Here is a 51884-nt window from a genome sequence, read left to right as displayed (position 1 = left end):
GGAGAGAACGACCTCTATCTATTTCAGGTAACTGGTTCAGACAAGTTGGCTCGGTGAACCAAGAATCCCCGTCAATTTATTGCGGGGAGTGTCAATTTCTGAGATTATTTTAGAGAAAAAAAGCCTGAAATGATTTTCTGACAATCATTTCAGGCTTTGGTTTATCCAAATTCATAATTATTCAATCTGCTTTAATATCTACGGAATGCGGGTTAAATGGAGACGGCGGCTATTTGCTGCGGTTGGTAGTCAGAACCAAGTTTATTGGCACAAAAGCCGTTATCGCGTACTTGATTTGGTTCAATTGTTTTTCCCCAGTCCAAGGGAGTCATTACATACTGTATCGCTCCTTGCTGCTTAAAATCTGCGTTCCAAGAATTATTAATCTTAGCTTGATTCATATTAAATGCCAGTTGCCAATTGCTAACCTTGGTATTGCCCTGATTTGTAATTTTGAAACTGACACAAAATCCAGTTTTCCAGTTGGAATTAATCTCAGTAGTAACTTTTAGTTGGGCAGTACTAGTCGGAGTTGGGGAGACAGAAGGAGTCGGAGTTGGGGAGACAGAAGGATTACTCGGTTGATCTGTCGGTTGAACTTGTACAGGTGAAAGCAGTTGGGACAGTAATTGCTGCTTGGGTAGATCAACACTTTGCCAATCATCTAGTAAAATTCCGCCTGTATCAATACTATCAGGATTCCAGCTCCAGTAAGTAAAGCCCAAGTTATTTTTTTGAATGTATTTCACCAACTCATTTTGCCAAATTCCTTCTTTGGAATTTAAGTCTACTTTCCGTCCCCCAAACTCCCCAATTAAGATGGGAGCAATATTCTCACTAGCGATATAGTTAAATCCTATTTGCCAGCGATCGATCAGATTTTTAGGAAAGTTCGAGGCAGAAAAGTAGGGCTGATTGTACACCCCAGCGCCATACTCATGAGGAGAATAGACTAGTTTGTGAGAACGAGATAAACGTACTGGGTACTTTTTTACACCTTCTAAATTTCCACCATGCCAATGCTCTAGCAGTTTTTGACCGGGGACATTCTTTTCTACTCCTTCAACGACAATCAGCCAATTAGGATTGACACTGAGAATAGCATTGCCTGCGCGTTCTGCTGCTAGTCGCCAGTCGGTATTGATGTTGTTATCACCCCAGCTAGCTTTGCCGTGAGGTTCGTTTTTTAAGTCTGCGCCAATCACGTTAGCTTGATTTTTGTATCTGATGGCTAACATTTTCCAGGTATCGATCCAGTCTGCTTCGGTAAACCCATCTCCATACCATAATTCTGGAATTTGCTCGTCGTTGAGGCGGTGGCTGTCGAGTAGGATCAGTAATCCTTGGTGTCCTGCTTCTTGAATGATTAAGTCCATTACTTCTAAGGGGGTTTTACCTTGGAGTTCTATGTTGCTGCCAATTCCAAAGTCAATGCCACTTATATTAGGCGATCGCAATGCTGCCACAGAATAAGGTAGCCGGATCAAATTATATCCCAAGCTTTTAATCTGCGCCAGCATTTCTTTATAATCTCGTTTCCATAAACCATGAGGGGCGTGTGTATCAGTTTCCATACCAAACCAGTTAACACCTCTGGGCAATACAACCTTGCCTTTCGCATCCACAATTGTTCTGCCAATCGTTGAAAGCGGTAGCTCTATGGATGCCGCAGCCCTAGAAGCATCTAGCTGGATACTAGCAGGTAGTTTAGTCAAAATTATTACTAAAAATACCACTAAGCTTAAGGAAAATATCAGGTATTGCTTGTGTAACCTGAATGTTCTTGGTTTACTTTTAGAGTTAAATCCCATAATTTTATTACTCTTACTGGAGAACGATATCTCAGCTAAATTACTTATAAATTTTAAGTAGTAAATCTTACATAAAATATATTATTACAGTATCTTAACTGAAAAAATATTTTTATATATCTGACTATTTCATCGAGCATAAATTTTCGTATTCTGACTACAAGGCATTTATTTAACAGCTTGTTAGTTATTAAAATAACATCCTATACATATAACCATCCTACTAATCTTAGAGCAATATTTAGCTACTATTGTTTCTGTATCTGCAAAAATTGGATATTGGAAGTCAATAGGGCTAAAATCTTTGACTAGTAATACATATAAACTTACATCTATATTTTTGTATTTCCCTTTGTCTATTCAGATTTAGTTATTTAATTTACAAAATATTTACGTAAATCACTGAGTTCTTCATCAGTTTTATATTGAAAATATCTCGAATAAAGGATAATTTAGATACTAAGGCAGTACAGATACTGACTGACCGTGAAAGCTCTAAACAAGCTAGATTTTACAAGCGGTGATTATATCTACCGCGATCTATCCATAGTCTTTTATTTGACAAAACATTTCTGATTATGACACTTTCTGCACTGCAAAAATTCTTACTACCACCTGCGATCGCTTCCCTAAGTGTATTTTCTTTAATGTCATTCCCCCTTGCAACACTAGGCGATAAACAAATTGCCATCAAATTCCAGGAGGAACCCATTTTTTACGGCAAGCTTAGAGATATTGCTATCCCTTACGTAATTTTTGCAACTGCACTTAGTATAGGGTCTGGAATTTCAGCACTCGCTTTCTGTGGTTGGCGAAATTCTTCCTCTAAATCAGCGAAAATTCAGCAGGAATTATCTAATCTAGAGCAACACCTACAGCAAAAAGAAGCATTACTAAAAGAATGGCAAGTTTCCGAGCCTCGGCTGCAAATTTCTGGATTGAGCGCTTTTTTAGATGACGAGGTGTCTTTTGATCAAGCTCTCAGTTCAAAAAGCTCTGCAATAACTGCATCTCAACCTATTGAAGCCCAAATCCCAACATCAATGTACGCACAGCCAGTAAATCCTGTACCAAAGGTTGCAACTCCAAAAAATACCACTACGATTATGAGAAATGTTGCTGCTAGTTCTGCGTTTGCATCTGCCCAAGCTTTCCTTAGCTATGCTCAAGAAAATCCGAACAGCATCAAACAAACTGCTATTGGTGAAGTGAATCAAACAGCAATCATGCCATCAGAATTTGAAGAGTTGCAAAAACAAATTAAAGAGATGATGTTACAGATGCAGGCAATGCAGAACAATTTGCAACTAACGCCCCAAGCAACAAATGCTGAGGTAGAATCCACAGCTAAATTTCAGATATACTACAACACTGTTCTTTAAAAGGAAAGCTCCGCCGAGGCGTCAGAATCAATCAGTGGGGCAACATTCGTCTAAGCTAAGATGATCAGCGCTCATCATTTTAGCTTATGACACTATATTTTCCTCGACGTAAATTTGTTTTGTATGGTTCAGCTACTTTCGCTACTAGCCTCTTACTGAAAGCTTGCAAGAGCAATCAAAGCACGACACCAACAGTTAGTAGTAGTGGGGAAGGTTTTAAAATAGCGATCGCACTCCCTGGAACGATCACTGATAAAGGTTGGAATCAGTCTGGTTATGAAGGCTTAACCCGTGCTAAACAAAAGCTGGGTGCAGAAGTTGCATATCTAGAACAAGTCGCCCAATCAGATCAAACAGAAGCATTAACAGACTTTGCCCGCAAGGGTTATAATGTTGTATTCGCCCACGGTGGACAATTTGATGCAGCCATAGAGCAAGTCGCTGCACAATTTCCAAATACATTTTTTGTGGGTGTAAATGGTAACAACAAAGGAGAAAATATTGCCTCTTTGCGAATAGATCATTTGCAAGGTAGTTACTTATGTGGCACTATTGGCGCGGCTATCACTAAATCTAATAAATTAGCTTATATTGCTGGACAAGAATTCCCCGCTACCCAAGAAGAACTACGGGGATTTAAATTAGGAGCAAAATCAGTTAAACCCAATATTCAAATCACTTCTACATTTCTAGGTGATTGGAATGATGTTGCTAAGGCAAAAGAAGCTACACTTGCCTTAATTTCTTCAGGTGCTGATGTGATTTATCAATGGTTAGATAGTGCTTCACCCGCAGTTTTACAAGCAGCCAGCGATCGAGGAGTTTATGCTTTTGGGAATACAAAAGACCAATTAGATGTTGCTCCCAAAGCAGTGTTAACAAGTGCGGTTAAACGATTAGATATAGCAATAGCTTATTTAGCAGAACTCGCAAAACAAAAACAACTCAAAGGGCAGATATATACTATAGGTTTAGAAAGAAAAGATATATTCTATTTAGGTAAATTTGGGGCAGCAGTACCGGAAACTGTTAAACAAAATGCTTTGAAAATACAACAGGGAATTATCGATAAAAGAATTATTTTTGAAAATTGTCAGGAAGATGGTAAAGATACCCGTTGTGTGAAAAAAGCATGAAATTCAATGTATTTACGTTTAGAAAATATTAGTAAACGCTTTAACTCATTTGTTGCTAATCACAATATTAGCTTCAGTGTTGATGCTGGTAAAATTCATGGGATTTTAGGTGAAAATGGCGCAGGTAAGACGACTTTAATGAACATTATTAGTGGTCTATATCAACCTGATACCGGAAAAATTTATCTAGAAGATAAACCAGTAAAAATTACCTCTCCAAAGGGCGCAATCAAACTCGGCATAGGCATGGTATATCAACATTTTATGCTTGTGCCTCAGTTAACTGTCACCGAAAATATCATCCTGGGTACAGAAAATAGTTGGTGTTTAAATCTGCGTCAAAAACAAGAAGAAATTGCTGCTTTATCCCAAGCCTATGGTCTAGAAATTGACCCCGCAGTTCAAGTAGAAAATTTACCAGTAGGGACACAACAGCGAGTAGAAATTCTCAAAGTTTTATATCGCCAAGCCCAACTATTAATTCTCGATGAACCAACAGCAGTTTTGACCCCAACGGAAGTTGAATCATTAATTAATATTTTGCGACAACTGGCGGGGGCTGGAAAGACAATTATTTTTATTAGTCACAAGTTAGAAGAGGTAATTAATCTCTGTGATACAGTAACAGTGCTGCGACGAAGTAAAGTAGTAGCGACAAAGACAGCTAAAGAAGTGACTCCTCAGCAATTAGCAGAATTGATGGTAGGGAGGGAAGTAGTTTTACAAGTGAATAAATCTGCATCTGTACCGGGAAAAGTGATAGTGTCGGTACAAAATTTGTCAGTTGCTAATGATCGGGGTATTCCTGCTGTCAGTAATGTTTCATTTCAATTACGGGCTGGGGAAATTTTAGGAATTGCTGGTGTAGATGGCAATGGACAACGAGAATTAGCTGATGCGATCGCAGGTGTAAGAAGCATCATCAACGGTAAAATTGAGTTTAATCGCTCTTGTACTCAGCAGAGAATAGGTTACATCCCTGAAGATCGGCAAAAAATAGGTTTGGTGTTGCAATTTAGCATTGCCCAAAACTTGATTTTGAAAGCTTTTAAAAACTTGCCATTCTGCCACCATTTTTTATTACAACCACCAGCAATAAACAATCATGCCCAAGTTGCAATGGCAGAATTTGATATTCGAGCGACTGGGGAAGATATCAAGGTAAGCCAACTATCGGGGGGAAATCAACAAAAGGTAGTATTGGCAAGAGAACTGGCGGGAGAACCAAATTTAATTATTGCAATGCAACCCACGCGGGGATTAGATGTAGGAGCGACAGCCGCAGTTCATTCTCGCTTATTGGTAGAACGCGATCGCGGCGCCGCAATATTGTATATTTCTACAGAGTTAGAAGAAGTGATGGCAATGAGCGATCGCATTGCCGTAATCTACAGAGGAGAGTTTGTCGCAATTTTGGATGCAGAGATAGCGACGATAGAAGAAATTGGTTTATTGATGGCTGGGGGTACACGCAGAGGATAAAATGCCAAGTCTTTACATTATCTGTTGTTTGCCCTAATGCCCACTTAAACGTCGAAGCTGATCTCGAAAATAGCAGAAACTTGGTGATTGATTATTGTCAATGTCCATAAGGGGAGAGATCCTTTCCGCCCAAGTTGCTTTCTCTACTCACCTTGCATCCAAATAGTCACTGTACCAAAGTCCGCCAAGAGGTAAGCCTTCAGAAACAAGGTTATTGATCAGAGTATCTTCACTAGCTCGCCTAATTTTAGCAAACCCATCCTCGCCCTTTTCCAGAACCCAAACCTCTTCAGGTTCAAGGGCATCTACAAAATATGGTTGATGTGTTGTAACAAATACTTGCGCTCCACCCTTCTGACCTGTAGCGTGTTCTCGAAATTCTCGCGCCAATGTTTCTAAAAGTTTATGATAAAGTCCATTTTCTGGCTCTTCGACGCATAAAAATGGTGGTGGTGATGGGTCTTCTAACAGGAGGAGATAGGCAAATACTTTGAGTGTTCCGTCTGACATTTGTTGAGCATAAAATGGGTCTTTAAATCCCTGGTCATTGAAACGCAAAAGAAGTCTTCCGTCTGGGCTTTTTTCAGTGCTAATTTTGTTGATGCCTGGAATCTTGCTGGCTATCTTTTCAAGCATGGATTGAAACTTTTTGGGATGTTCTCTTTCCATAAACTGAACTACATTGCCCAGATTATCCCCATGAATATTAAGATGTTTTTGTGGGCCAGCTAGAGGCAAACTTCGTGCTGCATCTGGAGTAAAATAGCTTAAATACCATCCTTCAATAAATCTACGAAACACAGAAATTCTTGGGTGTTGTTTGAGTGAACCTAAAGTTGCAATTCCCAGTTTTCGCTTATCGTCAAGTTCAACTACTTCAGTTTCTTTACTTTCTTCTTCTGCTTCACCTTTCTGTATTTTTTCTATGAATTGTGACAAATCAAAATCCCCTTCTTCTTCTTCAACTTGTTTACCTTCTTGTTCACCTTTCCATGCTATTCCTCTACCTTCATTGAGAATTAAAAAAGAAAATGGTTGTCCTCTGCTTTGTCCTTTTCTTCGTTGTCTGAGTCTTTCCCTCTTTACATAAGGTCTTCCAGAGGAGTCAATATCTATTGCCAACTCATAGGTAATTGGTCGGGCATTATGATCTTCTTTATAATAGATATCAAACTCAATACTTCCCTCTTGTCCTTGGGAACGAATTCTCTCAAAGCCACCACGACCACGAGAATCACACGCTTCCTCTACTCCATTTTTCATGCAGTCTGCAAGAAAACCAAAAGTGTCGAAAATAGTACTTTTTCCTACACCATTCTTACCAATGACGGCTGTCATTGGTAAGAATGGTTTGGCATTCTGCGTGTTCCATAGCTTGCCCAAGGTGACATCATGAAGAACTCTATAATTTCTTACCCTAAAGCCTTCTACTTTAGACATTTAAGCTCTCTGCTCAACTAAGAATAATCATATCAGTTCCTACACTGAAAGTTTAAGGCTAAGGACGTTAAAGAACTTCTCAATCGATATGCAGCAGGAGAACAAAACTTCCACGGTATTATCTTACTAAAAGCCGACTTACGGGGTGGCAATCATTGCATCATGATCACAAATAAACGCTTTCAATTCCTGCTACCAATCTTATCACCGCTAATTGCCATCATCTCTGCCCTGATTGTCGGTGCCATTCTGATCATACTTGCAGGGGCAAATCCGATTACCGCCTACACCGTCTTATTTCAAGAATCTCTCTCTAGTTACTTTGGGTTTGGCAATACCCTCACCAAAATGACACCCCTATTATTCACCAGTTTAGGAGTATTAGTAGCATTGCGGGCTGGTCAATTTAATATCGGTGGCGAAGGACAAATTTATCTTGGTGCATTGGGTAGCACTTTAATCGGTTTATATGTGCAAGGAATACCTGCAATCATCCACATTCCCTTAGCACTTATCGCTGGGTTTGGGTTTGGTGCGGTTTGGGGTTGGATACCCGGTTATCTCAAAGCAGTACGGGGAATCAATGAAGTTATCACTACTTTATTACTGAATTACATTGCAGTGAATTTAGTTAGCTACTTGGTGCAAAACCCCCTAAAAGCAGCAGGCGCACCTAGTCCTTATTCGCCATTAATTGCTAAAGAAGCACAGTTACCGATTATCTTACCCCAAAGTCTTGCCCATGCTGGCATAATACTTGCGTTAATGGCCGCTGGAGTATTGTGGGTATTATTGGTGCGATCGCCTCTAGGATACCAAATCGCCGCCGTTGGTTTTAACCCCACAGCAGCCCATTATGCAGGGATTTCGGTAAAAAATACGATCATTCTAGTGATGGCGTTAGCAGGTGGTTTAGCCGGGTTGGCAGGTGCATCTGAGGTGATGGGGTTGAAGTACCGCTTATTTGAACAGGTTTCCCCTGGTTATGGATTTGATGCCATTGCGATCGCCTTTTTAAGTCGCGGTAGTATTAGCGGTGTAGTGTTGACAACTCTATTTTTTGCCGCCTTGCGTAGTGGTGCCAATGTCATGCAACGTAGTGCTGGTGTACCTGTGACTGTAGTTTATGTAATTCAAGGATTAACTGTGTTATTCATTGCCATTAGCCTCGCCGTAGAAAGACGATTAACAAATAAAAACCCAAAGTAATGCTGAGGTTTAACGCGAAAGCTTCTCTGCGATACTCTGCACTTCCCTTAGCATTCCTCTGCGTTCAAAAAAAATAACTATGAATAACCTTAACTTCCTCTCTGATTACTTAATTGCTAGCTTAAACTTAGCCGTACCCCTAGCATTTGCTGCCCTTGGTGGAATGTACTCAGAACGGTCGGGGGTGCTAAATATTGCCCTGGAAGGAATGTTACTAACTGGAGCTTTTACCAGTGCATCTGCTACCTTTTATACTGGCAACCCTTGGCTTGGTGTTATCTGTGCGTTGATTGCTGGGGGATTAGTCGGTTTACTCCATGCTTTTTTATGTGTAACTTTATATGTTAATCAGTTAGTATCAGGGTTAGCAATTAATCTGGTAGCTGCGGGATTAACATCGTTTTTAGCGCGGTTAGTATTTAATGGCAGCAGTACTCAAAGATTACCAGGAATTGAGCCTATAGTCATTCCTGGTCTGGCGAATATACCTATACTTGGAGCTATGTTGTTCCAGCATGATGTTTTTGTATATTTACTGATAACTCTAGTTGCTTTCAGTATCTATTTTTTATTTCGTACTAGCTTTGGGCTGACTTTGCGGGCGGTGGGGGAATATCCCGAAGCTGCTGCAACGGCTGGAGTTTCAGTATCAAAGGTGCGATATTGGGCTGTAGTACTTAGTGGCTGTCTTGTCAGTTTGGGAGGGGCTGATCTCACCTTGGTACAAATCAAATTTTTTACAGAAGGGATGAGTGCAGGTAAAGGATTTATTGCGATCGCAGCCTTAATTTTTGGTAGGTGGCATCCTTTAGGTACTACTCTGGCTTGTTTTTTATTTGGCGCTACGGAAGCTTTACAGTTACGAATTCAAGCTTTTGGTGCAAATATTCCTTATCAGTTTTTAGCAATGCTACCATATATAGTAGCTTTATTTGCATTACTGGGATTAAGTGGTAAATCTATACCCCCTCATGGGTTAAGTGTTCCTTACTCGCCAGAAAATCGCCAAGACAATTAAAATTTGAAAAGGGATGAGTACAGCAACAAAATAATTATCTAATTCTTTCTAAACTTCTATAATACTAGCATGAGGAAGTTAAGCAGATCCGAAGCAGCAAAACTTAAAGGTGTTTCTGCTTCCACACTTAGGCGTTGGGAGGTAGAGGGTAAACTTGTACCAGAAAAAACAGTTAACGGACACAGGCGGTACGATTTAGCTCAATTGTTGGGCATTAAGTCAGACAACTCATTGACGATTGGTTATGCCAGAGTATCTAGTCACGATCAAAAGCCAGACTTAGAGCGACAAAAACAAGTATTAGAACTATTTTGTTCTACTAATGGTTGGGAGTTCCAAATTATTGATGATTTCGGCTCTGGGTTGAATTATAGTAAGCGTGGTTTAAAAAGATTAATTAGACTTATTACTGATAACCTCTTTTGAGACTCGTACTAACTCACAAAGATAGATTACTTCGATTTGGCAGGGAACTGATTTTTAGTTTATGTAAACAATTCGGAACAGAGGTAGTAATTATTAATCGCACAGAGTATGCTAGTTTTGAAGAAGATTTAGCACATGATGTCTGAGAAATAATTACAGTATTTGCAGCGAGACTCTACGGAAGCAGAAGCTATAAGAATAAGAAGATCGTTGAGGAGTTAAAAGCGATTAGTGAAAAGCTTTAAAACACAGTTAGACCTAAACAATAAACAATCATACCTGTGCGCCAGACACGCAGGTACAAGCCGTCATGCTTATAATTGGGGTCTAGCTTTGCTTAAAGAAGTCCTCAATCACAATAAAGCTAATCCCACAGATAAAATTAAATTCCCGACATCGATTGATTTACATAAATTGCTAGTAGCTTCAGTAAAAGCAGCTAATCCTTGGTACTACGAAGTTTCCAAGTGCGCTCCACAGGAAGCATTGAGGAATTTAATTCAGGCATTCAAAAGAATGCATCAAGTAAAAGGTAGTGGCTTCCCAAAATTTAAGAAAAAGAATATTCGAGATAGTTTTTACTTAGAAGGCAGTATAAAGATTAATGGCGATAAAATTAAATTGCCAATATTAGGGTGGGTAAAATGCCATGAAAAATTACCAGGAGTTTCCCCTAAAAATGTCACTATTAGTAAACGGGCTGGCAAATGGTTTGTTGCTTTTAAGTTAGACACCACACCGATCAATAATCAGCTATTGGGCGAACCTGTAGGAGTAGACCTGGGCATTAATGTCCTAGCTACTTGCTCTAATGGTTTTGTTGCACCTAACCCGAAAGCTTATAGAAAAAGTAAACGCAAATTAGCAAAACTCCAGAAAGAATTATGTCGTCGAACTAAAGGAGGAAAGAATCGTGATCAGACCAAACTCAAGTTAGCTAAATGTCATTACAGAATTAGCAATATCCGCTCGGATAACCTGCATAAATTAACTACCTATCTTGCCAAAAACCACAGCGAGGTATGGGTGGAAGATTTAAACATATCGGGTATGCTAAAAAACCATAAACTGGCTAGTGCTATTAGTGATTGTGGTTTTTCGGAATTTAAGCGCCAACTAGAATATAAGACCGTTTGGTACGGATCTAAACTCTGTTTGGTTGATAGATGGTTTCCATCCAGTCAGCAATGCTTAAGGTTGTGACGCTAAACAATCTATGCCTTTAAATCAAAGAGTTTATGAGTGTTTTGCTTGTAACCTGTCCATCGACCGCGATTTAAATGCTAGTCGCAACATTTTAAACTACGCACGGATAGCTCAATCGTGCAAGTCTAGTGATGGCTCATCGCTCCCATGCTCCAAGCTAGAAACTGAACTTCAAGACTCTCAAAGTAGAATTGAGTAAGTTTCAGAGAGCGGAGATGTCTGACGACAAGCCTGGATAAAACAGGAAGTCTCCGACTTCGTACTGGGTGTCTACGCTTGAAATTTTTCATGACAATAACCCTGCTGAACAATCGCTATCAAGTTATTCAGATAATCGGTGCTGGTGGGTTTGGCGAAACCTTTCTAGCAGAAGATGTCCATCTGCCTTCTCGCCGTCGCTGTGTGATCAAGCAACTCAAACCGATAACCAATAATGACCCGCAAACCTACCAACTTATCCAACAACGGTTTGAACGGGAAGCCGCAACCTTGGAATATTTGGGTGAAAGTAGTCACCAAATTCCTAAACTCTACGCCTACTTTTCTGAGAACGGGCAGTTTTACCTCGTCCAAGAATGGATTCACGGCCAAACCCTGACAAAAATTGTCGAAGCCAAAGGATTTGAGAGTGAAACTGCTGTTTGGCAAATTCTCTTGAGTCTGCTTTCAGTCTTAGATTATGTCCACAGTAAAGGCATTATTCACCGGGATATCAAGCCAGATAACATCATTCTCCGTTCTGTTGATGGCCAGCCCGTTTTGATTGATTTTGGTGCAGTCAAAGAAACAATTCGTTCAGTGGTGAATTCTCCAGGACATCCGACGCGATCGCTCGTCATTGGTACGCCTGGATATATGCCTAGCGAACAAGCCGTTGGCCGCCCAGTTTACGCCACTGATATCTACAGCTTAGGTTTAACGGCGATTTATCTGCTGACTGGCAAATACCCGCAAGAACTACTAACTGATCTGAAAACTGGGGAAATACTTTGGCAGCAGCACGCCCCTAACGTCTCTTCCCAATTTGCGGCAGTACTCAATCAAGCAATTAAGCCTCAAGCTGGCGATCGCTACAGCACTGCTAATAAAATGCTCTATGCTTTGCAATCTACTAGCCATATTCCCCCAAAATCGGCTGAAACTAATTCCAGCTTGTCTCCCACTACAATATCGACTCGACAAACCCAGCCATTATATTCCCCGCAAAATAATTCGCCGTTAGCGAAGCTCACCGAAGGTATCGCCCGGTCTTCCTCTGGGGGAAACTGGCAAAAACCTGTTGTGATTGTTGGTAGTTTGGTAGTAGCCGGCTTACTTGGTGCGATCGCAATTTCTAGCATCACTCGTCAGCAACAACCAGAAACAACTATTGCCACAAGTCCCACCCCATCACCTGAATCTTTGCCTTCCACTTCTGCATCTCCCGAACCGCCTGTTTCTTCTCAAACTTCTCCAGTTCTAGTTGTACCGACCTCACGACCACAACAGCCAGTAATTCCCGATCCTTTGCCAACCTCTAAGCCCCCAGTTGTATCCACACCACAACCAGAAAAAGAACCTGTAATTTCAGATACTCCAGCACCAGTATCCACACCACAGCCAGAACCAGAGAATCAGACGATGCCTGCGTTGGTAAATCCCACATCAGAAACGCGTTTCAGACCACAGAAGAAACCGCGCAGTAAATTAGCTGCCATTACCAGCAGAGAAAGCGTTCCGGCATTCCCTACAGGTACAGCAAGAAACATCGTAGAAGCTACCCTCGGCAAACGAAGTAAAGATTTAAAAGGCGCATGGGGCAATACTCGTGCTGTCGTTTACAAACTAGTGCCAGACAAAATTGACCTTGGCTATTTATTTGACCGTAATTCTAAAGTGCTGCGTCAAACTGAGGTATCTTTTGCCCAATCCGTAGATCCGCAAGTAATGGAGACTACCTTGAATGGATTATTAGATGGGCAAGCCACTGAAGAAATTAAGCAGGGACTTAAACAGGTACAACAGCGCCAGTCGGATAATTTTAGTTTTAAGAATGGCTCAGTCAAGGGTCAGATTATCCGCCAAAAATGTGATTTTATTTACATCAGCATTTGGGATGTAGATTTACATGATTTTGTGAGTCCATCGACAGCCAAAAGGTGTTAATTTGCTAGTAAACATTGTTCTCAAAAGTTAGATTTTAAAAATAAATTTAGTTGCTACCCAGCTTACTTGTTCGCTACTCCATAGATAGATTAGACTTCTTGCATAAATCAAAAATTAAGAACCCCACCCCGCATTTGAGTAAAGCAAACGCTCCCCTCCCCACAAGCCTATGGTGTACACACAAGTTATTCGATTACCTAAAAGTTCTCTAAAACCTCAAAGAGTCCTATCTTTAATCCCTCTCCTTACTAAGGAGAGGGACAGGTTTTACATAGTAAAACCAGGGTGAGGTTTCTCAGGGGCTATGAGACTTAACCGTAAATTGGGTCACCAAAAACTTGTGTGTACACCGTAGCCCCGCAACCTCTTAGGGGTTGGGTATGGGGTGTTAGGGACTTTTGCAAGAGGTCTATTGGAAACTAGGAAACTCAGCACTCATTATGACTCAAGAACAACAAATCGCAATTGAAGGGATTTATGAAGCTTGTATCGGCATCCCAGAGCCAATTTCTGCAATTCAGTATTGGGAGCAATTTGGCTATCGCATTGGTGAAGTGGGCGAATTAACCGCAGATGTAGCCCATCAATTATATGGGGTGAATTCATCTTTACGCTCAATCCGCCTCTACCACCAAAATGCAGATCATGGTTTGATTCGGCTGATGGTTTGGCAAAACCCCACCCATGAAGGTTTGGGAATTGCGTCCATGAAAATTAAGGGAAATCGCTGGGGGACAAGCTTAACGGCGGATGTTTTAAATATTTTAAATCATATAGAGGATGCAAAAGCCGCAGGTTTGCCTATTAGGCACTCTAACCCTTATTGGGAAATCATCTACAACAAAGAGAGAAAAAGCCGTCCTTTTATTGAGCCAGCCGTTGGTGTGCGAGAAATGCTGCTACTCCAACCCTTAGCTCGACAGGTTTTATTTCAACGGTTTGGCTATACACTACCGCATTACGGAGAAGTTAACCATAATGCTGCTCTCAAGGCTAGTCAGTTTACCCATCTGGGGATCATCGTTCAAGATGACAGCAAAGAAACCCTGAAGTTTTATGAAGAAGTTTTGGGTTTGCTGCGTGTGCGTGATGATGTCGAAACTAGTTATGAATCTTCGCCAGCAGGTCGAGATATTTTTGATCTTAACCCTGGTGAAAAGTTTATTGTCACTACCTTTGATGATCCCCGTTCTTCTAAGTCTGACTTGATGGCTGCGCGCAGTGGTAGGCTTTATGTCATTCGATTCCCAGAAGATATTAATTTAGAATCGCGCTTTGAGGCAGCCCAACCAGGTAGCTTGGGTATGTCTTTATATACCTATCGGGTTAAGGGAATACAGGAGTATTGCGATCGCATCAACGCAAGTACTGTACAAAAAGTTACAGACATCATTCCTAATGAATTTGGCGAGACGAGTTTTTCTTTCGTTGCGCCAGATGGCTACTTCTGGACTTTGCTAGAAGGTTTTTAACCGTCCTTTTAACGTTAACTTGACTAGATACACCAAAATGAATGCGTAATCTACCGAAATGAGTAAGCAATCAAGCATTTTGAGAAAGCAATATGCCTTTTTGCTTACTAAATCTACTGAAATGAGTAAGCAAATAGGCATTTTGAGAAAGCAATATGCCTTTTTGCTTACTAAATCTACTGAAATGAAAAAGCAATATGTCTTTTTGCTGATTGAACTCGACTTAATCAAATGGGCTTCAGAGCAGTGGTGAAACTCCTAAATAAGTTACACATCGCATTAAAAGTTTAAACTTCTTTATTGACACCAATATCCAGTTCCTTTTTACTATGTTTTAACTGTTTCCAAAGCCCTCTAATTTGCTGGTAAGCTTCTTCCTGAGACAGTTTTCCGGCAGTTTCTAGACAAGTAATGTAACTAATTTTTTGGGAAAATTCTTGGAGATTGGCATTAAACACTAAGTTCTCTGGCTGGAATTTCCCATAATATCGACTACGAGGGTAAAGAAAGCTGTTTTTGTCTTGTGAGTTAGGCTGTGTCATGAGTTTGCTCTCCGTAATTTTTTATTAAGAGTTCTAGGCTTGATTTTACCTAACAGTAAATATACGCCAGTAAATTAAAAAGCGGTATTACTTGCGTTGATCACATAAGTGCAAAAGCACATTATAAAGCGGAGGAACGCTTGCCAACTCTTTCAGAAGACATAAAAAATTTCGTTGACTTCCATAGTCAAACTGATCCGAATTTTAAAAGTGTATTGGAAAAAGTACCGACCTGCACGATATGACCCGTTTCCATTACATAGATGCGATTTTACTTAGGCGATGGGCAATTACGATGCGATGCACCAGTGATAATTACAACTTATCATGCTAAAGATGCCATAGATTAATCTGGTTTTATTTTGGTTAACCAAAGTGATTAAGCTGTTCCACATTTAAATTGCATATTCTGGGCGGGCAAGAGGCCTACCCCACAAGAGTTATTTTTAATTCACTTATGCAAGTTAAATGTTTTTTAGCTTATCTGCCGTTAAAGTACTGTTATTGTAAGAAGGGATTTTCTCGATTTGCCCCGTATTGAAGATTTCCTGGACTTATCGGTAATTCAGCCGGACATGTTGACTGAGATAAGAGTGTTCCATTAAATGTAAAAGTAGTACTATTGGAATTCATCCCAGTACCATTTATCACAGAGTCTCCTTGTTCTACTACACCATTAAGTGCAATACTTACTACTGGTGAAGGTGGTTTTGTGACTGCTTGCCAACTTGTCTGATCGTTACCAACGTTATAAGTAGCATTTTGTCCAAGAAAGTGTAGGATACCATTGATGTTAAATTGAAAACAAGCAGTAAAAGAATCTCCCCGACTCGAACTAACATTGACACTGTAGCTTTTGCCCTGCACTCCAGCTTGTACTGGCGCAGCAAACAATATTATCTGTCCAAGTAGACAAGTTAAAACTAAACCACATTTAGATTGGATGATTTGCACTGACATAATTGTTTATCTCCGTTATGTAATCAAGTAATTGCTTACCTTTAGCCGTTGTCGACAGGTTAAGTCCATTAACCATTTATCAATAGGTAATGATGCTTAAAATTTAGTCAAAAGAGGGGTTGGAAACACAAATTTTCAGCCTGCGATGCCCTTCGCATATCGTCGCCTAGAGAAAGCGTGGCTACCTCTAGGCATCCATCATATTTAAAATCATCGTTTATTCTTAATCCTTAAATCTTAGTATAAAGCTTAATTAGATAGATACTCGATAGCATGGATAATTTACAGCATAATCACTATTGACAAAACGAATTATATCTTAAACTGTCACGAATACTCCCTTTTTACGAGAGAGGCCAGAGTGTATTCTATATAAAGGAGAAGTGTTATAGTTAACACTCTTCTCTGGGTATTGGTAGGAGACAATCTTGAGGACTGCTCTCCACTCCCCTTAATTAACGTGAGTCTCCAACGAAGGCGCACGTTTAATTAAGATTCTGGAACGATCGCAACACCATCCCTGAGATTGAGCAATCCTGAGATAATAACTTTATCTTCTGGCTGTAATCCTTCAATAACTTGGTAATTATTACCTTTGATCTCGCCTAGCTTCACTCGCTTTTGCCGAGCTACTTGTTGGGATACACCTTGGGGAGATTTTTCAGTTTCAACTACATAAACAAAAGTGTCCCCAGCTATACGAGTCATTGCTGTTGTGGGGATTAAAACTCCGGGGCGCTGATTCCAGAACACTCTAGTCCTTACCAATTGATTTGCATGTAGCTGACCGTTAGGGTTGTTAAAAAGAGCTTTGATCAGTACCCCTTGTGTTTCATTACTGACATTCTGTGCAATGAAAAATACCCTACTTCTACCAAGCTTCTGGCCTTGTGTGTTCATGACCTCCACTGGCATTCCCTTACGCAATTGGGGACTTTGCTGTAGTGGTACAGAGATATTGACTTCTAAAGGTCGATTTTGCGTAATATTAACTAATTGTGTGGAAGTATTAACTAAATCACCGACTTTCACGGGGATGTCGCCAACCGTGCCACTAAAGGGAGCGATAATTTTGTCGTACTGGAGTTGGACTTGTGGTTTTTCAGTATTTACATTACCTTGCTGGAAAGCTTTTTCAGCTTGCAATATAGTGGCTTGTTGTGCTTGAATTCTGGAATCAATTGCATCAAGACTAGTCTTAGCAGTGGCAAGCCTATCAGCATACTGATTGCGAGTCTGTCGAGATATGGCTCCTTCCTCAGCTAGGGTGACATACTTTTCGTAGTTCTGCTGGTATAGCTGCACATTAGTCACGTAGGATGGTCGTTCTGCTTCCAAAGATTTGAGTGCAGCGCGGGCACTTTCCACTTGCACTAAAAATGCTTGAGGCACAGGATTGCTAAGAGCGATCGCTGCAAGTGAGGTAGGATCTACTTGGAGAATTGTCGCTCCTGCTGCGACTGAATCTCCCGATTTGACAAATATTTGGGTAACTCGGCCTTGAATCCTCGGCTGGAGCGTGACTGAGCGCTGGGACTTTAGGCTAGCAATAAAATCTGAACTTTCCTCAATTATGCCGCTTTGTACTGTCGATATTTTGACTCTTACCCCTAAAGGTTGAGCGTTAGCGGTTGAAGGTGCTGAATTTTGCGGAGTCAGCAAACGCCAAACTAGAAATGCTCCGCCCCCTAACAATAGTAGTGCAGCTAAAAACAGCCAAAGCCACCGCCGTTTTCCAGAAGGTGGCTCAAATGAGGTTTGTGGAGGTTTGTCTCCAAAATCAGTTTGAGGCTCAGGGGATGTCATGGCTTATGAGGAACTTAAGGAACAAATTAACTAGAATTCAATTAAAACTTCATCTGTTGATATTGAAATTACTGATTTGGCATGAGGTTTTGTGGCAAATTATGTGTTACCCCATCCAAATATACAGTTTTGATGATTCTATCTAAATCTACCGAAAGGTGAATCCCTAATTTTCCATCTAGTTATCATGGACAAGGTTTGGTGATGCTGTCCTACCCTGCGGGAGGGCAAAGCACTTATGCGTTTAAATTTCAACCCTCAATTGCCATGATTTTACGCATTTGAATGAAATAGTACGGTACTGCTCTTTTTGCGTAGGCGTAGCCCAACCCAGCCATCGCTAGCTAGGGTGTACACACAAGTCATCGAATTCACTCAAAACAAAAACCTCACCCTGTCTTGACGGATATCCCTCTCCTTACCAAGGAGAGGGACAGGTTTTGCGTAGTAAAACCAGGGTGAGGTTTCTTTGGACTTAATTTTACAAAGTTTTAGTCAATTATTTACTTGATATTGCGTATATAAGTCGCCTTACATCTAGATTTTGGCTGCTATTTAATCTAATTTAGAATGTATTTATTATGTAAATACACGCAAAAAGTCTCGCCACTAAAGAAATTTGCCAGTAATCTAAGTGAATAAGCAAGTCAGGAAGACACTTTTAATAACCTCCTTAAATAACTAGAAACAAAAACTAAGTTCAAAACTTTAGTCATTTTCACTAGTGCTTATATCTGCGATCGCAGCAAAAGGCTAAACCCTTACTGATTACAGGGGGAGTTTATACCTAATTTTGCTGAAAAATTCGAGTGCAATCACAACTAAGTTTATCAGTATTAATCGACAGTGATTAATTGTCGTTTGGAAGAATACACACCTTTAGAATTTTTGAAGAAAGTATAATCATGAATAAATCAATTTTTTTGCAAAACTTAAATAAAATCGGTATAGCATTAACAGCCTTGACAGCAATCGGATTTGCTACTACAAATTCTGCTAGCGCAGCATCAGTTACAATCCTCTTACAGGATAGTTTTGAGCAAGAAAATAGCCCTGCTTTAAATTACGATCATTTTGCCAATTGGAATGTTATCAACGGCTCTGTGGACTTGATTGGAAGTGTTGGTTTTTATGATTTCCTTCCTGCTAACGGACTATATGTGGATATGGATGGAACAACAGGTCAAGCTGGTACACTTCAATCTAAAAAAACATTTAACTTTCAAGCAGGAGACACAGTTAACCTCAGCTTCCAGCTTGCTGGAAACCAACGAAATAATGTGACTGATTCTGTCACCGTATCTCTGGGTACTTTGTTTAGCGAAACATTCTCACTACACGAATTTCAAGGGTTTACAAACTTTACCCAAAGTTTCACCGTTGCTAACGCAACAAATGCCACATTAGATTTTAAAGGGATTGGCGCAGATAATGTTGGATTGCTGCTTGACAATGTTACGTTGACTAAATCAGTTCCTGAACCTGGTTCAATTATGGGTCTTCTGGCTTTCGGTGCTTTCGGTGCTACTTCACTTTGCAAGCGCAAACAATAGCAATCGGCAATTAACGCCTAAATTATTCACCAAAATTTAAGTCCATAGTATATAACTGCCGTGTTCGCTGACAAGACACGGCAATTTTTTATTTTGATGATCATTTGGGGACACCATAGTTGCAAATCTCATAGTCAAATATAGTCAGACGTTTTGTTAAAAATTTTGTAGCAGGTCTTAATTACCCACCAAATTCTCTCAATCCCCAATCCCGAATACAAATTTCTGCTGCCCAGTTGTTAAGTGTAGATTCTGCTTACACAGCCAGACTTACACATAATCACGTTGATAAACCTATCTTAAGGCAACAACTTAATTTTACAAACGTTTAGTTAATTATTTACTTGATATTGCGTATATAAGTCGCATTACATCTAGGTTTTAGCTGCTATTTAATCTAATTTGGAATGTATTTCTTATGTGAATACACGCAAATACTGTCGACACTAAATAAATTTGTCAGTAATCTAAGTGAATAAGCAAGTGAGGAAGACACTTTTAATAACCTCCTTAAATAACTAGAAACAAAAGCTAAGTTCAAAACTTTAGTCATTTTCACTAGTGCTTATATCTGCGATCGCAGCGAGATGCTGAAACTTCAATTGAGGTGTTATGTGCAATTTCGCTGAAAGTTTCGCGTAGGCAATCGAGAGTATTTCCACTGTTAACATTCACTTTTTTTTAGGAGAAAACTTTCATGAACTCATTGACTCACTTCCTGAAGTATGGTGCATTTGCATTGTTAGGTTTAGGACTAGTAACTGCTCCCGCTCATGCTGTCAACATCACTACCACTAGCGATGCCAACGTTTTAGTTAATAGTATTTTGGGTTCTGGCATCAATATCTCAAATGTTACATATAACGGCGCGGCTATTGCATCTGGAACTTTCACAAATGGATTGTCCTCAGGAATTGGCATAGATAAAGGCATCATTCTCACTTCCGGTAATGCTACCCTTGCTCCTGGACCAAATACTCAAGATAGCGCGACAGGTAACAATGGCTTACCTGGAGATGCCGACTTAAACAGCTTGATTCCAGGACTTAATACTTTCGATGCAAGTACTCTCAAATTTGATTTTACCTCAGCTACAGGTGATCTCTTTTTCAACTACGTCTTTGCCTCGGAAGAATACAACGAATTCGCTAATAGCTCATTTAATGACGTGTTTGGCTTTTTCTTGGATGGGGTTAACATTGCTCTGCTTCCTGGAACCAATACGCCAGTTTCCATTAATAACGTCAACGGTGGCAACCCATTAGGCACTAACGCCCAGAATTCTCAGTTCTTTATCAACAATGATCCATCAGATGGCGGTCCATTCTTCAATCTTCAATATGATGGTTTCACTAAAGTATTTACTGCTAGCGCCAAAGGGCTGAGTGCTGGAAACCATACCCTTAAACTGGCAATTGCAGATGTAGGAGATAGTAATTATGATTCCGCTGTGTTTATTCAAGCTGGTACTTTCTCTAGTGTACCAACAAAAAGTGTTCCCGAACCTACTACTATGTTGGGGATTTTAGCATTCGGTATCTTCGGTGCGATTTCATCCCTAAAGCGCAAACAGCAGAATAACATCGCAGCTAAAGTCTAAATTTATCCTCGGATTATTGTGATATCCGCTGTGTCTGCGATCGCCAGACACAGCATTTTTTTGTGTTGACACGCGTAACTCTTGTACAGTAATAAGGTGAAATTGCGGCTATTTAAGCGGGTTGAACCAAAGCGATGGCGGAGCCAACGCCAAGGGCGAACGCGGCTGAAAATGAGATTAGTGAAAAGCTAGGGTGTATGCTGGATGAAGAAAAAGCATCTGTACGTCCAGTTACACTAGTCAGGATGAGGGTTACAGCCAAAGCCCACCAAGCTACTTTTTAAGGAATTACTAAGGGAGTTATGTCCCCATCCGGTGCTAGAGTGAAAGGTGACATTGCTTAATTTTATGTCTTCTCCGACCTTATCTGAAATCTAGCTTCAATCATTAGGCGCAGCATGGTCACAACCGCAGAAAAAACAAACATTGGCTACATTACCCAAATCATTGGCCCAGTTGTAGACGTTAAATTTCCCGGCGGGAAATTGCCACAAATCTTCAACGCTTTGAAAATCAAAGGCACCAACGAAGCTGGACAGGAAATCAACCTCACTGTTGAAGTACAGCAACTGCTGGGCGACAACCAAGTGCGGACTGTTGCGATGAGTTCCACCGAAGGCTTAGTGCGCGGTTTTGAAGTCACCGATACAGGCGCTCCCATCAGGGTGCCAGTTGGTAAAGCCACTTTGGGTCGAATTTTCAACGTCCTTGGCGAACCTGTGGACAACAGGGGCCCAGTAAATGCTGAAGCAACTTTACCTATCCACCGCTCTGCTCCCAAATTCACCGACCTGGAAACCAAACCTTCGGTGTTTGAGACTGGGATTAAAGTTGTTGACCTGATGACTCCCTATCGACGCGGCGGGAAGATTGGTCTGTTCGGTGGTGCTGGTGTTGGTAAGACCGTGATCATGATGGAGTTGATCAACAACATCGCTACTCAGCATGGCGGAGTATCAGTTTTTGCTGGCGTGGGTGAGCGCACCCGTGAAGGCAATGACCTCTACAACGAAATGATTGAGTCTGGGGTGATCAATAACGAGAGCCTCAATGATTCCAAGATTGCTCTTGTGTATGGTCAAATGAACGAGCCACCCGGAGCGAGAATGCGGGTTGGTCTGTCGGGATTGACAATGGCAGAGTACTTCCGAGACGTGAGCAAGCAGGATGTGCTGCTGTTTATTGACAATATCTTCCGGTTTATACAAGCAGGTTCGGAAGTATCCGCCCTACTGGGTCGGATGCCCTCAGCGGTGGGATATCAGCCCACCTTGGGAACCGACGTAGGTGAACTGCAAGAGCGGATTACCTCAACTACAGAGGGTTCCATTACATCCATTCAGGCAGTGTACGTACCTGCGGATGACTTCACTGACCCCGCACCTGCTACCACCTTCGCCCACTTGGATGGTACAACATTGCTATCTCGTGGTTTAGCAGCTAAGGGAATTTATCCCGCAGTTGACCCCCTTGGTTCAACTTCCACCATGCTCCAGCCCAGCATTGTCGGTGACGAACACTACAATACGGCGCGGGCAGTGCAATCAACTCTGCAACGTTATAAAGAACTCCAAGACATTATCGCCATTCTCGGTCTAGATGAATTGTCTGAAGAAGACCGTCTCGTTGTAGCCCGTGCCCGGAAAGTTGAGCGTTTCTTGTCCCAGCCGTTCTTTGTGGCAGAAGTATTCACCGGTTCTCCTGGTAAGTACGTGAAGTTGGAAGATACCATCAAAGGGTTCCAAAAGATCCTGTCTGGTGAGTTGGATGATCTGCCAGAACAGGCTTTCTACTTGGTTGGCGATATTAACGAAGCGATCGCCAAAGCTGCAAAAATGAAAGGTTAGTCATTAGTCATTGGTCATTGGTCATTGGTCATTAGTCATTAGTTCAACTAGCTAATGACTAATGGCAATTGCGAAAGACACAAATGACAAACAAGAAATGACAAAGGACAAAGGACAAAGGACAAAAGACAAATGACATTAACCGTTCGTGTAATTTCCCCAGATAAAACAGTATGGGATGCCCCAGCTGAAGAAGTCGTTTTGCCTAGCACTACTGGTCAACTAGGTATTCTAACTGGACACGCACCACTTTTAACCGCCCTGGATACTGGTGTAATGCGAGTCCGTACCGCTAAAAATCAGAATTGGCAAGCCATCGCTCTTTTGGGTGGCTTTGCCGAAGTCGAACAAAATGAAGTGACAATTTTGGTTAACGGCGCTGAACGTGGCGACAAAATTAACCTTGAAGAAGCTCGTGCTGCTTATAACCAAGCAGAAGCCCGACTGAATCAAGTAACAGCAGATGATCGCCAAGCCCAAATTCAGGCAACCCAAGCCTTCAAACGCGCTCGCGCTCGGTTTCAAGCCGCCGGCGGTTTACTCTAATTGAACTTTCTATTTCAACTTTGTAGGTTGGGCAATGTCCAACCTACATAAGATTTATTAATTTTTAAAAAAATTACACCAAGTTTAAGAAATCGAGGTCAGCCTTGATGAAGTGTTAACTTAACTAATTAGTTGTCCAAATGGACACAAGTTATGAAAAGCTTCTCATCTTTGCTTGGTACACGTAAACAAAATAAGGTCGCTCGTTTTGTAGCATCTATCGTAGCAACGCTAGCGATCGCTTCGCCAACGTCTTTGACGAACGCTGGTAGTATTCATTCTGCCAATGCTACTTCTGTAAAAATAACTACTGCAAAAGAAATCACTTCGGCAACTGTACAGCTAAATCAGACCAAACCAAATATTGCCGAGTTACAAATTAGCAGAACTCAATATCAAGCTGCTGGAATTGATGCTTTTGTACTGATTCCCATCGTACTTGTGGGCGGTTTAGTCATATTTGTCCCCCTATTCTTTGGCGGACTGGTGGTGATTGGCGAACGTGAAGTTGGGATTGTGGTGAGGAAATTTACCCTTTCTGGGCATGGACTCCCCGCCGGAAGTTTGATTGCCCTCAAGGGGGAGGCTGGCTTACAGGCAGATACTTTAGCTCCTGGTTGGCACTGGGGCTATTGGCCTTGGCAATATTCTGTAAAGAAAGAGTCGGTAATTGTTGTTCCCCAAGGGGAAATCGCTTTGATTGTGGCAGCAGATGGAGCATCCAACCCACCAGAGCGGATTTTGGGCAAAATTGTGACTTGTGACAACTTCCAAGATGCTCGGAAATTCCTTACCCAAGGTGGGGAAAAAGGGCGGCAAATGGGTTTTCTCACGGCTGGTACGTACCGGATGAATACTGCCCTGTTTAAAGTCATCATGGCAGCAAATGCCAGCGCTCATGGCATGACTCCAGAACAGTTGCGGGTGTACAGTCTGGCAGCTGACAAAGTTGGCATCGTCACCACCTTAGATGGTGTACCAATTTCTGCTGGTGAACTCGCAGGCCCGATAATTGACGAACACAATAACTTCCAAAATGGCCAGAAATTTATTGATGGTGGTGGACGGCGAGGTTTACAAGAGCAGACCTTGCTTTCTGGTTCTTGGAACTTGAATCCTTGGTTTGTTCAGGTTGAGCAAGTGCCGATGACGGAAATTCCCATTGGGTATGTGGGTGTGGTGATTTCTTTCGTGGGTAAGGCGCATCAAGATGTCAGTGGTGCAGCTTTCACCCACGGTAACTTGGTTAATCAGGGACATAAGGGTGTGTGGGTCGAACCGCTATATCCTGGAAAACACCCGATTAATTCCCGGATTATGAAGATGGAACTGGTGCCAACGACCAACATTGTTTTAAACTGGTCAGGTCGGACTGAACGCCACAGCTATGATGCTCAACTAGCTTCCTTGACAGTGCGATCGCGTGATGGGTTTGCCTTTGATTTGGAAGTAGCACAAATTATCCATGTGGGTGCTTTAGATGCTCCGAAGGTAATTTCTCGCGTTGGTGCAATGCAAAATCTGGTAGACCATGTATTAGAACCGACTATTGGTAATTATTTCCGCAACTCAGCCCAAAACTGTACTGTACTAGACTTTCTGACTGCTCGGAGTGAGCGACAAACTGAGGCTGCTGAGTATATTAAAACAGCATTGCGGGCTTATGACGTGCAAGCGATCGACACCCTCATTGGTGATATTCAGCCACCAGCATCATTAATGCAGACACAGACAGACCGGAAAATTGCCGAAGAAGAACGCAAGACTTATGAAGTGCAGCAGATGGCGCAAACCCAACGGCAGCAGCTTGTCAGGGAAACGGCACTGGCTAATATCCAGCAAGAAATGGTGAAATCGGAGCAGAGTGTACATATTGCTGATTTGAAAGCCCAAGCCCAAATTAAAGAGGCCAACGGTGAAGCTGAGGGTACAAAACTCCGGGCAATTGCTGAGGCTGAAGGTATTCGGGCTACAGGTAACGCCAAAGCTGAAACATACAGTGCTGGTGTGGAAGCTTTGGGTTCCCAAGGTTATACAGCAATGCAACTAATGCAGATTATCGGCGATCGCAATGTCCGCTTGATTCCAGATGTCTTAGTTAGCGGTAATGGCGGCAATAACGGCTTAGTGGATGGGCTACTATCCCTGATTTTATGGAATCAAACTGGTAAGGGTGAATTGACACTAACACCTTTGCATCCACAACCAGTAGTTACCAAAGCACAACCAACTACCGAAAACGGTCTTCCACCTATAGTTGTAAATTTTCCGGCGGATAAGTAACATTAGCAATACATGAATCGGCTATAGGGACGTACATCTGTACAATCGAATCGCCCAAAGAAACCTCAAAGATTAGTTCTGCTACGGAAAACCTGTCCCTCTCCTTACCAAGGAGAGGGATTAAAGCCATTTTCAGGTAAATAGACCACGCGGTAAGGGCACAGCAATGCTCATAGGTGTCAACTTCAGCTCAAACCCCTTTAAAACCTCGTTTCCAGCCTCTGGCTGGAAATGCTACTCGTTGCGGCTCTGCCGCAAGTCTTGAGGCGGAGCCTCAAATAGGCATTCCCAGTCGGAGACTGGGAACGAGATAAAGCTTGTTCTAGGGAGGTTTTTACGTTAAGTTGACACCAATGAGCAATGCTGTGCCCATACCACACATGTGGTTTAAATAACTTGAATTCTGCTGTAAAGTCGTGAGAGGGTGAGGTTTTTGTTTTGTTTTAGTTCAGAAGCCGAAGTTGCGAGTGGGAGCAATGCGATTTACGCGATGGCGCTGGCGCAAAGTAAGTAGTACCCGCGCCACATTAGCAACGGATTGCTGAAGGAAAATACGCAAGCCGCTGCTCTCAGTTTCAGTCGGGGTTTAAATCCTCATCTGAAAATGTCTTTAATGCGTGAATTTTGAATTCTTAGTGTGGCAAATTTTAATGTGGCACAATCAACCGAAATTTCACTAGATTTTTTTCATTAGAATATGTATATATAACTACTAATTTAAAAGCCTGTTGGAGGGCTACTATGAAATACTGTCGCCCCCGACTTCAGTTTAGAAGTGGCTGGCTGTTGGCTATACTTACCGCCATCACAGCTACCCCTGCAATAGCACAGACAGCCAATTTTGGTACTTTCACCCTGTCAACAAATTCTAATCCACCACAAGGAATAATCCAGGGGTTTACAGGTGGTTCTTACTCATTGTCTGCCATAAGTAACCGCGATCGCGATCAAAAAGCCTGTATCGGCTTTGCCGATCCGACTCCAGATCATATTATGGTTCTAGAAAAGGACTTTTCCCAGATGACAATACAAGTCGATAGCAACAATAACGACACCACTTTACTGATCCAAGGCCCAGATAAAACGACGATTCGTTGCGGTGATGACACTGGCAAAAGTAAAGATGCTAGCGTTAGCGATCGCAACTGGAAAAGCGGCACCTATCGGATTTGGGTGGGTACATTTAATCCTGGAGTCAAGCGCGATTATACTCTAAAAGTGGAGCAGTAGTGGAGTTAGGAGAGACGCGATTAATCGCGTCTGTTAGGAGAGACGCGATGAATCGCGTCTGTACAGGAGTTAGGTGATTAATAACCAATGCCCAATGCCCCATTCCCAATTCCCAATTCCTAATTTTTACGTGTAACACCTGAGAGGATAATATGGGAGAGTAGCTTGTTGTGCTTTCCGAGGGTGCTATCTCGTGCTATCTATACTGCGTGCTGACTTTCAGATCATATTTGAACGTGACCCAGCTGCCCGTAACTGGTTAGAAGTTTTATTTTGTTACCCTGGTTTGCAAGCCCTGCTATCCCATAGGCTGGCTCACTGGCTGTATACTCTTGGTCTTCCCTTTATTCCCCGCCTGATTTCTCACTTAGCTCGGTTTTTGACTGGAATTGAAATCCACCCTGGTGCAGCAATTGGGCAAAGTGTGTTTATTGACCACGGCATGGGTGTAGTAATTGGTGAAACTGCGATCGTGGGAGATTATGCCCTCATTTATCAAGGTGTCACACTTGGGGGTACTGGTAAAGAATGTGGCAAGCGCCATCCTACCGTGGGTGAAAATGTCGTATTCGGAGCTGGAGCGAAGGTGCTGGGCAATATCCAAATTGGTAACAATGTCCGTATTGGCGCTGGGTCTGTTGTTCTAAGGGATGTGCCTTCAGACTGTACTGTAGTAGGCGTGCCTGGGCGGATCATATATCGTTCTGGAGTCCGGGTTGCACCTCTTGAACATAATAACTTACCAGATTCGGAAGCAGAAGTAATTCGTGCCTTAGTAGACCGGATTGAGGCGCTGGAAGAACAAATACAAACTCTTGGGCGCACCAATTCTTCTGGAAAAACTCTTGTTTTGGCAGGTTGTGTAGCTTCTAACCAAGCTGATTTATCACAAGATGCTCCTGTGTGTAGCCTTAAAGATAAGGCAATACAGCAGTTTCTAGATGGTGCGGGCATTTAAAGAAAGTTAGGAGTTAAAAGTGAGGAGTGAGGAATAAAAATTATCAAACAGAAGTCTGAATTCTTCTTCAACTTTGCACCTTGCAACTCATAACTCCTAACGGAGAAAATTAAGGATTAATTTCTTCACAAAACCATTCTTGATTTTGATCGCGGCGATAAAACTTTCTATTTTGTGGTTGGCCACGTAATTCTAAGTGATCTACCTGCACCGGATCGAGTAGGAGTAGGCAAAAATTAGGCACTGGCTGCACGGGGTTGGGTGCTGGTGGTGCAAAAGCTTCTGGAGTTTCGACTCTGGGTTTACCAGGATGCGGCCAAGCAAACTGTAAACGCGCCGCATCACTCAATTCTTGCCACATACTGATCCGGGCTGGCTGTAAATCCTGGTCAGAATCATCACCGCTTACTAGGGTCAAACAACCTGTGAACCGGAATTGTTCTCGTGTATTGGGAAAGTACCAGCAAACTTCTGCCCAAGGTTGTTGCTGTATCTGGTCGCCTTTAGCGCTACGGGCATCGGTGATAAATTTTAGCTGGTTTGTATCTTCCAGAAAGCCGCGAAAGACTAGGGTACGATTAGCGGGGCGACCGTTCGCCTGCACCGTTGCTAATTGGAGGTAACGGGCATAAACAAGGCTGCGGTTGCGATCAAGCGCATGGGCGATCGCGCTTCGCCAAGGAGCAAGAGACATTGTAAAGTTCCGTACCTAAGTACTGAGTAGACTACTTTATATGTTATCCCGTTTCTACGGGCGTTGAACCCTCGTAAATTGGCAACGATATTGGTTTCTGAATCTAAGTTGGTGATGTATCAAAAAAATTATCTGTGATCGAGATTGTGTAAATGATTTGGGAGCATCTCAATGAGTGTAAAAAGCCTTGTAAAACCTCATCCCAGCCTCTCCGATGCTTTGGAGAGGGAGCAAGAATCTTGTTTCTCATCTGGTATATTTGCAAAACTGAGATGCTCACAATGATTTTTTCTCACCTGTGATAAATCCGGGTTCAGGAGATTAGCGATCGCACTCACTAAACCAAAAGCAATCAGCGAGCGTTTTCTTCCCAAGCGATCAATTATTAGTCCACCAATGATCGCTGCAACTGTTCCCATACTAAAACCCACAATGCCCACTATCCAACCAATATCTGCAATGGATAGACCAACGTGTAGTGTCAGGTGCGATCGAGGCTGTAGAGCAGCTAGAACAACAACTCGCATCTATTTCTATTGGTGTGGAATACCGCCGTCTGCATACTTCCCATGCTTTTCATTCGGCGATGATGGACTCAATAATTGTCAGCTTATGCCCATCAAGAACTAGCTTTCGAGCGTCTTGTAGAAGAATTACAGCCTGAGCGTAACCTCAGCTACAATCCGCTAATCCAGGTAATGTTCATTCTGGAAAATACGCCGACGGAAGCATTGAAACTACCCAATCTTTCCATGAATCACCTGATACCGGAAAATGCGATCGCTATCATTACTAGATTTTTTGGGTATACTTCGACTCTTCGGCATTTCTTTTTAGTGGGGTTCGCTTACCAAACACCTGCCCCTTACCCCCACGGATGAATCCGGGGGCTTCCACGGGGCGAGGTGTTTGGTGAAAAACTACCCCCACTGTCTACTCCTACCTAATACGGCGGATAAGCAAAATCATCTTCATCAGCATAAACGTAAGAATTGGAAACTCCTGCCATTTCCAATTTAGGCGTTTCAGCTTTTACAGGTTCCTTGCCAAAATCTTTGTATTCTTCAAAAGTCTTGCAAATCATTGCAGACTCAAGAGAATCGGAAGCAATTAAGTATTCTGTTAAAGTCCCTACCGTCGGATGTTTGTAGTCTACAGTTGAAGCTACCAAAACTGTCCTTGGTTCAATACCTCTTTCTTCAGACTCAATTATCGGGCAAAAAATCCCGTGAGCATGAAACAAAGGGCCTTTTGGTGTCAAAGGTTGCTTGCGGTAGACAGCATAAGCTTTTTCTAGTTCAGCGACGAATCCACTAACTACTTTGCCTTGTTGATATTCGCAATAGGTTTTGCTGAAACTCGCTCCGGCGGCACCATTAAGAGTTAGTTGTAGTGGTGATTCATGTAAAAACTTTTTATTCTCTCCCACTATAAAAATTAGATAGCGATTGAAGGTTTTAAATTTAGATTTGTCTGCTAAAAAAGCATCATAATTTTCTTTGAGCGTACCCAGTTTTAGACCACTTTCTCGGTCTTTGACAGATAATGGTCCCCGACGCACTAGAACCAAGTGTGGACTAGTGCTAATAAAGACCGTTTCGACTCCAGAGCTAAATTCATGCTCCACTTGCTGCCAATTCTCATCTGGCACAAAGCCGACAGCATTGGCATTATCTAGCCTAAGCGCCAAACCGTGGGATTGCATACCATCTGTGCCAAACCGAGGATTAATCATCTGACACCAGGGGATGACTTGAGAAGGCGGGGCATTAAATTTCTCGTCTTCAAAGTCGAAATTAGCAGATGCTTTCATCGTTTTAGGCTATCAAAGTGTTTTATTGAACAAGTTTATCGGCACAAGGGCGAAGGTGCCGTCAAACTTGGCGTGGTAGTTTTTCCAGAGTAAAGCAGAATCAATCTATGTTGCAATCCCTGTTTCGTTTTGTAACAACAAATTCTCATCGAAACAGTGTTAGGCACTCAGCATTTATTGCTCGATATTATTTCGGTGAACTCAAAGCCGCCAGAGTCTTTAAATCAGGCACTTCTAAGTCAGATTTAGTTAGGGCTGATCTTGTGGAATTAACTCCTTTTTGATCTGCTCGACGGTTTACCCAGACTGTTGATAGTCCCAGAGATTTGGCTGTAACGATATCGTGATATATACTAGCAGCAACGTGTAATATTTGTTCTATCGGCAAATCAATTCTCTCAATAGCGACTCTGAAGTTGTTTAAGGAGGGTTTGTAGCTTTTTGTCTGTTCTGCTGTGATTATCTGGTCAAATTCAACCTCCAAATGCTTTGCCGAGAAAGCAAAGAGATCGTCATCTACATTTGAGATAATTACTAGCTTAAACTTTGAACTGAGAGCTTTAAGTGCCTCAATTGTATCGGGGAAAGGCAGCCAATGCTGCATTGAATCAGCAAGTGAATTTAGTTCGTCAGCAGTTGGCTCAAAGCCAAATCCTTCACCAAATTTCTGGACTACTCTCTTCAAAACTTCTCGATATTTGATATATTCTCCTTTTTCCATATCTGCTTCAAATTCAGCAAAAAGTTTCAGAATTTGATCGTCATCCAAATTAGTGTTATGTGCCAGCAGAAGTGGCTTTAGCACCCCTAAGATGCCGTTCTCCCAATCAATCAGGGTTCCGTAACAATCGAAAGTTAAAGCCTTATACTGATGGAAGTCAATCACCTTTTTATACTCCAGAACTTGATTAATGGTGTTCAGTTTTCATAAACTAAAATATGGGTGAACCCATTTGCGTTGGCGCAGCCCGCCGCAGGCATCGCCACATCTACTGTTCTTGAAGTCTCTAAAGATTTCTTCTATATCAGGGAAACGCAGAACTTCCCGGCTGCTAAAAGATTGGCAAGGTGAACCGCGAGAGCCATCCCTAACTTTTTCTTTAGCAGAGGCAGTAGTAAAAATAATACCTCCAATTCAACTAAATTATCATGCTTATATCTTGAAAATCAACCAAGGTGAAATAGTTCGCAAATCTACTTTTCTTTCCTCAATGGCAAGGCTCGAATGAGTTCTCGAATCACATCCGTTGCTGGTCTGCCTGTCTGTTCACAATACTTTTCAAGGTTATTGGCTTCATTTGATGCCAGGTTTATCGTGATTCGCTTGACTGCCCATTTTTTGTTCATATTGAAATAGTTAACAATTCAAAATTCAAAATTGAAACATTTTAGACAATTTCAGACTCTTATTTAAACCCCGACTGAAATTGAGCACACTCGGAGACACCAAAACTCCGAGCTACGCGTAATGGTACAGGTCTTATATCATGTCCGCTTGATTGCTTATTAAACCCGAAGAACCCCACCCCGCCCGCTCTTAGGGGATTAAAGGGAGCCAGCGCTCAGAGGGGTCCCCCCAAGTGGAGCATCTGGCGTGTGGGGTGCAATGACTATGGGAATCACAACGAATTACCCGGACATGATATTAAACCCTTCGATTTCCGATAAATCGTGTAATTATAGCTTCAAATCCTGATTTGATCTTTCTTCCCAATTGGAAAGTAACCTAAATTTGGGATGTGTAAAGATACCTGATTGCAATCAATTTAGAATTCACAATCTTGAAGAAAGCCTTAACCTAAATTTGTACTAACTTTAACTCAACCTTTGCTTACGCTGTATGTCTTAGTAAGAAGATTGTGTAGTGACTATAGTAAAGTACTGTATTACTATCGATTTTTAGGTGTATTGTTACCATTTACCCAGAGGCAGAAGCCAAATTGGAGGCTTTTAACCAGTCAGGGCAAGGGCTATATCTTAACTTAGTGCCATTCATGCTCTGAGCCAAATTAACTGGAGCGTAGACCAATGAGACGCACAGGTGCTGCTTGCATAGCCCAAAATCAGGTGTCTACGTTGACAGCATGACATTTGCATATTTTCTGTGGAGTTTTCTTAACTTACTTGAGGAGTACAAATGCTTGAGGCTATCGCTGTTGCTTGGTTATTACTGTTTTTTGGCGATTTTCTATCTACATTCATTTACCACGTACCCGAGCACGTTTTTGGTAGCCTTCATTTAAAAACGCACCACTCCTGGAAGAAGGACTTCCGTCACTACGCTATTTTGACTTTTAATCCCCAGGTTCTTTTAGATGGTATCTTGGGAGCTTTGCCTTATGTACTTATAGCAGTAGTCTTGTGGCCTTTCTCCCCCATTGGCGTGATCTCTGGATTACTGCTTGGTCAGTTTCATGTATGGTGGAGACACATAAGTGTACTAGGTTGGCAAACTCCAAAGCCTGTAAATATTTTATGCCAAATTCTATTTATTACGACTCCTGAGAGACACTGGTTACACCATCACAAAACTAATTTGGGTTTCGGTGATATTTTCACCTTATTTGAACAACCTGCCCAAATGTGGTTACGTTGGCTACGGTTACTCAGACTTCGTTTTCGCTACTCTCGGATCTAAGTGAAGCTACCGCTTACCTAAATACTTTTAAGGTGAATTCTATTAATAAATTTACCATAGCCGTTGGTTTCGACTCCGCTCAACCAACGTAGTCGAAACTCGTCAAAATAGGTATTTTTTAATCAGAAATCACCTAAAAGTCGCAAAATCAGCTGATTTTGCGACTTTATTGTATGTTTTGTCAGAGAGGAGATTATTCCAGTCTCAAAAAAGCTGATTCCCAATTTCCGAGTAGTAGCAACAAGATACATCAATTGACCATAGATTTAAATCTATGCCTTTCTCGAATTATGAAAGCTTTATTTATAGTTTTTCTAGAACTAATCAAAAAGTAAGCGAGTTACACAGACGAAAGGACATCTCTGGTACGGAGTTTAAAGGTATTTGCTATCGATCAACTCCACTGTTATATCGCCAATGTTTTTGGGAAAACTAATCTTAATTAGTAAATTATTATATTGCTAGATTTTTATGACAATTCCTTTCTTTTCTAAAGATGCTGGGCGTAGCTTGCTGATCCAAAGGGGTACAGATAGCTACGGTGAAGAAGGCAGGAGGCAGGAGGCAGGAGGCAGGGGGTTGCAATACAGTGTAGGTAACTCTTGGAAATACTACGCGAACGGGCTTTATCAACAGGCGCGATCGCAACTGGTACAAAGTGAGAAAATGTCTGTCTTGGGAGACTTAGCCGCAGAGGTGGCAGATAAAATTAATAACCCGGTTGGCTTGAATGAGGTCAATTTGCAACCTGCTGCTTATGAGGTGTTTCATGTCCGCAGTTAGTCTCAGAAAGATTCTCAACAAAAAAGAGTTGCCCTCTCTCCTTCATAACTTAGTCTACCAGCTCAACATGGCGATTGATATTGAACTGTTAGACGGCACGAAACTAATTAGCATTGGGGAGCAAACTGGGGAAAAGCGATATCCAGTCGAGGTGTCAGGAGAAATCATCGGTTGGGTTGTTGGGGGAGAACAGGTAACTCTACTTGCGACTTTGCTCTCATTTCTGGCAAAGCAGGAAGCTGAGAAGAAAGAACTGGCTATAGAATTGCTGGAGCGATACCAAGAAATTGATTTGTTTGAGGATATCTCGACTAAACTCACAACAAGTTTAGATACGCGACAGATTGCCCAACTTGTGCTTCAGGAATTGAGTCAATTAATTGAATCCTCTGCGGGGATGATTCTGCTCCTCGGTCCAGATGCAACTACATTTGAAATCATTGCGGAATTTGGAGTGTTTTTTGACCACACTCAGCCGGAACCGGGTAAGGGAATTATTGGCAACATTGTGCAATCCAACCGAGCAGAACTCGTCAATGATGTCCAAGCCGATCCTCGGTTAGAAGGGCAAAAAAACGTTAACGCCATGATTTGTGTACCGTTGCGAGCCAAGGAGCGGGTACTGGGAGCGATCGCAATTGGAACGCCCATAACTGACTCATATAAGGCTAAACACCTGAAACTTGTGAGTATCTTTGCCTCTCAAACTGCGATCGCCATTGACAAAGCTGTAATTTACGAGCATAGCACTCAAGTAGCCATCCAGGCAAAAGCCCAGACACATAAGCTTCAGCAAGCTCTCAATGAATTGCAATTAGCCCAAACTCAGTTGATTCAAAGCGAAAAAATGTCCAGTCTCGGGCAACTCATTGCCGGAGTTGCCCACGAAATCAACAACCCGGTTAACTTTATTTGCGGCAATTTAAAATATGTTGCCGAATACGCCAATGACTTGTTGCACCTGGTGCAAGAATATCAGAAATTCCTACCTGTTGCTCCTTTAGAGTTGGAATCAGAGCTAGACAAAATCGATCTGGAATTTATCATGGAGGATCTTCCGAAACTGCTGAATTCGATGAAGGTAGGTACCGATCGCATTGTAGAAATTGTGCAATCTCTGAAAAACTTCTCCCGCCATGACGAAGCCGAAATGAAAGCCGTCAACATCCACGATGGCATCGACGGAACGCTGATGATTCTTCACCATCGCCTGAAAGCAGATGCTTCTCGTCCGGCAATTGAAATTATAAAAGACTATGGCAAATTTCCCCTAATTGAATGCTACCCCGGACAGTTGAATCAGGTATTTATGAACATCCTGGCAAATGGCATTGATGCTCTAGAGGAGGGAATGGTCAATAAAAAAATATCTCCCCCTACTGCCCAAATCACTATTCGTACTGAAATCCTCGACAACCAGTTTGTAGTGATTCGCATTGCCGACAACGGACCAGGGATGAAGGAAGATGTGATTCGACGCATTTACGATCCCTTCTTCACCACAAAAGAAATTGGCAAGGGAACCGGATTGGGTATGGCAATCAGTTACCAAATTATTGTGAACAGACACCGAGGATTTCTCAAGTGCCGTTCTGCGCCAGGTGAAGGGACAGAATTCTGGATTCAGATTCCCATGAATTGTGCAGTGGTGGACGCTGCTGAAGAACAGAATAGCACCTCTGCCTCGCCAACTCCCACTCCCGATGCCGACGGCTTCATTCCATCAACAACTCCAATGCTCAAACCGACAGATTTGCTAATCCGCCATAATCAACTGATTCAGCGACTTTCAGAGCAGAGTCCAAACCTGGGAGCTGCTTCCCCAGAGCAAATTTATCAGATGTTTCAACGTAACCCAATTTCGTTAAAGCTTTACGCCACTTTATTGTCCTGGTTTAGTTGTCCTAACCATACCCACATCGACGACTAAGGAAACTTCAATCATGTTTAATCAACTTGATGAATATAACCGTCAGCTATTTGAACAATGCCCCGCTGGGCTGGCACTGTGCCGAACAGATGGGACGCTAATTGATATTAACCCCGCTTATGCTGCTATTTTAGGGCGCACTGTTCCAGAAACCTTGAATCTCACCTACTGGCAGATTACCCCAGAAAAATATGCTGCCACGGAGCAATCTAGCCTAGAAGACTTGGAACGAACTGGTCGCTATGGGCCTTATGAGAAGGAGTACATCCACAAAGACGGGCACTTGGTTCCAGTCAGGTTATCTGGACTGATGATTAAGAAAGATGGAGAGCAACTGATCTGGTCTAGTGTGGAGAACATTAGCGACCTTCGAGGCGCCCAGCAGGAACGCCAACATACGGAAAAAATCTTGAAACAGAGTGAAACCCGATACCGCTCTCTGGTGACAGCTACTGCACAAATTGTCTGGGTATGTACACCAGATGGAATTTGCTTTGAACTGGCAAGCTGGATAGCCTATACAGGTCAAAGTCTAGCGGAAGCTGAGAATGGGGGCTGGATTGATGCCGTTCATCCCGACGATCGCGCCTATAACGGAGAAGTATGGAGTGCTGCTGTGGTAAACCGGAGCATGTATCAAATTGAATACCGAATTCGTGGTCAGGATGGCAACTATCGCTACTTTTGGGTCTGGGGTGCCCCCGTCCTAGAAGAAGACGGCAGCGTTCGGGAGTGGATTGGCACCTGCACTGATATTCACGATCGCAAGCTGGCAGAAGCCGAAAATCAGCGTCTTAAAGAACGATATCGCTCGTTAGTAACTGCTACTTCACAGCTTGTCTGGGGAGCTACCCCAGAAGGACTGGGAATAAGCAGTCAAATGCTCACCTGGATGGACTATACGGGGCAGAGCGAAGCTGAAGTTGAGGGTTGGGGCTGGATTGATCCAATTCACCCCGATGACCGTGCCCACTCCACAGAAGCTTGGAATGCTGCTGTGGCGAACCGAAGTATCCACCAAACCGAATATCGGCTGCGTGGCAAGGATGGCACATACCGCTACTTCTCTGTCTGTGGTACCCCCGTCTTAGAAGCAGACGGCAGCATCCGCGAGTGGATTGGCACCTGCACCGATATTCACGATCGCAAGCTAGGAGAACAAACTCTGCAACAGAACGAGCAACGGTTTCGCTCTCTGGTAACTGCCAGCTCCCAAATTGTCTGGGTGGCTACACCTGAAGGACTGGCGGTGAGCAGTGAAATGCCTACCTGGTTAGCATATACAGGTCAGAGTACAGATGAAATCGAGGGTTGGGGCTGGCTCGATCCGATTCACCCCGATGACCGTACCCACACAGCCCTGGCCTGGAATAATGCTGTGGCAAATCAGAGTCTCTTTCAAACTGAATACCGGATGTGTGGCAAAGATGGCATCTACCGCCATTTTGCTGTGTGCGGTACCACCGTCTTGGAAGCAGACGGTAGCATCCGCGAATGGATTGGTACCTGCACCAATATTGACGATCGCAAACAGGCAGAAGCCGAAAATCAGCGTCTCATGGATATGTTAAATCATTCCAGCGATGCGATTATTGTCCGCGACATGAGCGACAAAATTTTGTACTGGAATCAAGGTGCAGAAACGCTCTACGGTTGGACGCGTGAGGAAGTGAAAGACCAATGCATTCACGCTTTTATCAAAAAAACCTTTCCAAAACCAAAGGAAGAAATTATCGCAGAGTTATTACAGCAAGGTAATTGGGAAGGAGAAGTGGAACATCTTACCCATGATGGCAAATTGATTATCGTCCAGAGCCGATGGACGCTGCAACGGGACATCGACCATCAGCCCTGCGCGGTGCTGGAAATCAATACCGACATCACTGCCCGCAAACAAGCAGAAATCGCTCTGCGGCAACTGAATCAAGAACTGGAAGGCAGAGTTGTAGAGCGGACAGCTGCCCTGCAAAATACCCTAGCAGAAGCGCAGGGATTAAATGCCATTTTAGATAATTTAGCAGATGGTTTATTAGTCGCAGACACCGCAGGAAAAATTACCCACTTCAATCCTGCCTTTTTAGCTATGTATGAATTGACAGCTACCGCCCTCAACTGTCACTACCAGGAACTGCCGATATCTGGTTTAGCAGGACTAATTGCACAAACTCAGTCCCATCCCAAAGAAGTATTTTCTGCCGAAGTTGCACTGACGAAAGAACGCATTGGTCAGGCAGTGGCGACCGCTATTTTTAAAAAGACGGCAGATCACGAACCCTTTGCCTGCTTCGGTTCGGCGCTGCTGATTCGGGACGTGACGGCAGAAAAGGAAATCGACCAGATGAAGACCGACTTCATCTCCACAGTTTCCCATGAACTGCGGACGCCACTAACTTCTGTCCTCGGTTTTGCATCGCTCATTAAAGAAAAGCTGGAAAACGATGTCTTCCCAATGCTTTCTACCGAAGACCGCAAGCTTCAGAAAACGATTAAGCGGGTGGGTGACAATCTCAACATTATTGTGTCGGAAGCAGAACGGCTGACGTCTTTAATTAATGATGTCCTGGATATTGCCAAGATGGAAGCAGGTAAGGTGGAATGGCAGATGCAGCCCATTGATCCCAGCGAATTACTCGATTTGGCAACCAATTCCACCGCCGGATTGTTTGAAACCAATGGCTTGCAGTTGGTGTCCGAGATTGAACCTGGACTGCCTCAGATAGTAGGCGATCGCAATCGTCTGCTACAAGTTTTAATCAATCTGATTTCCAATGCCGTTAAATTCACTGAATCCGGTTGTGTCACCTGCCGGGTTAAACAAGAGAACGAAGGTGTTTGCATCAGCGTCATCGACACAGGCATTGGCATTACACCTGAAGACCAGCCAAAAGTATTCGAGAAATTCCGCCAAGTTGGCGACACCCTCACCGACAAACCCAAAGGCACAGGGTTAGGACTGCCCATCTGTAAACAAATCGTCGATCATCACGGCGGTAAAATCTGGGTTGAGAGTGAACCAGGGAATGGCAGCATATTCTCCTTCATTATTCCCACCTACGTCAGCGATCAAAAAAGTACTGCTAATCTGAATCTGGATACCCTAGTCAAACAACTCAAAGAACACGTCATCACCACCAACCCTGTGCTGAATCAAAACAGCAAAACCATTTTGGTTGTAGATGATGACGCTAACATTCGGGAACTGCTCCGTCAACAACTGGAAAACGAAGGCTACAAAGTTCGGGAAGCTAAAGACGGCGTGGATGCAATTCATCAAATCAAAACAGCCCGTCCCGATCTGATTCTCTTGGACGTAATGATGCCTCAAATCAACGGCTTCGACGTAGCAGCCGTTCTCAAAAATGATCCCCAAACCGCAGATATTCCGATCATCATTCTGTCAATTATTGAAAATAAAGAACGGGGCTACCACATTGGCATTGATCGCTATCTCACCAAGCCCATTGACACAGAGAAACTCCTCAATGAAATTGGCTCACTGCTTTACCAGGGAACTTCTAGTAAAAAGGTATTGGTTGTAGATAAAAATGCATCAGCCTTAAAAACCTTATCGGATGTACTGCAAGCTCAAGGATACAGCGTGATTGAAGCCTCGAATCCGCAAGAAGGCATCAATAAAGCCCTGTCAGCGAAACCTGACATGATCATCATCGATTCTATTTTCTCTCAAGAAGCCGATTTGGTGAAAACCCTACGGTTTGAGAAGGAGTTGGAAAATGTATTTTTTATTATGCTATCTGAACAGTAATCCCTATGACCCATAACAATTCAAAATTAAAAAATAACAATTGTCCAGGACAAAAAAATACAAGTATTTTTGTAAACAAACTTAATTTAAGAGTTATCAAGAAGAATGCTAAAAAACTCTGAATTCTTGAAAATCGCTGACCAAGGAATGCTCAAACAATTCCTGATCACTTTCTTACCACTGTCCGTCCTGGTTGGGGGCGTGCTGATGATCATTCACCAGGCAGAGAGTAAAGCTGAACGGGGCGCAATTTCCATCAACGAAACCCGTAACGTTGATATGCAAACCAAAATAGCTGCTAGAGACTTTAATTTAATTAAGTCAGACTTGATGTTTCTGACTACCCAAAACGAGCTACAGTTCATGCTCAACCAACCTGTGGATGCAACTAAAACACTGGAGTTGAGGCAGACGATCGCTAAAGAGTATTTTTCCATGTCTGAGCAAAAGCAACTTTATGACCAAATTCGCTTTCTTGACACAACTGGCAAAGAAATTGTCAGAGTCAACTTGAATCAAGGTCAGCCCAGCATTGTCCCTGACGAAAAACTGCAAGTCCAAGCAAAGCGTTACTGGTTTAAGGACACCTTACCCCTGAAATCAGGCGAGGTCTTTGTTTCGCCCCTGGATCTAAATATTGAGCGGGGCAAGATTGAACAACCGCTCAAACCAATGATCCGTTTTGGTACCCCCGTATTTGATTCTCAGGGGCAAAAACGCGGCATCGTTGTGCTGAACTATCTAGGTGAGAAATTTATCCAGAATCTGCAAAAAGAAAACTCGACAACTTTAGGCGAAATGCTGCTACTAAATGCTGATGGTTACTGGCTTAAAGGACTAAAGCCAGAGAATGAGTGGGGCTTTATGTACGAAGACCGCAAAGATCAGACCTTTGCAAAAGCCTTTCCTAATGTCTGGCAGCAAATAGGCACAACAGAGTCGGGACAGTTTCAAACGGCTGATGGGTTATTCACCTTCAAAACCCTATATCCGCTACTGGAAGTTCAAAAAGCTCAATCCAGCACGGGGGCGACCAGCGCCTTCGATTCCAGTCAAGGGAAGGTGGATGCCAAGTCTTACCATTGGAAAATTGTCACTCTTGTTCCCTCTGCGATCTTAAATGCGCGATCGCAAACTTCTTTTCATCGACTCCTATTTTTCGACATTATTTTGACTGGGTTGATTGGGGTGGGTTCCTGGCTGTTGGCCTTATCCCACTTACGACGGCAACAGGCAGACACAGAACTGCAAGCAACATTTGCTGACCTGACTGCGATTATTGACAATCTAGCAGATGGGTTATTGGTAACTAACACCATCGGCCAAATTACCCGCTTTAACCCGGCGCTGCTAAAAATGTTCCAGCTTGGCGACATTAACATCAAAGGAAAAGACTGCGGAGAAATTTCTCAAGCTAAAATCGCCGATTTGGTAAAGCAGACCCACAAACAGTCCAGAGAGATATTCACTGCTGAGATTAATTTAGCAGCAGACCGGGTTGGTCAAGCTCTAGCAACCACCATTTTCAAAGAAGCCTCTAAGAGTGAGGCGGCGAGGTGGCTAGGTTCGGTAATTCTGATTCGGGATGTGACCGCAGAAAAGGAAATTGACCAAATGAAGACCGACTTCATCTCCACAGTTTCCCACGAGCTGCGGACGCCACTAACTTCTGTTCTCGGTTTTGCATCGATCATTAAAGAAAAGCTGGAAACCGATGTCTTCCCAATGCTTTCTACCGAAAACCCTAAGCTTCAGAAAACGATTAAGCGGGTGGGTGACAATCTCAACATTATTGTGTCGGAAGCAGAACGGCTGACGTCTTTAATTAATGATGTCTTAGATATTGCCAAGATGGAAGCAGGTAAGGTAGAATGGCAGATGCAGCCTATTGATCCCAGCGAATTACTCGATTGGGCAACCAATTCCACCGCCGGGTTATTTGAAACCAATGGCTTGCAGTTAGTCAGTGAGATTGAACCTGGACTGCCTCAGATAGTAGGCGATCGCAATCGTCTACTGCAAGTTTTGATCAATCTGATTTCCAATGCCGTTAAATTCACTGAATCCGGTTGTGTCACCTGCCGGGTTAAACAAGAGAACGAAGGTGTTTGCATCAGCGTCATCGACACAGGCGTTGGCATTACACCTGAAGACCAGCCAAAAGTGTTTGAGAAATTCCGCCAAGTTGGCGACACCCTCACGGACAAACCCAAAGGCACAGGGCTAGGACTGCCCATCTGTAAACAAATCATCGATCATCACGGTGGTAGAATCTGGGTGGAGAGTGAACCAGGTAAGGGTAGCACATTCTCGTTCATCATTCCTACTGCTGTCAGCGATCGCAAAACCACTGCTAATCTGAATCTGGATGCGCTAGTCAAACAACTCAAAGAACACATCACCACCACAAACCCTGTGCTGAATCAAAACAGCAAAACCATTCTGGTAGTGGATGATGAAGCTAACATTAGGGAATTGCTTCGTCAACAACTGGAAACCGAAGGCTATAATGTTCGGGAAGCTAAAGACGGCGTGGATGCGATTCATCAAATCAAAATAGCCCGTCCCGACCTGATTCTCTTGGATGTAATGATGCCCCAAATCAACGGCTTTGATGTGGCAGCCGTCCTCAAAAATGATCCCTACACCGCAGACATTCCGATCATTATTCTGTCAATTATTGAAAACAAAGAACGGGGCTACCACATTGGCATTGATCGCTATCTTACCAAGCCCATTGACCCAGGAAAACTCCTCAACGAAATTGGCTCGTTGCTTTCCCAAGGTACTTCCAGTAAAAAGGTATTGGTTGTGGATAAAAATGCCTCAACCTTAAAAACCCTATCGGATGTACTAGAAACTCAGGGATACAGCGTGATTCAAGCCTCCGATCCGCAAGAAGGTATCAATAAAGCTCGATCAGCCAAACCTGACATGATCATCATCGATTCTATTTTCTCTCAAGAAGCCGACATGGTGAAAGCCCTACGCTTTGAGAAAGACTTGGAGAATGTATTCTTCATCATCCTGTCCGATCGCTAATCGAATTTTAGATTTTAACTTTTGGATAATGAAATTGAAGATTCAAAATCCCAAATTTAAAAAGGTCTGAACGCGAGAGCGTCTCCTTGGCGCACAGCCTCTGGTAGAGAAGAGTTGCCCCCGAATTTAAACGCGAGAATAAATCTAAAATCCAAACATCGTAAATTAAATGACAGAGAGCTAATGACTTGATTGCTATGAGTCAATCTAAAATCTAAAATCTAAAATCCAAAATTGTATGACCCAGAAAATTCTGATTGTTGACGATGAACCCAATATCTTGATTTTGATGGAGCAAGCCCTAGAAGCATTAGAAGATGAGGGCGTTGAACTCCTAACTGCCAGAAATGGAGAAGAAGCTCTCGAAACTATTAAAGCTGAAAAACCAAACCTGGTTTTTCTCGATGTGATGATGCCTAAAATGAATGGTTTACAAGTCTGCCACATTGTTAAACATGACTTGCAAATGACTGATGTCTACATTGTGATATTGACAGCTAAGGGACAGGAATTTGATAAACAAAAAGGAATTGAGGTTGGTGCAGACTTGTATCTAACTAAACCATTTCGCCCCAAAGAAGTACTTGAAAAATCAAAGCAGGTGTTGGGCTTTTCAGGAAAGTGTTAAATGCTTTTCATTGGCGATCGCACTCTTTTGTCGCTTTCCTAACCCCAAGTCTCCATTACTTTTTAAGTGGGGCGAGTAATTTCATACAAATCCTGGGTGCGGGTATACCAGTTACCCGACAAGCGACCGATCGCGTGCAATTTTGCGACATCAATTGTGTTTTGTGGTGTCAGTAAATCGTCCCGAATATGCCACAGCACCGCCTCAGCAATAATTAATCCCGATTGGCTACCTTCATTCCCTATATAAACGACTTGCTTCAGCACACACTCAATATTAATCGGTGATTCCGCAACTCGTGGCGGACGCACTCGTTTTGAGGGGGCAGGAGTTAGTCCCGCTACTTGAAATTCGTCCACATCTGGCGGAAAATCGCCACTAGTGGCGTTCATCTGTTCCCCCAATTCTTCAACAACTATGTTGACCACCAGTTCACCCGACTGCTCTACATTAAATAAAGTATCTTTTTTAACACCACGTTTCAGACCTGTGGAGATGGCTAGAGTCGGTGGATTAGCTGTCACGCCCATAAAAAAACTGAAAGGTGCGACATTGGGCGTACCATCGCTGGCGATCGTTGACACCCAAGCGATCGGTCGGGGAACCACTGAACCGACAAGTAATTGATAGGTATTTCGTGGGTCGTTCTGGGAGGGATCGATAATCATTGAGATTTTCCTCACTAAACACTACAGTTTTTCAAAACTCGATCTTGCTTGCCGAAGAGAAGCTTTCCGCCTGAGCTATGCGTAATTTTCATTACTGCTCTTGCTTTTTCTAGCTATCTGTGAGATGTTCCTACTCAGTTACAATACTATGGTTTATTGACCAGAGTACAGTAGTATTAATCGGTTGATTAATTAACCCAAATGCTCACGCACTGAGTCCCAATCAAATGTTAAAAGCCCCTAGTACAAGGGTAAAGCTTTAAGGTTTTTAATTCCTATCCTACGTTCAGAAACGGTTAAGGGGAAAAGGAAAAACCTTTCAGCCTTACCCTTTCCCCAAACCAAATTTAAATTTGAAAATGCTTAACCGAGAAGTATTGAGGTTGGAGCGATCATCTACTGCGATCGCAGCTTTTTTTGTCAGCTATTTAGTTGACTGACACCAGGTCTTCCCTGCAATCAATACAACTCTAAAATTTCTAATTCTGGTGAGAGTGGAAAGCCAAATTTTTCATGATTCAGAGGATGTCTGAGAAGTATCAGATATTTGCTGATCCCCCCTAACCCACGCCAGTCGCTCATGGGGGAAACCCCCAAGACGGCGCTGGCTCCCCTTAAAAAAGGGGGAATAAGAGTCTCAAAGTCCCCCAATTGATCGGGGGATTTAGGGGGATCTCTAAGCATTCGCTGTATAGAAAAAACTTTTCAGACATCCTCTCAGGCTCCATAGCAACGAAGCTGTTAGTTTGGTATTTGTTGGTAATGACAAGGCTTGAAGAGTAGGCGTACAGGTTATCAGAGCCGATACCAGGAAAAAAACCTCTCCCTTGCCCCCTGCTTGTTCAATCAGAAGGTAATTCTGGGAAACCTTAATTTGTGAGAGCGAGAGGCTTTTGCCAGAAGGAACTAGAATTAGGAAACACCTAGCTGGGTTCTTCTGACTTTTGAAATTAGGAGTGCATGTGTGCCAAAATCCCCTAAATATTTGCTGATTGGATCAACCGAGACTTACAGCGGTAAATCTGCAACTGTTCTGGGTTTGTCTGATCAGCTACAGCAAAAAGGACTGGATATTACCTACGGTAAACCACTCGGTACGTGTTTTAATTCGTCTAGTGGAACCGTAATTGAGGAAGATGTCCAGTTCATCGCTCTTAGCCTCAATTTGCCGGAAAACCGCGTTGCACCTACAATGCTGGCTTTGGATGAACCAAATGTGCAAAAGCGCTTGCGGGGGGAAGACAAAACCGATTATCAGCAGTCCCTAATACAGCAATATTTACATAAGTCTCAAGGAGATTTGGTGTTATTGGAGGGGCCTGGTAATTTATCCGAAGGCAATTTGTTTGACTTGTCTTTGCTGCAAATGGCTGAAGTATTGGATGCTGGTGTGCTGTTAGTAGCCCGCTATAAATCGTTGCTTTCGGTTGAGGCGCTATTGGCTGCAAAACAGCGTGTGGGCGATCGCTTGATCGGAGTTGTGATCAATGATATCCCTGTCACCCAACTAGAAGCCGTTGACACTCTCTTGCGCCCATTTTTGGAACAGCAGGGGATTCCGGTGCTAGCAATGCTGCCAAATAGCGATTTGCTCCGCAGCGTCAGTGTTGGCGAACTAGTCAAGCAGTTAAAGGCTGATGTTCTCTGTCGCAACGATCGCATGGATTTGTTGGTGGAAAGTCTAGCAATTGGAGCGATGAATGTCAACTCAGCTGTGAAATATTTCCGCAAACGCCGGAATATGGCAGTGGTGACAGGAGGCGATCGGGTGGAAATTCAGCAAGCGGCTTTGGAAACTTCTACCCAGTGTTTAATTCTCACCGGGCAACTACCCCCGCCGCCGTTCATTCTCAGTCGCGCTGAAGAACTAGAAATCCCCATTTTATCTGTTGACTTAGACACCCTCACCACTGTAGAAATTGTTAACCGCACTTTCGGACAAGTCCGCCTCCACGAGCCGATTAAGGTTCAGTGCATTCGCCAGTTGATGTCTGAGCATTTTGACATTGAACGCCTATTATCTAAACTGGGTTTAACTGCCGCAGCCGCATTGTCTTAGATTCATCAACCTAAACAATTAAGAGCATCTATACTCAGTTATCAGTTAGGAGACTGTATTTCTGATGAGGGTACAGCTGGTTCGCCGTCACCTCCCAGGCGACGGCGTGCTGTCTCTTTCCGCCCCATAGCTGGGACGTGATTAGTTGCAGCAGCTAATCCAAAGACAGGCATATTTGCATAAACCGCCTCATACTTTCCCGGTTCGATTAAATAAGTTTCGTGCCAAATGCCGACACTGCCATCAGCACCAATGGCTTGATTAAACCTTTGCCAAGCTTTTAGATGTGCATCAGCTGGATTTCTGGCAAAATGCTCCAATTCTTCAAACGCTCGCCAATACTGAATCAGTCCCACTCCTCGCCAGTAAACAAAAGTTTCTCCCCCTAAAAACCCTTTTTCAGGATTCTGATAAAGGCTTTGTAGCATGGGCGACATCGCCGTTGCAGTCGGAATCCATTTGGAGAAAGCGAAAAATTTATTTATTCGCATCCCAATCAAAAACACAACAAAGGGTTCATTAATCTCGGCTGTAAATCTTCCTGGTATTACTTGAGGCATCTATTACTACTCAATGTTGTTTCAGTTTATTATGCAACTAGTTGCATATAAATATCTTTATGCAATTAGTTGCATATGTCAAGTAGTGAATTAAAATTTATGGCATTAGCGCACGCAATATTAGCTGCTCTGGTTGACGCGCCTTGTAGTGGGTATGATTTAGCAAAACGATTCGATGGCTCTGTAGGCTTTTTCTGGTCAGCAAGTCACCAGCAGATTTATCGAGAGTTGTCCAAGCTAGAAGATCAAGGATGGATCAGTCCCGAGTCGATTGTCCAAGTAGGACGCCCAGATAAAAAGCTCTATACGGTTACAGACTTGGGAGAACAGCAGCTAAAAGAGTGGATTGCTCAACCTTGTGAACCAACACCGATTAAAGATGATTTGCTTGTTAAAATTTTTGCTGGCCATATTGCTTCTAACCAGACGATCTTGGCAGAGCTTGAGCGTCACCAAAAAGCTCACTTAAAAAAATTAACTACATACAAGGATTTAGAACAAGAATACTTTCAGAATTCGCAAGAACTCCCAAAATCAGCAAAATTTCAGTATTTGACTCTCCTGAATGGCATTACTTATGAAACAGATTGGCTGGCTTGGTGTGATCAAGTAATCCAAACAATCAAAAAATTGTAGCAATGTCTAACTCAGGTTTGCCTCACACCTACACGCTGTTTGGTAAAATATGTGGGTCGTTTAATTGGATTATCTCCATCTTTGACCCAATCAACAGACCTTATTAACCTCGATACATTAGCGCAAGAACTGGCGACAATACAGCAAACGGGTTCTAAAAGAATTGCCTTGCTGGGTTCTCGTCACGTCCCGATTACGCATCAGAATCTTATTGAAATGATGACATATGCCCTAGTTTTATCGGGTAATCGAATCATTACTTCTGGTGCTATAGGTACAAATTCAGCTGCCATCCGGGGAGCAACGCGGGCTGATCCGAATTTGTTAACGGTGATTCTACCCCAAAGCCTGGAACGCCAGCCCTTGGAATCGCGCCAGCAACTAGAACAGGTAATGCATTTAGTGGAAAATACCAATAATGATAATCTGTCCCTTGCTGAAGCTAGTTACCTGTGCAACAAAGAAATTGTCTCTCGTTGCCAGCAACTGATTTGCTTTGCGTTTCACGACAGTGGGACTTTGTTACAAACTTGTCAAGATGCGGAAGAACAAAGAAAAGTGGTGACTCTCTTCTACTTTGATTAGTCATTTGTCATTTGTCATTTGTCCTTTGTATTTGACTGATGACTGATGACTGATGACTGATGACTGATGACTAATAACCAATGACTAATAAGTAATGATAATTTTTTTGTACTCGATCGCTGCTGCTGCCGTTCTTATTTATGTGCCATTTTTGCTGGTAGCTTATGCCCGTGCGCGTATTGGGTATGAAATGTTTTCTACTCCTCGCGCTATGTTTGATAAATTGCCACCTTATGCCCAACGAGCTACTTGGGCACATCAGAACACCTTTGAAGCGTTTATGGTGTTTGCCGCAGCCGCATTGATGGCATATGTGACTGGTGTAAATTCTTCTACAGCACAAGTAGCTGCGATCGCCTTTGTGGTGGCTCGTTTGCTATACTCAATTTTTTATATTTTGAATATATCCCCTTTGCGCTCCCTGATGTTTGGCATTGGCACTGTTAGCTCTGCTATTCTCATGTTCTTGAGCATTATCCAAGCAACTACTTAATTGGGGAGTGGGGAGTGGGGAGTGGGGACTAATACCCAATCCCCAATCTAAAATCGTTCGACTGAGCGCAGCCGAAGTCCAAAATCTAAAATCCAAAATGTTTTATGGCTTCTACTTTTTCCTTTGACATTGTGAGCGACTTTGACCGACAAGAGTTGGTTAACGCTGTCGATCAAGTTATACGAGACATCAAAGGTCGTTATGACCTCAAAGACACTCAAACTACTGTCGAGTTAGTCGAAGAAAGCATTAACGTGAGTACTGATAGCGAGTTTACCTTAGATTCTATACACGACATCCTGCGGGAAAAAGCCGCCAAGCGTAACCTCTCTCAGAAAATCTTTGATTTAGGCAAAGTTGAATCAGCTAGTGGTAATCGCGTGCGTCAAGAAATCAAACTCAAAAAAGGCATCAGTCAAGAAATCGCCAAACAAATTTCCAAATTGATTCGCGACGAATTCAAAAAGGTACAAGCTTCAATCCAAGGGGATGCTGTGCGGGTTTCTGCCAAATCTAAAGATGACTTACAAGTTGTCATGCAGCGACTGAAACAAGAAGACTACCCAGTGGCTTTGCAATTTACAAACTATCGTTAGAGGTTGTTTGAAAAGGGTCGTTTGACCTAACACTTAGCACAGCAAAGCATCTCAGTATAGGGCTAGAACCTTGATTTATCGTTGAAGTTAAGCCCATCAGAAGGGCTAAATTATACCTTCCCGGACTTTTCAAACAGCCTCTTAACAGATTGGTAATTCGTAGTTAAGAATTCAATTACGAATTACGAATTACTTTAAGCCCCTCCGCCAATACTTTTTTGAAATGCCGGACGCTCAGATAACTGCTTCATATAGTTCAACACGGCTGGGTAAGAACTAAGGTCTAGCTTCAGGATCATCGGAATGTAATTCAAAACAGACCCCACAGCCACATCAGCAACAGTGAACTCATTACCCAGTAAAAAAGGTTGCCTACTGAAAATTTCATTTAACGGAGTTAACAAACGGGGCATTTCGCGCTCCCGATTCTCCTCTCCAAAAATCCCTGGAGCGAGGGTAGCATTGGCAAACAACACCCATTGGGAAAATACACCACGTTCCTCTGGTGAAAGTGTGCTTTTACTATACTTATCGGCAAGATATAGCAAAATTGCTCCAGATTCCCAAAGTATAAAATCCCCATCAACAATGGCTGGAACTTTACCAAATGGGTTAATTGCTAAATATGCAGGCTGGAGGTGTTCACCCGCCTGCATATCGAGCTTGACAAATTCGTAAGGAACTTTTATTTCCTCTAAATACCAATGAACAATTGACGCTCGACTCCGAGCGCCGCCGTAAAGTTTGAGCATAATTACTTAAAGAACTTTGTGAGTGTGAGAATGCTGTTTAACGTTGTCTTCTTTAGTGACAATTCTAGCGGCATTTAATACCCGCTTGCGCTCAATGGAATATTTAAAATCGGTGTAATTTGTACCTAAGGGAATCAGGGATTTTGCAGATTGACGACGCTTGTAGGTACGAGCTGCTGCAAATGTCCGTGGCACAAATTCCTCTCCAAACTGAGCCGACTCAGGGAAGCCATCTGGCAGCAGTTGGGAATCGCCATCCAGTAAAGCTCCCAAAGTTGTTGCATAAGCCAGCTTATAGGAGGTAGGAATGCCCTTTAAAAGCGCTTCCAAAGCCGCAGAGGGAATCGGTTCTATAACTTCGATTTGATAAACTTCTCCATCTTCTTTGACGAAGCAGGTTGCCAAGCCGATAACAATGTAATCATCGGTTGCTAAATCAGGGGCATTGGGATAGGAAATTGCAGTTGTCATCGGAAAATTTCTCAAAAGTTAAAAATTAAATCTAGCGATTGAGGCATTGGGCATTGGACATGAGTTATTCTCCTTGTCCCCCTTGTCCTTTTTCTCATCTGGCTTGTTGGCATTCTACCGGAAAACTGGGGTCAGGGCTTTTGTCAATTCTTCAGTATTTTGGATCAGATTTGTTTTAAGCGTGGTATCTATTTTCAAAAAGTAGATAGTCGTAAAACAAGCCAAAGCTGCCCAAACTGCCTCATGGTGACAGTTAAAAAAGATTTGTCAGAGCGTATTCATAATTGTTCAAATTGCGGCTACACAACTGATAGGGATATCGCAGCCGCTCAAGTAGTTCTCCAAAGGGGACTTGCAGCCGTGGGGCACACCGTCAAGATGCAAGAGTAAGGGTAAATTCGTTGGAATGCCCATGAATCAAGAATCCTCACGCTTTTAGGCCCAGGAGTGTCAATTGACTAATCTTTGAGATTGACTCTGCTATTTCTGGAATTCACCTTGGCGATGAAGTATTCATGATTAGGTTTGAGGATCAATTGTTTATTTAGGGCGTAGATTTCTACTGGTGCGACTAGGTTAAGTTCTCTCTTAAGATGGCTTTCATGTAACCCTAAATACCTTAAGAATAGAGGCAGTGGTAAAACCACTAGCGATACAAAACCAGCATTCGATTTCACAAAGCAGGTATTTCAGGCAGGGAAAGATGAATATTCACTCATTTTTAGCTGACGATGACCAGCAAAATAAGCAATACAAATATGTAATAAATAATACAAATAAAGCCCAAGAGCATCGGAAAAACGATCGCAGCGAATCGACTTTAGGAGATAGCTACTTACGCTCTTTTGCTTTGAGGTTGGCTAAACAAGGAAATTATACTGAAGCGATCGCACTTTTAACCCAACTAATTTCTCGCCATCCCCACAATGCTGTTAATTACAACAATCGAGGGCTGATTTATTTCCAAAGTGGTGAAATCCAAAAAGCGTTTTGTGACTATAATACCGCCCTCAAACTTAATCCCAATTTGGCTAGTGCTTATAATAACCGAGCAAATTACTACGCTGCTTGTGGAGAATTAGCAGCAGCACTTGCCGACTACGATCAAGCGATTGATTTTAATCCTTCCCATGTCCGGGCGTGGATTAATCGAGGCATTACCTGGCGTGACTTGGGGCAATATGAGGAGGCAATTGAGAATTTTGAAATAGCACTGCTTTTCGGTCAACTAGAAGGTCATATCTGGGCTGAACACGGCAGGACTTACCATCTTTGGGGTGACTGGAATTATGCGATCGCTGATTATCGTCGCGCCCTCACTCTACTGCCCTCTCTCGACAACAGTAAGGATATTACTGGTTATCGCTTGCGTTTACAACTCGAAAATTGGCTAAACGAGCTGCTACCTGATCAGCGTCCTAGTTGGTAGATTTTTCATTTTGAATTGGAGCGACGCTGTATCAATATTATTTATTAGGAATAATATAAATTAACAGTTAGTAACTTTATGGACAAATATCCTTAAGCCACTTTTGCTGGTGTTACCCGGAATGGATAAACTGCAATACCCTCTATCCCTGAACTAAATGTCGCTGGGATTACCTTTCTTATAATGTTTAGACTGGCATTAACATCTGCATGAATAACTCCGCCATCACTGGATTTGTACCAAGCCCTTTTTATCCGCTTCCCACTAAATATGTGCTTTTGACCTTTTT

46 protein-coding genes and 3 pseudogenes are annotated in these 51884 nt (G+C 42.7%); 33 read left to right on the top strand and 16 right to left on the bottom strand.

Annotation, left to right across the window (positions count from 1 at the left end):
* Window positions 1-212: 212 nt before the first annotated feature.
* Window positions 213-1811 (bottom strand): cellulase family glycosylhydrolase, encoded by a 1599-nt coding sequence (locus tag V7K31_RS26695; protein WP_335098414.1) that lies wholly within the window; start codon window positions 1809-1811, stop codon window positions 213-215.
* Between the two features lie 578 nt (window positions 1812-2389).
* Between V7K31_RS26695 and V7K31_RS26690 the strand changes: the two genes are divergently transcribed.
* From V7K31_RS26690 to V7K31_RS26680, 3 genes are all read left to right on the top strand, one after another.
* Window positions 2390-3193 carry a hypothetical protein gene (locus tag V7K31_RS26690; protein WP_335098412.1) on the top strand — a complete coding sequence of 268 codons (804 nt, stop codon included), beginning with the start codon at window positions 2390-2392 and terminating at the stop codon, window positions 3191-3193.
* An 86-nt stretch (window positions 3194-3279) separates the two neighbouring features.
* Window positions 3280-4329, top strand: coding sequence for a BMP family protein (locus V7K31_RS26685; protein ID WP_335098410.1), 1050 nt, complete (start codon window positions 3280-3282; stop codon window positions 4327-4329).
* 6 nt (window positions 4330-4335) lie between these two features.
* Window positions 4336-5811: an ABC transporter ATP-binding protein gene (locus V7K31_RS26680; protein WP_335098408.1), complete on the top strand. Its 1476-nt coding sequence runs from the start codon at window positions 4336-4338 to the stop codon at window positions 5809-5811.
* Between the two features lie 147 nt (window positions 5812-5958).
* Here the strand turns inward: V7K31_RS26680 and V7K31_RS26675 are convergent, their stop codons facing one another.
* Window positions 5959-7251 (bottom strand): AAA family ATPase, encoded by a 1293-nt coding sequence (locus V7K31_RS26675; RefSeq protein WP_335098407.1) that lies wholly within the window; start codon window positions 7249-7251, stop codon window positions 5959-5961.
* A gap of 162 nt (window positions 7252-7413) precedes the next feature.
* On the opposite strand from V7K31_RS26675, the gene V7K31_RS26670 reads away from it, so the two are divergent.
* From V7K31_RS26670 to V7K31_RS26645, 7 genes and pseudogenes are all read left to right on the top strand, one after another.
* Window positions 7414-8460 carry an ABC transporter permease gene (locus V7K31_RS26670; RefSeq protein ID WP_335098405.1) on the top strand — a complete coding sequence of 349 codons (1047 nt, stop codon included), beginning with the start codon at window positions 7414-7416 and terminating at the stop codon, window positions 8458-8460.
* A 79-nt stretch (window positions 8461-8539) separates the two neighbouring features.
* Window positions 8540-9478, top strand: a complete 939-nt coding sequence (locus V7K31_RS26665) for an ABC transporter permease (RefSeq protein ID WP_335098403.1) — start codon at window positions 8540-8542, stop codon at window positions 9476-9478.
* A 69-nt stretch (window positions 9479-9547) separates the two neighbouring features.
* Window positions 9548-10149, top strand: a pseudogene (locus V7K31_RS26660) (IS607 family transposase).
* Complete coding sequence (locus V7K31_RS26655) at window positions 10136-11107, top strand: RNA-guided endonuclease InsQ/TnpB family protein (RefSeq protein ID WP_335098400.1); 972 nt, start codon at window positions 10136-10138, stop codon at window positions 11105-11107. Before V7K31_RS26660 ends, V7K31_RS26655 begins: the two are co-directional and overlap by 14 nt.
* Before the next feature lie 13 nt (window positions 11108-11120).
* Window positions 11121-11309 (top strand): zinc ribbon domain-containing protein, encoded by a 189-nt coding sequence (locus V7K31_RS31990; RefSeq protein ID WP_442941389.1) that lies wholly within the window; start codon window positions 11121-11123, stop codon window positions 11307-11309.
* Window positions 11310-11398: 89 nt separating this feature from the next.
* A complete protein-coding gene (locus V7K31_RS26650; RefSeq protein WP_335098398.1) occupies window positions 11399-13255 on the top strand; it encodes a protein kinase domain-containing protein in 1857 nt (618 codons plus the stop codon).
* Between the two features lie 440 nt (window positions 13256-13695).
* On the top strand, window positions 13696-14727 hold the full coding sequence (locus tag V7K31_RS26645) for a VOC family protein (protein WP_335098395.1): 1032 nt from the start codon (window positions 13696-13698) through the stop codon (window positions 14725-14727).
* Window positions 14728-15014: 287 nt separating this feature from the next.
* Here the strand turns inward: V7K31_RS26645 and V7K31_RS26640 are convergent, their stop codons facing one another.
* A complete protein-coding gene (locus V7K31_RS26640) occupies window positions 15015-15269 on the bottom strand; it encodes a DUF7219 family protein (protein ID WP_335098393.1) in 255 nt (84 codons plus the stop codon).
* A 71-nt stretch (window positions 15270-15340) separates the two neighbouring features.
* Here V7K31_RS26640 and V7K31_RS26635 point away from each other — a divergent pair.
* Window positions 15341-15481: pseudogene (locus V7K31_RS26635) on the top strand (ISAzo13 family transposase); the annotation flags it as partial.
* A 289-nt stretch (window positions 15482-15770) separates the two neighbouring features.
* Here V7K31_RS26635 and V7K31_RS26630 read toward each other — a convergent pair.
* Complete coding sequence (locus V7K31_RS26630) at window positions 15771-16229, bottom strand: hypothetical protein (protein WP_335098391.1); 459 nt, start codon at window positions 16227-16229, stop codon at window positions 15771-15773.
* Window positions 16230-16718: 489 nt separating this feature from the next.
* Window positions 16719-18035 (bottom strand): efflux RND transporter periplasmic adaptor subunit, encoded by a 1317-nt coding sequence (locus V7K31_RS26625; RefSeq protein ID WP_335098388.1) that lies wholly within the window; start codon window positions 18033-18035, stop codon window positions 16719-16721.
* A 905-nt stretch (window positions 18036-18940) separates the two neighbouring features.
* Here V7K31_RS26625 and V7K31_RS26620 point away from each other — a divergent pair.
* From V7K31_RS26620 to cysE, 8 genes are all read left to right on the top strand, one after another.
* Window positions 18941-19588: a PEP-CTERM sorting domain-containing protein gene (locus V7K31_RS26620; RefSeq protein ID WP_335098386.1), complete on the top strand. Its 648-nt coding sequence runs from the start codon at window positions 18941-18943 to the stop codon at window positions 19586-19588.
* A 697-nt stretch (window positions 19589-20285) separates the two neighbouring features.
* On the top strand, window positions 20286-21188 hold the full coding sequence (locus V7K31_RS26615) for a choice-of-anchor L family PEP-CTERM protein (RefSeq protein WP_335098384.1): 903 nt from the start codon (window positions 20286-20288) through the stop codon (window positions 21186-21188).
* Window positions 21189-21322: 134 nt separating this feature from the next.
* Window positions 21323-21472 (top strand): hypothetical protein, encoded by a 150-nt coding sequence (locus V7K31_RS26610; protein ID WP_335098381.1) that lies wholly within the window; start codon window positions 21323-21325, stop codon window positions 21470-21472.
* A 114-nt stretch (window positions 21473-21586) separates the two neighbouring features.
* Entirely contained in the window at window positions 21587-23035 is a 1449-nt protein-coding gene (gene atpD, locus V7K31_RS26605; RefSeq protein WP_335098378.1) for a F0F1 ATP synthase subunit beta, read from the top strand.
* A 132-nt stretch (window positions 23036-23167) separates the two neighbouring features.
* On the top strand, window positions 23168-23581 hold the full coding sequence (atpC, locus tag V7K31_RS26600; RefSeq protein ID WP_335098376.1) for an ATP synthase F1 subunit epsilon: 414 nt from the start codon (window positions 23168-23170) through the stop codon (window positions 23579-23581).
* A 153-nt stretch (window positions 23582-23734) separates the two neighbouring features.
* Complete coding sequence (locus V7K31_RS26595; protein ID WP_335098374.1) at window positions 23735-25864, top strand: SPFH domain-containing protein; 2130 nt, start codon at window positions 23735-23737, stop codon at window positions 25862-25864.
* Window positions 25865-26605: 741 nt separating this feature from the next.
* Window positions 26606-27094: a hypothetical protein gene (locus tag V7K31_RS26590; protein ID WP_335098371.1), complete on the top strand. Its 489-nt coding sequence runs from the start codon at window positions 26606-26608 to the stop codon at window positions 27092-27094.
* 193 nt (window positions 27095-27287) lie between these two features.
* Window positions 27288-28052, top strand: a complete 765-nt coding sequence (cysE, locus tag V7K31_RS26585) for a serine O-acetyltransferase (protein ID WP_334947466.1) — start codon at window positions 27288-27290, stop codon at window positions 28050-28052.
* 109 nt (window positions 28053-28161) lie between these two features.
* Here the strand turns inward: cysE and V7K31_RS26580 are convergent, their stop codons facing one another.
* Window positions 28162-28746, bottom strand: a complete 585-nt coding sequence (locus V7K31_RS26580; RefSeq protein ID WP_335098369.1) for an Npun_F5749 family FMN-dependent PPOX-type flavoprotein — start codon at window positions 28744-28746, stop codon at window positions 28162-28164.
* 197 nt (window positions 28747-28943) lie between these two features.
* Entirely contained in the window at window positions 28944-29273 is a 330-nt protein-coding gene (locus tag V7K31_RS26575; protein WP_335098366.1) for a hypothetical protein, read from the bottom strand.
* 75 nt (window positions 29274-29348) lie between these two features.
* On the opposite strand from V7K31_RS26575, the gene V7K31_RS26570 reads away from it, so the two are divergent.
* On the top strand, window positions 29349-29627 hold the full coding sequence (locus V7K31_RS26570; protein ID WP_335098363.1) for a hypothetical protein: 279 nt from the start codon (window positions 29349-29351) through the stop codon (window positions 29625-29627).
* A 62-nt stretch (window positions 29628-29689) separates the two neighbouring features.
* Here V7K31_RS26570 and V7K31_RS26565 read toward each other — a convergent pair whose 3' ends face one another.
* The 3 genes from V7K31_RS26565 to V7K31_RS26555 all read right to left on the bottom strand — a co-directional run bounded on the left by V7K31_RS26565 (window position 29690) and on the right by V7K31_RS26555 (window position 31906).
* Complete coding sequence (locus V7K31_RS26565; RefSeq protein WP_335098361.1) at window positions 29690-30559, bottom strand: DUF5895 domain-containing protein; 870 nt, start codon at window positions 30557-30559, stop codon at window positions 29690-29692.
* Window positions 30560-30746: 187 nt separating this feature from the next.
* A complete protein-coding gene (locus tag V7K31_RS26560) occupies window positions 30747-31445 on the bottom strand; it encodes a haloacid dehalogenase type II (protein ID WP_335098358.1) in 699 nt (232 codons plus the stop codon).
* 308 nt (window positions 31446-31753) lie between these two features.
* Entirely contained in the window at window positions 31754-31906 is a 153-nt protein-coding gene (locus tag V7K31_RS26555) for a CopG family transcriptional regulator (RefSeq protein WP_334829322.1), read from the bottom strand.
* A 790-nt stretch (window positions 31907-32696) separates the two neighbouring features.
* Here V7K31_RS26555 and V7K31_RS26550 point away from each other — a divergent pair.
* The 6 genes from V7K31_RS26550 to V7K31_RS26525 all read left to right on the top strand — a co-directional run bounded on the left by V7K31_RS26550 (window position 32697) and on the right by V7K31_RS26525 (window position 43346).
* Window positions 32697-33197, top strand: coding sequence for a fatty acid hydroxylase (locus V7K31_RS26550; RefSeq protein ID WP_334947478.1), 501 nt, complete (start codon window positions 32697-32699; stop codon window positions 33195-33197).
* A gap of 471 nt (window positions 33198-33668) precedes the next feature.
* Window positions 33669-33980: a hypothetical protein gene (locus V7K31_RS26545; protein WP_335098355.1), complete on the top strand. Its 312-nt coding sequence runs from the start codon at window positions 33669-33671 to the stop codon at window positions 33978-33980.
* Window positions 33967-35910, top strand: coding sequence for a GAF domain-containing sensor histidine kinase (locus tag V7K31_RS26540; protein WP_335098352.1), 1944 nt, complete (start codon window positions 33967-33969; stop codon window positions 35908-35910). Before V7K31_RS26545 ends, V7K31_RS26540 begins: the two co-directional genes overlap by 14 nt.
* Before the next feature lie 13 nt (window positions 35911-35923).
* Entirely contained in the window at window positions 35924-39676 is a 3753-nt protein-coding gene (locus V7K31_RS26535; protein ID WP_335098349.1) for a PAS domain S-box protein, read from the top strand.
* 105 nt (window positions 39677-39781) lie between these two features.
* Window positions 39782-42718 (top strand): response regulator, encoded by a 2937-nt coding sequence (locus tag V7K31_RS26530; protein WP_335098346.1) that lies wholly within the window; start codon window positions 39782-39784, stop codon window positions 42716-42718.
* A 238-nt stretch (window positions 42719-42956) separates the two neighbouring features.
* Window positions 42957-43346, top strand: coding sequence for a response regulator transcription factor (locus V7K31_RS26525; protein ID WP_335098344.1), 390 nt, complete (start codon window positions 42957-42959; stop codon window positions 43344-43346).
* 62 nt (window positions 43347-43408) lie between these two features.
* On the opposite strand, the gene V7K31_RS26520 is transcribed toward V7K31_RS26525, so the two are convergent.
* Entirely contained in the window at window positions 43409-44014 is a 606-nt protein-coding gene (locus V7K31_RS26520; protein ID WP_292765965.1) for a flavin reductase family protein, read from the bottom strand.
* 964 nt (window positions 44015-44978) lie between these two features.
* Between V7K31_RS26520 and V7K31_RS26515 the strand changes: the two genes are divergently transcribed.
* Window positions 44979-46073: a phosphotransacetylase family protein gene (locus V7K31_RS26515; RefSeq protein WP_335098341.1), complete on the top strand. Its 1095-nt coding sequence runs from the start codon at window positions 44979-44981 to the stop codon at window positions 46071-46073.
* A 41-nt stretch (window positions 46074-46114) separates the two neighbouring features.
* Here the strand turns inward: V7K31_RS26515 and V7K31_RS26510 are convergent, their stop codons facing one another.
* Window positions 46115-46633, bottom strand: a complete 519-nt coding sequence (locus V7K31_RS26510) for a DUF4188 domain-containing protein (protein ID WP_335098339.1) — start codon at window positions 46631-46633, stop codon at window positions 46115-46117.
* A 99-nt stretch (window positions 46634-46732) separates the two neighbouring features.
* Here V7K31_RS26510 and V7K31_RS26505 point away from each other — a divergent pair, with 99 nt between their 5' ends.
* From V7K31_RS26505 to V7K31_RS26490, 4 genes are all read left to right on the top strand, one after another.
* On the top strand, window positions 46733-47269 hold the full coding sequence (locus V7K31_RS26505; protein ID WP_335098337.1) for a PadR family transcriptional regulator: 537 nt from the start codon (window positions 46733-46735) through the stop codon (window positions 47267-47269).
* An 81-nt stretch (window positions 47270-47350) separates the two neighbouring features.
* Complete coding sequence (locus V7K31_RS26500; RefSeq protein WP_334829356.1) at window positions 47351-47854, top strand: DNA recombination-mediator protein A; 504 nt, start codon at window positions 47351-47353, stop codon at window positions 47852-47854.
* Between the two features lie 94 nt (window positions 47855-47948).
* Window positions 47949-48347: an MAPEG family protein gene (locus V7K31_RS26495; RefSeq protein ID WP_335098334.1), complete on the top strand. Its 399-nt coding sequence runs from the start codon at window positions 47949-47951 to the stop codon at window positions 48345-48347.
* Between the two features lie 104 nt (window positions 48348-48451).
* Window positions 48452-48943, top strand: coding sequence for a YajQ family cyclic di-GMP-binding protein (locus V7K31_RS26490; protein WP_292802280.1), 492 nt, complete (start codon window positions 48452-48454; stop codon window positions 48941-48943).
* Between the two features lie 194 nt (window positions 48944-49137).
* On the opposite strand, the gene V7K31_RS26485 is transcribed toward V7K31_RS26490, so the two are convergent.
* Window positions 49138-49695: a glutathione S-transferase family protein gene (locus V7K31_RS26485; RefSeq protein WP_335098332.1), complete on the bottom strand. Its 558-nt coding sequence runs from the start codon at window positions 49693-49695 to the stop codon at window positions 49138-49140.
* 6 nt (window positions 49696-49701) lie between these two features.
* Window positions 49702-50166: a hypothetical protein gene (locus V7K31_RS26480; protein WP_335098330.1), complete on the bottom strand. Its 465-nt coding sequence runs from the start codon at window positions 50164-50166 to the stop codon at window positions 49702-49704.
* Between the two features lie 159 nt (window positions 50167-50325).
* On the opposite strand from V7K31_RS26480, the gene V7K31_RS26475 reads away from it, so the two are divergent.
* A complete protein-coding gene (locus V7K31_RS26475) occupies window positions 50326-50556 on the top strand; it encodes a zinc ribbon domain-containing protein (RefSeq protein WP_335098327.1) in 231 nt (76 codons plus the stop codon).
* Between the two features lie 68 nt (window positions 50557-50624).
* Here the strand turns inward: V7K31_RS26475 and V7K31_RS26470 are convergent, their stop codons facing one another.
* Entirely contained in the window at window positions 50625-50843 is a 219-nt protein-coding gene (locus tag V7K31_RS26470; protein ID WP_335098325.1) for a hypothetical protein, read from the bottom strand.
* Window positions 50844-50869: 26 nt separating this feature from the next.
* Here V7K31_RS26470 and V7K31_RS26465 point away from each other — a divergent pair, with 26 nt between their 5' ends.
* Window positions 50870-51595: a tetratricopeptide repeat protein gene (locus V7K31_RS26465; protein ID WP_335098323.1), complete on the top strand. Its 726-nt coding sequence runs from the start codon at window positions 50870-50872 to the stop codon at window positions 51593-51595.
* 92 nt (window positions 51596-51687) lie between these two features.
* Here the strand turns inward: V7K31_RS26465 and V7K31_RS26460 are convergent.
* Window positions 51688-51884 (bottom strand): annotated as a pseudogene (locus tag V7K31_RS26460) (RNA-guided endonuclease TnpB family protein); the annotation flags it as partial.

It is taken from the genome of Nostoc sp., assembly GCF_036917675.1.
Taxonomy (GTDB): Bacteria; Cyanobacteriota; Cyanobacteriia; order Cyanobacteriales; family Nostocaceae; genus Nostoc.
The sequence above is the reverse complement of the archived record's forward strand: the minus strand, read 5'-3'. Positions and strand labels throughout refer to the sequence as shown.

Coding starts and splice junctions, on each gene's coding strand:
- V7K31_RS26550 (WP_334947478.1), top strand. CDS start 32,697: ATGCTTGAGGCTATCGCTGTTGCTTGGTTATTACTGTTTTTTGGCGAT.
- V7K31_RS26510 (WP_335098339.1), bottom strand. CDS start 46,633: ATGCCTCAAGTAATACCAGGAAGATTTACAGCCGAGATTAATGAACCC.
- atpC (WP_335098376.1), top strand. CDS start 23,168: ATGACATTAACCGTTCGTGTAATTTCCCCAGATAAAACAGTATGGGAT.
- V7K31_RS26480 (WP_335098330.1), bottom strand. CDS start 50,166: ATGACAACTGCAATTTCCTATCCCAATGCCCCTGATTTAGCAACCGAT.
- V7K31_RS26485 (WP_335098332.1), bottom strand. CDS start 49,695: ATGCTCAAACTTTACGGCGGCGCTCGGAGTCGAGCGTCAATTGTTCAT.
- V7K31_RS26615 (WP_335098384.1), top strand. CDS start 20,286: ATGAACTCATTGACTCACTTCCTGAAGTATGGTGCATTTGCATTGTTA.
- V7K31_RS26630 (WP_335098391.1), bottom strand. CDS start 16,229: ATGTCAGTGCAAATCATCCAATCTAAATGTGGTTTAGTTTTAACTTGT.
- V7K31_RS26545 (WP_335098355.1), top strand. CDS start 33,669: ATGACAATTCCTTTCTTTTCTAAAGATGCTGGGCGTAGCTTGCTGATC.
- V7K31_RS26595 (WP_335098374.1), top strand. CDS start 23,735: ATGAAAAGCTTCTCATCTTTGCTTGGTACACGTAAACAAAATAAGGTC.
- V7K31_RS26575 (WP_335098366.1), bottom strand. CDS start 29,273: ATGCGAGTTGTTGTTCTAGCTGCTCTACAGCCTCGATCGCACCTGACA.
- V7K31_RS26540 (WP_335098352.1), top strand. CDS start 33,967: ATGTCCGCAGTTAGTCTCAGAAAGATTCTCAACAAAAAAGAGTTGCCC.
- V7K31_RS26675 (WP_335098407.1), bottom strand. CDS start 7,251: ATGTCTAAAGTAGAAGGCTTTAGGGTAAGAAATTATAGAGTTCTTCAT.
- V7K31_RS26695 (WP_335098414.1), bottom strand. CDS start 1,811: ATGGGATTTAACTCTAAAAGTAAACCAAGAACATTCAGGTTACACAAG.
- V7K31_RS26645 (WP_335098395.1), top strand. CDS start 13,696: ATGACTCAAGAACAACAAATCGCAATTGAAGGGATTTATGAAGCTTGT.
- V7K31_RS26640 (WP_335098393.1), bottom strand. CDS start 15,269: ATGACACAGCCTAACTCACAAGACAAAAACAGCTTTCTTTACCCTCGT.
- V7K31_RS26505 (WP_335098337.1), top strand. CDS start 46,733: ATGGCATTAGCGCACGCAATATTAGCTGCTCTGGTTGACGCGCCTTGT.
- V7K31_RS26690 (WP_335098412.1), top strand. CDS start 2,390: ATGACACTTTCTGCACTGCAAAAATTCTTACTACCACCTGCGATCGCT.
- V7K31_RS26625 (WP_335098388.1), bottom strand. CDS start 18,035: ATGACATCCCCTGAGCCTCAAACTGATTTTGGAGACAAACCTCCACAA.
- V7K31_RS26610 (WP_335098381.1), top strand. CDS start 21,323: ATGGCGGAGCCAACGCCAAGGGCGAACGCGGCTGAAAATGAGATTAGT.
- V7K31_RS26665 (WP_335098403.1), top strand. CDS start 8,540: ATGAATAACCTTAACTTCCTCTCTGATTACTTAATTGCTAGCTTAAAC.
- V7K31_RS26580 (WP_335098369.1), bottom strand. CDS start 28,746: ATGTCTCTTGCTCCTTGGCGAAGCGCGATCGCCCATGCGCTTGATCGC.
- V7K31_RS26650 (WP_335098398.1), top strand. CDS start 11,399: ATGACAATAACCCTGCTGAACAATCGCTATCAAGTTATTCAGATAATC.
- V7K31_RS26620 (WP_335098386.1), top strand. CDS start 18,941: ATGAATAAATCAATTTTTTTGCAAAACTTAAATAAAATCGGTATAGCA.
- V7K31_RS26590 (WP_335098371.1), top strand. CDS start 26,606: ATGAAATACTGTCGCCCCCGACTTCAGTTTAGAAGTGGCTGGCTGTTG.
- V7K31_RS31990 (WP_442941389.1), top strand. CDS start 11,121: ATGCCTTTAAATCAAAGAGTTTATGAGTGTTTTGCTTGTAACCTGTCC.
- V7K31_RS26565 (WP_335098361.1), bottom strand. CDS start 30,559: ATGAAAGCATCTGCTAATTTCGACTTTGAAGACGAGAAATTTAATGCC.
- V7K31_RS26530 (WP_335098346.1), top strand. CDS start 39,782: ATGCTAAAAAACTCTGAATTCTTGAAAATCGCTGACCAAGGAATGCTC.
- V7K31_RS26535 (WP_335098349.1), top strand. CDS start 35,924: ATGTTTAATCAACTTGATGAATATAACCGTCAGCTATTTGAACAATGC.
- V7K31_RS26465 (WP_335098323.1), top strand. CDS start 50,870: ATGAATATTCACTCATTTTTAGCTGACGATGACCAGCAAAATAAGCAA.
- V7K31_RS26685 (WP_335098410.1), top strand. CDS start 3,280: ATGACACTATATTTTCCTCGACGTAAATTTGTTTTGTATGGTTCAGCT.
- V7K31_RS26520 (WP_292765965.1), bottom strand. CDS start 44,014: ATGATTATCGATCCCTCCCAGAACGACCCACGAAATACCTATCAATTA.
- atpD (WP_335098378.1), top strand. CDS start 21,587: ATGGTCACAACCGCAGAAAAAACAAACATTGGCTACATTACCCAAATC.
- V7K31_RS26495 (WP_335098334.1), top strand. CDS start 47,949: ATGATAATTTTTTTGTACTCGATCGCTGCTGCTGCCGTTCTTATTTAT.
- V7K31_RS26555 (WP_334829322.1), bottom strand. CDS start 31,906: ATGAACAAAAAATGGGCAGTCAAGCGAATCACGATAAACCTGGCATCA.
- V7K31_RS26525 (WP_335098344.1), top strand. CDS start 42,957: ATGACCCAGAAAATTCTGATTGTTGACGATGAACCCAATATCTTGATT.
- V7K31_RS26680 (WP_335098408.1), top strand. CDS start 4,336: ATGTATTTACGTTTAGAAAATATTAGTAAACGCTTTAACTCATTTGTT.
- V7K31_RS26670 (WP_335098405.1), top strand. CDS start 7,414: ATGATCACAAATAAACGCTTTCAATTCCTGCTACCAATCTTATCACCG.
- V7K31_RS26490 (WP_292802280.1), top strand. CDS start 48,452: ATGGCTTCTACTTTTTCCTTTGACATTGTGAGCGACTTTGACCGACAA.